This is a genomic window from Streptomyces soli, assembly GCF_003999195.1.
GTDB lineage: Bacteria > Actinomycetota > Actinomycetes > Streptomycetales > Streptomycetaceae > Actinacidiphila > Actinacidiphila soli.
In genome coordinates, this window is record NZ_RJVR01000333.1 from 1 (window position 1) to 57,671 (window position 57,671).

Sequence of the window (57,671 nt, forward strand, 5' to 3'; positions counted from 1 at the left end):
GCCGCCGAGGCCCACGCCGCCACCGACCTCGGCCGCGAGCTGCGCGCCGCGCTGACCGGGCCGGCCGACGCGCTGCGCGCACTGCTGGGCGCCGACGCCGACGAGTGGCACGCCCTGGTCTGCGTACTGCCCTGGACGGCGGAGGACGTTCCGGGGATCCGTACGGTGCCGGGAGCGGCGGCGCTGTCTGCGGTGCCCCAGGCGCAGGGCCCGCAGGGGGCGGCCCTGGCGGCGCTGGTCCGGCTGCGGTCGCCCGAGGTGGTGACCCCCGCGCACACCGCCGCAGCCCGGTTGCTGGAGGCCGGTCCGGGTGCGGGCGCCGGGGTGAGCGCGCCCCGCCGGGGCCTCGACGCGCTGCCCGAGGCCTGGGGCGAAGCACTGGCCGCCGCCCGCGTGGCCCGGGCCCGACCCCGGCTCGGACCTGTGGCCGACTGGTCCACCCTGGGCCCGTACCGCCTCCTGGCGGCCCTCACCACCACCCCGGACCCGGCCGTACGCCCCCTCCTGGAACCCCAGCACGCCGACCTCGCCCGCACCGCCGAGGTCTACCTCGACTGCGCGGGGCAGGCCGGACGCACCGCCGCCGAGCTGCGCATCCACCGCCAGACGCTCTACTACCGGCTCTCCCGGGTCGAGCAGCTCACCGGCCTCGACCTCGACTGCGGCGAGGACCGGCTGCTGCTGCACATGGCGCTGAAGTCCGCCCGGCTTCAGGACACGCAGGGACCGCGACTTCGGGGCACGGCGAAAGACCCGGGTCGTTGACCCGGGCCCGAGGAGATCCGGCGCACGGACGGTCCCCGGAAAATCCTGATCAACCCATGACGCGTGTCTCAGAAAGTCCTGTCTCGGTTAACCGGTCCTATTTGCAACATTTGCTCCGATTTGCGACGTGGTCAAGGGCTACCGAGAGCAATCGGTCAGGGACCCGAATCCTCAAGGGGCGTGAAGTCACGGGGCCGCGTCGCGTGCCGCAGGACCAGGATGGCCAGCGCCATGACGAAGATCAGCCCGACCAGGATGACGAGCTCGATTCCCTGGGGATCCCACCGGAACGACTGCTCGGCCTCGGCGGTGACGATGAGGACCTTGCGGACTCCCGCGATCAGACCCACGACGAGGAAGGGTTCCGCGTCCAGTGTCCGGTTCCTGATGGTGAGGCGGACCGTGTGCAGAAGCTCGGCCACGATGAACAGCACCAGGCCGTTGTCCAGCGTGGACAGCACGATCGTCGCCTCGTGGTACGGCCCTTTCAAGGCGTCCACGAGGTCGTTGACGACACCGACCAGCAGGATGCTCCCGAGAATCAGCAGCAGCACCGCGACGACCAGGTGGATGGTGTCCTCGGCGCCCTGCAGGAACTTCTGGAGGCGGCCCTCGAGCCCGTCGGAAGGGTGCGGCACACACAGCAATCTACGACCGCCGGAGCGTTCACGCCCGAGTTCGTCCGCCGCCCGTGCTAAGCGACCGTAGTCGGCAGTGTCCGTTCACGAACGCGTGGGCGCCGGCGGCAGTGGGACGTCCTTGACGGGCGTGCTGTTCTTGTCCGGGATGTACATGCCGGGGATGGGCTCGTCCACGGTGCGGAACAGCAGGACCACGCCGTCCTCCGACCACAGCTGGGCGTAGCCATGGGCGAGCAGCAGCCGCACCCGGGCCTGCTCCTGGGCGGCCGAGGCGAAGGGGAAGGTCCGCTTCACCGTCTGGAGCAGGACGTAGTCGGCGCCGCGTGGCGTGTTGTCGGCGATGAGCGTGCGCGTACGGGCGGTCAGGTGTGGGGCGACATTGTTGTCGGCCTCGACCGTGACGCCGTCGGGGATGAACGAGGCCGCCTCGACCAGGGCCCGCTCGGGGGCGTTCGGCTCCCAGTGGGCGGGGTCGGCGAGCCGGGCGACGCCCAGCAGGAGACCCATGGCCAGGGAGGCGGTGACTACGGCAGCCGCCCAGCGGCGGGTCCGGCCGGGGGCACGCGCGTGCAGCCGGGCCAGGGTCTCGATCGCGGCGACCAGCAGCACCGGCCAGAGAAAGGCGTCGTAGTGGTGCGCCATCGACCAGTGGCTGGGGTTGTCCGAGAAGAGCCGCTCGGCCAGCAGCGGTAGCGCGCACAGCACGGTGGCCGACCGGAGCGGCAGGAAGAGCAGCGGCAGGAACAGCCAGAGCAGCAGGGAGACCTTCTGCCAGTTGTTCACGGCCAGCGAGAACGACGTCACCGGGTCGGTCAGCAGCCGTACGATCACCGCGCCGACGTTGGGCCCGAGCCGGCCGTAGTTCCAGTAGTAGCCGGACACGCCGCCCATCGCCGGGATCAGCCAGCGGATCGCGGCGAAGCAGGCCACCGGCCCGGCCACGAGCAGGGCGAGCCCGGTCCGTACGCCGCGCCGCTCACCGTCCCGACCGCCGCTGCGCAGCGCGAGCACGGCACCGTACGTCGCCACCAGCAGCCCCATGTCCTCCTTGGTGCACAGCAGCAGGACCGCTGCGACGATCACCCCGCCGTAGCGGCGGGCCTGGCCGCGCTCCAGCATCAGCAGAGTGAGCGGCACCGCGAAGGCCACCTCGTGGAACCCCTCGCGGGAGGCCATGAACAGCGGCCAGCCCAGCGCGTACACCAGCCCGGCGAGATCGGTGGCGGTGCGCGAGGTCTCGGGGGCGGCGTCGGCGAAGCAGCGCACGGTGATGCGCCGCACCAGGGGCACGCCGACGGCGAAGAGCGCGGCCTGGGCGATCAGCAGGACGCGGGGGTCGTCCCAGATCCAGTAGAGCGGTGCGAGGAACGCCAGGACCGGTGAGAAATGGTCGCCGAGCAGCGAGAAGCCCGGCGGGAAGTCGTGGTGGAAGTTCTTGATCGGCGAGCGCGGCAGATGGAGGTGCGCGTAGGCACGGATCGCCTGGTCGAAGATTCCGAGGTCGAAGCCGCCGAGCCGGACGTTTGACCACTGCTGCAGCCCGACGCCGAGCATCACGCCGAAGCAGAGCAGGGTCAGTGCGACGGTTCGTATTCGATGGCGGTCCGGCGCGAAGGTGAGCAGCGGGGCGAACGCCCTGGCGAGCTGCTGCTCCGTGGTCGGTACCGTTCCCATCCGCTCCGGTCTCCCCACGGTCCACATCGACAACCGGTTAACCCTAACGGGCCCCATCATGGCGCACTGTGACCAGCATCACAGTGCGACATGATCGGCTGGGTCCTCAGGCCTCGAGGTTGACCGCGCGGGCGGAGGTCGCCCCGATCTCCCCGGAGATCTCGGTGAGCACCTGCGCCGGCACCGCGGAGTCGACGGTCAGCGCCACCAGCGCCTCACCGCCGGCCACCGCCCGGGCCACCTGCATACCGGCGATGTTGATCCCGGCCTCGCCGAGGATCCGTCCGACCGTGCCGACCACGCCGGGGCGGTCGGTGTAGCGGAGGAAGGCCATGTGGTCGGCCAGCACCAGGTCCACGTCGTCGTCGCCGACGGCCACGACCTTCTGGATGTGCTTGGGGCCGGCCAGCGTGCCGGAGACCGAGAGCTCCTGGCCGTCGGCGAGGGTGCCGCGCACAGTGACCAGGTTGCGGTGGTCCGGGGACTCGCTGCTGGTGGTCAGGCGGACCTCGACGCCGCGCTCCTGCGCGAAGAGCGGAGCGTTGACGTACGACACCGTCTCGTCGACGACGTCCTCGAAGACGCCCTTGAGGGCGGACAGCTCCAGCACCTTCACATCGTGCTGGGTGATCTCGCCGCGCACCACGACGTCGAGGCGCGCCGCGACCTCACCGGCCAGCGCCGTGAAGATCCGGCCGAGCTTCTCCGCGAGCGGCAGACCCGGCTTCACGTCCTCGGCGATGACCCCGCCCTGGACGTTGACCGCGTCCGGCACCAGCTCGCCGGCGAGCGCGAGGCGGACCGAGCGGGCGACGGAGATACCGGCCTTCTCCTGCGCCTCGTCGGTGGAGGCACCCAGGTGCGGGGTCGCCACGACGTTGTCGAACTGGAACAGCGGGGAGTCCGTGCAGGGCTCCTTCGCATACACATCCAGACCGGCGCCCGCGACCCGGCCCTCCTTGAGCGCGGAGGCCAGCGCCTCCTCGTCCACGATCCCGCCGCGCGCGGCGTTGACGATCCGGACCGAGGGCTTGACCTTGTGCAGCGCGTCCTCGCCGATCAGCCCGACCGTCTCCGGGGTCTTCGGCAGGTGCACGGTGATGAAGTCCGAGACCTCGAGCAGCTCGTCGAGGCTGACCACCTTCACGCCCATCTGGGCGGCCCGCGCGGGCTGGATGTACGGGTCGTACGCGACGATCTTCATCCCGAACGCCGACATCCGTTGCGTCACCAGCGCGCCGATCCGGCCGAGGCCGACGACGCCGAGCGTCTTCTCGGCCAGCTCCACGCCCGTGTACTTGTTCCGCTTCCACTCGCCCTGCTTCAGCGCGGCGTTCGCCGGCGCGATGTTGCGGGCGACGGCGATCAGCAGGCCGCAGGCCAGCTCGGCGGCGGTCACGATGTTGGAGGTCGGGGCGTTCACGACCATCACGCCGGCCTTCGTGGCGGCGGACACGTCGACGTTGTCCAGGCCGACGCCCGCCCGGGCGACGACCCGCAGTTTCGGGGCGGCCGCGATGGCCTCGGCGTCGACCTTGGTGGCGCTCCGCACCAGGATCGCGTCGACATCGGTGATCGCCGAGAGCAGCTCGGCACGGTCGGCGCCGTTGCAGTGCCGGATCTCGAAATCCGGCCCCAGCGCGTCGACAGTGGCGGGCGACAGCTCTTCAGCGATGAGTACGACGGGGTTGCTCACGTGAGTCCTCACTAGTCCCTGGCGAACGGCCGCGTCCCGACGGCCGAAGGCGGTGGAGAAGGATGGCATGTCGCGTGGAAGACGCACGACGCTGTGAGCCTGACGCGCTTGTTAATGGAGTGTATCGGCGCGACGGACCGGGTCCTGCGCCGTTTGGTAAGGATCACCCGCACGTGGCTGTACGGGCTGGACAAACCGGGGTTGTCCAGCCACGACGGCGGGACGCGAAACGGCGCTGTCCGGCGGTGCCGAGCGGCCCTTGCCCGCGGAAACACGGGGTGGCGGCCGGTTCGGCGCCGCCGGACAGCGCCGTCCGGCGTCCCGCCGTTACGGCGGAAAAACATCCCAGGGGGCCAGTGAGGCCCCCTGGGGCCGAGCAGTGCGAGCACGGCGTCAAGCGATCGGAGGCGTTACGCCTCCTCGTCCACCCAGGACATGAGCTTGCGCAGCTTGCGGCCGGTGGTCTCCAGCAGGTGGTTCTCGTCGGCCTTCTTGTACTCGTTGTACCGGGGGAGGCCGGCGTTGTACTCGGCGATCCAGTTGTTGGCGAAGGTGCCGTCCTGGATCTCGGCGAGGACCTTTTTCATCTCGGCCTTGGTCTGGTCGGTGATGATGCGGGGGCCGGTGACGTAGTCGCCCCACTCGGCGGTCTCGGAGATCGACCAACGCATCTTCTCCAGGCCGCCCTCGTACATCAGGTCGACGATGAGCTTCAGCTCGTGGAGGCACTCGAAGTACGCGATCTCCGGCTGGTAGCCCGCCTCGGTCAGCGTCTCGAAGCCCGCCTTGACCAGCGCGGCGGTGCCACCGCACAGCACGGCCTGCTCACCGAACAGGTCTGTCTCGGTCTCCTCGGTGAAGGTCGTCTTGATGACGCCGGCCCGCGTACCACCGATGCCCTTGGCGTACGACAGCGCCAGCGGGAAGGCGTTGCCGGTCGCGTCCTGCTCGACGCCGGCGATGCAGGGGACGCCACGGCCCTCTTCGTACTGGCGGCGCACGAGGTGGCCGGGGCCCTTGGGGGCGACCAGGGCGACGTCGACGCCGGCCGGGGGCTTGATGAAGCCATAGCGGATGTTCAGGCCGTGGCCGAAGAACAGCGCGTCGCCGTCCTTGAGGTTGTCCTTGATGGACTCCTCGTAGACACGGGCCTGGATGGGGTCCGGGGTCAGGATCATGATGACGTCCGCCTCGGCCGCCGCCTCGGCGACGGAGACGACACGCAGGCCCTGCTCCTCGGCCTTGGCCTTGGACTTGGAGCCCTCCTGCAGGCCGACTCGGACGTCGACGCCCGAGTCACGCAGGGACAGCGCGTGCGCGTGGCCCTGGCTTCCGTAACCGATGACCGCGACCTTGCGGCCCTGGATGATCGAAAGATCGGCGTCGGCGTCGTAGAACAGCTCGGCCACTTTGGGGTCTCTCCTTGGATCTGGCGGGTTGCCCACACAGTACGTCCGGCGGGCGGATGAGGGTCTGACGGTCTCGCTATGCGGATCGGTCGAGGGCGCGCAGCGAGCGGTCGGTGATGGAGCGGGCACCGCGTCCTATGGCGATGGTGCCGGACTGCACCAGCTCCTTGATGCCGAAGGGCTCGAGCATCTTGAGCATGGCTTCGAGCTTGTCGGCGCTGCCGGTGGCCTCGACGGTGACGGCCTCCGGGGAGACGTCCACGGTCTTGGCGCGGAACAGCTGGACGATCTCGACGATCTGGGAGCGGGTCTCGTTGTCGGCCCGCACCTTCACCAGAACGAGTTCGCGCTGAACGGCCGAGCCGGCTTCCAGCTCGACGATCTTCAGGACGTTGACCAGCTTGTTGAGCTGTTTGGTGACCTGCTCGAGCGGGAGTTCCTCGACGACGGTCACCACGATCGTGATGCGGGAGATCTCGGGGTGCTCGGTGGTGCCGACGGCGAGCGAGTCGATGTTGAAGCCACGGCGGGAGAACAGGGCGGTGATCCGGGCGAGGACACCGGGCTTGTTCTCGACCAGGACGGAGAGTGTGTGCTTGGACATGGGGGCGTCTTACCTGTCTCTCAGTCGTCGGCCGCGTCGCCGAAGTCGGGACGCACGTCGCGGGCTGCCATGATTTCGTCGTTGGAGGTGCCGGCGGCGACCATCGGCCACACCATGGCATCCTCGTGGACGATGAAGTCGACGACCACCGGGCGGTCGTTGATCGAGTTGGCCTTGGCGATGACCGCGTCAAGGTCGGCGGGGTCGTCGCAGCGCAGGCCCACGCAGCCCATGGCCTCGGACAGCTTGACGAAGTCCGGGATGCGGGTGCCGGCGGTCGGGGTCTTGCTGGCTCCGGTGTGGGAGCCCTGGCCGGCGTTGGTGTCACCGGCGTGCAGGACGGTGTTGGAGTAGCGCTGGTTGTAGAAGAGCGACTGCCACTGGCGGACCATGCCCAGGGCGCCGTTGTTGATGATGGCGACCTTGATCGGGATGTTGTTCAGCGCGCAGGTGACCAGTTCCTGGTTGGTCATCTGGAAGCACCCGTCGCCGTCGATCGCCCAGACGGTCGCACTGGGCACGCCGGCCTTGGCGCCCATCGCGGCGGGGACGGCGTAGCCCATGGTCCCGGCGCCGCCGGAGTTGAACCAGGTGTTGGGCTTCTCGTACTTGATGTACTGGCTGGCCCACATCTGGTGCTGGCCGACGCCGGCCGCGAACAGGGTGTGGTCCGGGGCCAGCTCGCCGATGCGCTCGATGACCTGCTGCGGCGACAGGCTGCCGTCCTCGGGGAGGTCGTAGCCCAGCGGGTAGGTGTCGCGCCAGCTGTTGAGCTGCTTCCACCAGTCGCTGTAGTCGCCCTTGTGGCCGGACTCGTGCTCGGCCTGGACGGCGACGATCAGGTCGGCCAGCACCTCGCGGGCGTCACCGACGATCGGCACGTCGGCGGTGCGGTTCTTGGAGATCTCGGCCGGGTCGATGTCGGCGTGGACGATCTTGGCGTACGGCGCGAAGGTGTCGAGCCGGCCGGTGACGCGGTCGTCGAAGCGGGCGCCGAGGGCGACGATCAAGTCGGCCTTCTGCAGGGCGGTGACGGCGGAGACGGCGCCGTGCATGCCGGGCATGCCGACGTGCTGCGGATGGCTGTCGGGGAAGGAGCCGAGCGCCATCAAGGTGGTGGTGACCGGGGCGCCGGTGAGCTCGGCGAGGATCCGCAGCTCGGTGGTGGCGCGGGCCTTCATGACGCCACCGCCGACGTAGAGCACCGGGCGCTTGGCCTCGTTGATCAGCCGGGCGGCCTCGCGGATCTGCTTGGCGTGCGGCTTGGTCACCGGGCGGTAACCGGGCAGGTCGGCCTGCGGGGGCCAGGAGAAGACGGTCTGGTTCTGCAGGGCGTCCTTGGCGATGTCGACCAGGACCGGGCCGGGGCGTCCGGTGGAGGCGATGTGGAACGCCTCGGCGATGGTCTTCGGGATCTCGTCCGCGTTGGTGACCAGGAAGTTGTGCTTGGTGATCGGCATGGTGATGCCGCAGATGTCCGCCTCCTGGAAGGCGTCCGTGCCAATGGCCTTGGAGGCGACCTGGCCGGTGATCGCGACCAGCGGGACCGAGTCCATGTGGGCGTCGGCGATCGGGGTCACCAGGTTGGTGGCGCCGGGGCCGGAGGTCGCCATGCAGACGCCGACTTTGCCGGTCGCCTGGGCGTAACCGGTGGCGGCGTGGCCGGCGCCCTGCTCGTGGCGGACCAGGATGTGGCGCACCTTGATGGAGTCCATCAGCGGGTCGTACGCGGGAAGGATCGCACCGCCCGGGATGCCGAACACGGTGTCGGCGCCGACCGCCTCGAGAGAACGGATGAGGGACTGGGCGCCCGTGACGCGCTCTGCGGGGTGGGCGGAGTGCGGCGCGGCGCCGCGGGCCCGCGGCTGCGGGTGGTGGGCCCCGGTGGCCTGCTCGGTCATCTGCGATCTCTTCTCTCGGAAGATTGAGGGTGGTTTGTCTAAGTCCCGGGCAACAAAAAACCCCTCGTGCCGGTAGGCAAGCGAGGGGAGCGCGTCGGTGCGTTCCACGAGGCGGTGAGGGGCCTCGGGTCAGCCGACGCGCTTTCCAAGTACGAGAATTCGGGTGCGCATGGCACTGACCTTCCTCCTGGCCTGGGCGGAGTGTCAAGCGGGCGGGACGGCAGTCTCACTATTTGAGCGCAACTCGTCCACTGTACGGCTGCTACGCACGGTCAGCTGACCGCCGGAAACGGCCACCACCTCCCTTGGTACCGGGTAGCTGCCCCGGGTCAGCGAGGAGCGCAGCCGGTGCTCGTCGAGCGGCCCGGAGAAGGCCATACCCTGGCCGTGCGTACACCCCATCGAGCGTAGCGCGACGACCTGTTCCGGGCGGTCCACCCCGTCGGCCACCGTACGAATGCCGAGCTCCCCGGCGATTCGGATCAGCCCGCCGGTGATTTTGTGCAGCCTCGGCGATTCCACCACACCGTCGGTGAAGGACCGGTCGAGTTTCACCACATCGACGGGGAGCCTGCGCAGCGCTGTCAGCGCCGCGAATCCGGCGCCGAAGCCGCCGAGGGCGATCCGCACGCCGATCCGGCGCAGGGTGCTCAGCCGGCGCTCCAGGTCGGTCAGCGAGATCCGGGGGTCCTGGTCGGTGAGTTCCAGCACCAGGCCGCCCGGCGGCAGTTCGTGGCGGGCCAGCAGGGACTCGAGATCCCGGGCCGGTGACTCGCGGTCCATCAGGCGGTGCGTGGAGATCCGTACGGCTACGGGAACGGGGTGCCCCGATCCGTACCGAAGCGCGGCCTGCCCGACGGCCTCGGCGAGCAGCCAGCGGCTCAGCTCGGAGGTGCGGTCGGTGTCCTCCGCGACCCTCAAGAACTCGGCGGGGGTGAACAGGATGCCCTGGGCGGAGCGCCAGCGGGCCTGCGCCTCGACGGCGGTGATGCGGCCGCCCTGCAGGTCCACGACCGGCCGGTGGAGCAGGGTGAACTCGCCGTCTTGCAGCGCGGCGCGCAGCCGCCCGGCCAGCTCGGTCCTGCGCACTGCTTCTCGTTGGTAGTCCGCCTGCATCTGCGGCGCGTACATCTCGACGCGGCCCTTGCCGGCCTGCTTGGCCCGGTACATCGCCAGGTCCGCGTTGCGCAGCAGCTCCCCCGGGGTGACGCCGGGCTCGGCGAAGGCGACGCCGATGCTGGCGTCGACCCGCAGTTCGGTGCCGTCGAAGCGGTACGGCTCGGAGAGGCGGGCGCGCAGCCGGTCGGCGATCTCGTGCACCTGGTACTCGCGCTTGTGCCGGTCGGTGCTGGTGCCACAGATGAGCGCGGCGAACTCGTCGCCGCCCAGGCGTGCCGCGGTGTCGCCGGCCCGCACCGACTCCTGGAGCCGCCGGGCCGCCTGGATGAGCAGCTCGTCCCCGGCCTGATGGCCGACCGTGTCGTTGACCGCCTTGAAGCCGTCGAGGTCGATGAAGAGCACCGCGACGCCGCCCGCCTCGCCGTCGCCGGCCCGGCGGCCGCTCAGCGCCTGACGGGTCCGCTCGGTGAACAGCGCCCGGTTGGGCAGATCGGTGAGCGCGTCGTGCGAGGCGCTGTGCTGCAGCTGGGCCTGGAGGCGTACGCGCTCGGTGACATCGCGGCTGTTGAAGATGAGGCCGCCCTGGTAGCGGTTGACCGTGGACTCGACGTGCAGCCAGCCGCCCCGCCCGGAGCGGATCCGGCACTCGATACGGGTCGCGGGCTCCTCGGTGGGATGGGCGGCCAGAAACCGGCGCACCTCGTGCAGCACGCGGCCCAGGTCCTCGGGGTGGATGTGCGAGGACAGCTCGGTGCCGACCATGTCCTCGGCGTCCCGCCCGTACACGCCCTGGGCAGCCGGGCTGACGTAACGCAGGATGCCGGTCGGGGCGGCGATCATGATGACGTCGCTGGAGCCCTGCACCAGGGAGCGGAAGTGGTTCTCCTTCTGGGCCAGTTCCTGGGTGAGGGAGATGTTGTCCAGCAGCATGATGCCTTGGCGTACGACGAGGGCGAGCACCACGAAGCAGCCCGTGAGCAGCACCACCCGGTCGACCTTCTGGCCGTCGATGGCGTTGTAGAGGATGCCGAGCACGCAGACCGCTGCCGCCAGGTACGGCGTGAGGGCGGCGAGCGACCCGGTGACCTTGCGGCCGGAGGCCAGGGCGTCCGGAGCGGGCGGGCGCGGGAAGTCCGGCCCGCGCCGGGCCACCCAGGGGGAGTACGCGAGGAGCATGCTGCCCGCGAACCAGCCCGCGTCGAGGATCTGGCCGGATCTGTAGTGCTCGCGCAGCAGCGGCGAGGTGAACAGCGCGTCGCACAGCACGGTCAGGGCGAGCGCGGCGATCGCGGTGTTCACCGCCGCACGGTTGGCCGACGTACGCCGGGAGTGCAGCGCCAGCACCATGCTGACCAGCATGATGTCCAGCAGCGGATACGCGAGCGAGAGCGCGACGCGGAAGGTGCTGCGGCCCTCCCCCTGGGCGGCGTGGGCCAGCGCGAGGCTCCAGGACAGGGTGAGCAGCGAGCCGCCGATGAGCCAGGCGTCCAGCGCCAGGCAGACCCAGCCGGCCCGGGTGACCGGGCGCTTGGCGAGCAGCAGCAGGCCGATGATGGCGGGTGGGGCGAAGAGCAGAAAGCAGAAGTCGGCGATGGAGGTACGCGGCACGGGCTCGCGCAGCACGACCTCGTACCAGCCCCACACGCCGTTGCCGAGCGCGACCATGGAGGAGGAGACCGCGAACAGCGCCCAGGCGGGCCGGTGCCGCCGCCCCGAGCCGTTGACCGCGTACACCAGGCAGGAGACGGCGGCGGTGAGCGCGGCGGCCGAGAGCCCGAAGTCGCCCATGACGAGGGCCACCTCGGCCGAGCCCCAGCCCAGGGCCGCACCGGTCGCGTATCCCCCGCAGAGCACCGCGACGACCAGCTGTGGCAGCAGCCCCGCCTTCCCGCCCTGCAGCGGTGGCCCGGCGAGGACCGCCCCGGTCGCACTCACCGCGCGGTCCAGGGTGGCCGTGGCGGTCCCGTGAGGTCCCGCGTCGGGTTCTTTCTCCATTGGCAGTGCACGCCCGTCGCCCCCCATCAAGTCCTGTGTCGTCCTGCGCCCGTTCGCGGCCTCCTGTGGCCGCGCGAGGCGCATACCCCCATCGGGACGATACACCAGTTCCGTCACTCAGGGACATAGTTCCTCTACACAGCGTGACCACAGGGGAGGTGCCGTCACCGGGTGCGGTCACCTGGTGACGCAAGGGAGTTCAGGTGGCTGCCTCAGGTCGTCGCCACGACGTTCTCCAGGGGTTCGCCGGCCACGAAGCGCCCTACCTGGGCGCGCAGCAGCCGCTTGGCGCGCGGCAGGAACGCGGAAGTGGATCCTCCCACGTGGGGGCTGATGAGGACGCCCGGGGCGTGCCAGAGCGGGTGGCCTGCGGGCAGCGGCTCAGGGTCGGTGACGTCGAGCGCCGCCTGGATCCGGCCGGATTCCAGCTCGGCCAGCAGCGCCTTGGTGTCGACGACGGGGCCCCGCGCCATGTTCACCAGCAGCGCGCCGTCCTTGAGGCGGGCCAGGAAGTCCGCCCCGGCCAGGCCCTTCGTCGCCTCGGTGAGCGGGGTGGAGAGGATCACCACGTCGGCGGTGGGCAGGAGTTCCGGCAGTTCGGACAGGGCGTGCACCGGGCCGCGCGGGTGCTCGATCGAGGGGGGCAGCGCGGAGCGCTTCGTTGGAAGGGTGGTGGCGGGCGACGGGCGGGCGGTGCGGGCGACCCGTACGATCCGCTCGCACTCGAAGGGCGCGAGCCGGTCCTCGATGGCGGCGCCGATCGATCCGTAGCCGATGATCATTACGGTCCGGTCGGCGAGCGCCGGATAGAAGCCCGCATGCCATTCCTCGGCTTCCTGGCCTTGTACGAAGCGCGGGATGCCGCGCAGCGAGGCGAGGATCAGGGCGAGGGTGAGCTCGGCGGTGCTCGCCTCGTGGACGCCGCGGGCGTTGCACAGGCGCACGCCGGACGGGAGTTGCGACAGATAGGGGGTGACGTGGTCGACGCCCGCACTGAGGGTCTGTACGACCCGCAGTCCGGTCATCTCCGGCAGCGGGCGGGCGGTGACCTCGGGCGGTTTCATGTAGGGCACGGCGTAGAAGGCGGCGGAGGCCGGGTCAGCGGGGAAGTCAGCCGCGCCGTCCCAGAAGACGTACTCCGGTCCTTCCGGTAGTCCGCCGATCTCAGCGGGCGGGATGGGCAGCCAGACGGTGGGGGCGGATGCGTGGTCAGTCATGGTCAGCACGCTATGGCACAGTTGGCGGCCGAGGGAGGTCACCCAAGGTGGAGCGCAGGACAATCGGCGCGGCAGCTCTTGAAGTGGGCGCCGTGGGGCTGGGATGCATGCCGATGAGCTGGGCGTACAGCGCTTCGCGGCAGGACGGCGAGACCTCCCTGCGGGCGGTGCACACCGCGCTGGACCTCGGTACGTCGCTGCTCGACACGGCTGACATGTACGGGCCGTTCACCAACGAGTTGCTGGTGGGGCGGGTGCTCAAGGAGCGACGCGGGGATGTTTTCGTGTCCACCAAGGTCGGCCTGCTCGTGGGCGAGCAACACCTCGTCGCCAACGGGCGCCCGGGCTATGTGAGGCGGGCCTGCGACGCGTCGCTGCGGCGGCTCCAGGCCGATGTCATCGACCTGTACCAGCTGCACCGCGCCGACCCCGAGATACCGGTCGAGGAGACCTGGGGCGCGATGGCGGAGCTGGTCACGGCCGGCAAGGTGCGGGCGCTGGGGCTGTGCGCGGTGGGCGCGCGGGCGGGGCGCCGGGCCGGGGCGCAGATGCACGACGAAACGCTTCGCCAGTTGCGATCCGTCCAGCAGGTCTTCCCGGTCAGCTGCGTCCAGGCCGAGCTGTCGGTGTGGTCGCCGGAAGCGCTGGACGCCCTGCTGCCGTGGTGCGCGGCTCGCGGAGTCGGCTTCCTGGCCGCCATGCCGCTGGGCAACGGCTTCCTCACGGGCAGCCTCAAGCCGGGGCAGGGCTTCGAGCCCGATGACGTACGCGCCCGGCATCCGCGCTTCACCGCCGACATGATGGCCGCGAACCAGCCCATCGTCGCCGGCCTCCGCCGGGTCGCCGAGCGGCACTCCGCCACTCCCGCCCAGGTCGCCCTCGCCTGGGTACTGGCCCGGGGCCCGCACGTCGTCCCCGTCCCCGGCGCGAAGCGCGGCCGCTGGACCGCCGAGAACGCCGGCGCCTCCACCCTCCGCCTCGCGCCGGAGGACTTCGCCGAGATCGCCACCCTCCCCGCCGCCCAGGGGTCCTGGGACTGAGGCGACGCGCTCCCTGCGGGCGGTGCGCCGGGCGCGTCCAGGGCGGCGTGCAGGTCGCGGGCCACCGACCGCCCGGGGTGCCGGGAACCCCGGCAGGCCATGTCCGGGCGACTTGTCCGGGGCCTCCACCGGAACCTGGAAGCGCCGGGCGCCGGGGTAACGGATGTGGTGTGCTTGATCCGTGCCGATCTGCCGGGGAGGGTCCGCTGTGCGACGTCGTACCGTGATCGTGGCGGTTGCGGCGTTCGCCGCAACCGCGCTGCTGGCGGCGGGCTGTTCGTCGTCGGGCCGGGTGCCGCCGTTCGCGACGTCGTCGCCGCCCGCCTCGTCGGCGCCCACGACGGGCTCGAGTCCGCAGGTCTCCGAGTCCGCCGCCCCGGCGAAGGGAACCGCGAAGGTGACCGCCACCGTGGCGACGGGGCTGAACACGCCCTGGGGCATGGCCGTCCTCCCCGAAGGGGATCTGCTGGTCGCATCCCGTGACACCGGGAAGATCACGCGGGTCGCCGCGAAGAACGGCGCGAAGACCACGGTCGGCAGCGTCCCCGGGGTCTCGTCGGGCGGCGAGGGCGGGCTGCTGGGGCTGACGCTGTCGCCCGGCTTCGCCACCGATCACCTGGTGTACGCGTACTTCACCACCGAGTCAGACAATCGCATCGCCCGCGTGCTGTACGACGAGTCCAAGCCCGCCGGAGAGCAGCTCGGCGCCCCGGACACGATCCTGCGCGGCATCCCGCACGGGGCGATCCACAACGGCGGCCGGATCGCGTTCGGCCCGGACGGGATGCTGTACGCCGGCACCGGGGAGAGCGGCGACCGGGGCCTCGCGCAGGACCGGAAGTCGCTCGGCGGCAAGATCCTCCGGATGACCCCCGACGGGGAACCGGCGCCGGGCAACCCGTACGCCGGCTCGGTGGTCTACTCGTACGGCCACCGCAATGTGCAGGGCCTGGCGTGGGACGCCCAGGGGCGGCTGTGGGCAGCGGAGTTCGGCCAGGACACCTGGGACGAGCTCAATCTGATCCGCCCCGGCGAGAACTACGGCTGGCCGGTCGTCGAGGGCATCGGCCACCAGCCGGGCTACGTCGACCCCGTCGCCGTATGGCGCACCGACGACGCCTCGCCCAGCGGCATCGCGTACGCCAAGGGCTCCATTTGGATGGCCTCCCTCAAGGGGGCCCGCCTGTGGCGGATCCCGCTCCAGGGCACGAAGACGGCCGCCGCCCCGCAGGCCTTCCTCATCGACCGTTACGGGCGGCTGCGTACGGTCGTCGCCGACCAGGACGGCACCCTCCTGCTCACCACCAGCAACACCGACGGCCGCGGCAACCCCAGAAGCGGCGACGACCGCATCCTCCGGCTGTCGGTGGGCTGACGTACGCTGGCGGCCAGACATGCTGCTGGGGGTACGCGATGTTCGACCTCTTCGACGAGCTGTTCGCGCCGGGCCGTAAGCACACCGACGACGAGCGAAATCGCCTTGAGCTCTTCCGCGACGAGGAGGGCGACAGCGACCCCGGGCGCGGTCCGATAGACCTCGACTCCGGCACGGTGGTCATACGCCCCCAGGCCCCGCCCCCGAGCGACGAGACTCCCTCTGACGCCCAGGCCCTGTCTGATAAATAGCGCGCCAGCCGCCCGGAGGGCGGGCCCCGCGGCGTCTGGTGCGTGTGATCGCAAGGCGGTGGGGGCACCCCCGGACGAAGTCTGGGGGAGATCGCCCTCGCAGTGGACTACTCGGGCGACTCCGACAGCGAGAGCGCGTGCCTGGGGACTCTCCCCCACCCAGCCGCCAGGCTGGGGGAGCCTCGCGCGGCAGGTGGGATTCGTCGGACAGGGCCTAGGACCCCACGGCGTCCGCGAACAGCCGGAGCCGGTGGGCCAGCGCGGCAGCCTCGCCACGGCTGGAGACGCTCAGCTTGGCGAGGATGTTGGAGACGTGGACGCTCGCGGTCTTGGGTGAGTTGACTCCCTCCCCCGCCTAGGGGCGGGGGGTTCCAGCGGTCACCCGCTGGGCTTCCTGCTTCACCGACGACCGCCCCGTCCGGGAGGACTCCCGTTGAGGTCTTACACCGTCTCCACAGGCCGTGACCGCCAGCCCAGCGGCCAGAATATTGCGTGCCGCGTTCACGTCGCGGTCATGCACCGCGCCGCAGTCGCACGTCCACTCCCGGACGTTCAGCGGCAGCTTCGCCCGGATCGTCCCGCAGGCCCCACACAGCTTCGAGCTGGGGAACCAGCGGTCGACCACCACGAGTTCACGCCCGTACCAGGCGCACTTGTACTCCAGCATCGACCGCAACTCGGTCCACGACGCGTCAGAGATCGCCCGCGCGAGCTTGCCGTTCTTCAACAGGTTGCGGACGGTAAGGTCCTCGATCACGACCGTTTGGTTCTCACGGACGATTCGAGTGGTCAGCTTGTGCAGGAAGTCCCGCCTGCGGTCGGTGATCCGGGCATGGACCTTGGCGGCCTTCCGCCGGGCGCTTCCTTGACGGCGTCCGCCGCCTCGGTCCAGCGGCCCATAGCCAGCAGGGACGAGGCCCGGTTGCTCAGGGCATCGCGCTCACCGCTGCGGCGGGCGGCGATGGTGATCTCCGACATGAGGTCGAGCTGCCGTAGCCGGGTCGTACCCGGGTCGCAGCCGCACCACAGCGGATAGATCTCCCCGTAGTCAGCCAGGATCAGCCCCTCGCGGACCTCGTCCGGGACGCTGTCCCACAGCTCCAACGCCCGTTCCAGCACGTGCCGTTGCTCGGCGTAAGCATGCCGGCGCCGGGCCTCGACGGAGGCCCGCAGGACGGCGGGCAGCGCCTTGGCGGCGTCATGGGCGTGGTACCAGTAGCTGGCCAGCCGGGCGGGGCGTTCGTCGCTGCGTATGAGCGAGGGATCGGCCTCCAGCGCCTCGGCGTAGCGGCGGCTGATGCGGCCGCGTTCGCCGGGCAGCAGATCGTCGCCGACCGCCTCGCGGACCAGGGAGTGGCGGAAGCGGTAGCCGTCCCCGTCGTCGGTGGGGAGGAGGAGGTTGGCGCCGACAGCGGCTCGCAGTGCCTCGATGAGATCGTCCTCGGCGAGCCCGGCGACCGCCGCGAGCAGCGCGTACTCAACGGTGGAGCCGCCCTCGGCGACCACCCTGGCCACCCGCTGGGCGCCGTCGGGCAGGGTCTCGAGGCGTACGAGCAGCAGGTCGCGGAGGCTGTCGCTCAGGCCGGTGCGGCAGCCCTGGCAGCCTGGTTGAGGTCTCGTCCGGCCTGCGGGCCGGTGGCCGGCAGGCCGGACGAAACCGGCAGCCGCTGCCTCGGAAGGCCTTAGACGGCGGGTAGGACGCCTTAGGTGATGTCCGGCCGAGGTCAGCCGGTGGTGGACGAGGTGGTGGTCGCGGCGACCTGCGGGAGGTCGGTGAAGACGTCGAACCACATCACACCGGCGATGAACAGGCCGAGGACGCCGAGGGCCAGGCCGCCCCAGGCGACGGCGCGGGTCCAGGGGGCGGCGCTCTTCGCGGTGAGGAGCACGACGCCGGCGACGATGATCGCGGCGAGGCCGAAGAGGCCGTTGAAGAGGGCGACGGTGTGCCAGGGGGAGCCGTAGATCTGGGCGATCTGCGTGGCGGTGGCGGCGGAGGAGGAGTTGATCTGGCCGATCAGCTGCTGGCGGTCGGACATCAGCGTGCCGATCCAAGTGCCGGTCAGCGAGGACAGGCCCAGTCCGGCGCCGATCACGGCTCCGGCACCGGCCAGGACGCCGGTGGAGGCCGCCACGGGCTCCGACCCGTCGTCGTAGGACGCGATGAAGTCCGCGTCGTCCGCGTCTATCTCGCTGTCCGTGTCGCTGTCGTTTTCGGTCTTCGTCTCGTCCTCGACGAGAAGGTTGTTGTCCGGTTCGACCTCGGCCGCCTTGGCGTCGATTTCGGTCTCGGTGGCGCTTTCGGCCGCCTCAGCGGTCTTCGTGGTCTCCATGGGCGCTCACCGTAGGTGCGGAATCTGAGAGTTCTCTGAGCGTGCGCGAAGAATCCCCGCCCGTCCCTGCCGCATCGGCCGTTCCCTCGATGCTCAGACGTGGCAGGCGGCGCTCCAGCCAGTCCGGAAGCCACCAGTTCCAGCTGCCCATCATGTGCATCAGGGCCGGGACGAGGAGCGTACGCAGGACGAAGGCATCCAGCGCGACAGCGGCCGCCAGGCCGATGCCGAACATGGCGATCGTACGGTCGCCGCTCAGCACGAAGGCGAGGAAGACGGAGATCATGATGACGGCCGCCGAGTTGATCACACGGCTGGTCTCGGCGAGGCCGACCCGGACCGCCCGGCGGTTGTCATGGGTCTCCTGCCACTCCTCGTACATGCGGCTGACCAGGAAGACCTGGTAGTCCATGGAGAGCCCGAAGAGTACGGAGACCATGATCACCGGCAGGAAGGGCTCGATCGGCCCGGCGCTGCCGAGGCCCAACAGCTCACTCCCCCAGCCCCACTGGAAGATCGCGACGACGATGCCGAAGGAGGAGGCGACGGCGGCGATGTTCATTACGGCGGCCTTGAGCGGGATGCCGATGCTGCGGAAGGCCAGGAGCAGCAGCAGGCAGCCCAGCGCCACCACCGATCCGACGAAAAGCGGCAGCTTGCCGACGATCACCGAGGCGAAGTCGGCGTAGCTGGCCGTCACCCCGCCGACGTAGACCTGCAGCGAGGTGCCCTCCGCGGCCTCCGGGATGACATGGTCGCGCAGGTTGCCCACCAGGGCGTCGGTGGCCTGCGACTGCGGAGAGGTGGTCGGCACGACCGTGACCACCTGGACGTCGCTGCCGTGGTCGGCCGACTGGACGCCGACCTCGGCGACGCCCGCGGTGTGCTTGAGGGTGGCGGTGAGCTGCTCCAGGGCGACCTTGTCGGCGGCGTTGTCGGTCTCGGCGACCAACTGCAGCGGGCCGTTGAAGCCGGGCCCGAAGCCTCGGGACAGCAGGTCGTACGCCTGGCGCGTGGTGGTGGTCGCCGCATTGTTGCCCTGGTCGGACGAGCCGAGGTGCAGGGACAGCGTGGGCAGCGCCAGCACCAGCATCACGCCCGCCGCGAGCGTGCCGAGCAGCCGCGGATGCCGCTCGACGAAGGCCGACCAGCGCGCGGCGATCCCGGTGGGCAGCGTGGGCTGCGGGCCGTGTTCGGTGAGCCGGTGGCGTTCGCGCCGGCTGAGGGCCTTCATGCCGATCATGCCCAGCAGTGCAGGCAGCAGGGTCACGGAGGCGGCCACCGTCAGCAGCACGGTCAGCGACGCGGCGATCGCGACGCCGTTGAGGAAGCTCAGCCGCAGGATCAGCATCCCCAGCAGCGCCACGCAAACCGTGCCGCCTGCGAACACCACCGCCCTGCCGGTCGTGCTCACCGCCTTCTCGGCGGCCTCGCGCACCGACAGACCCTGTTTGAGGCCTCTGCGGTGCCGGGTGACGATGAAGAGTGCGTAGTCGATGCCGACGCCCAGGCCGATGAGCATGCCGAGCATCGGCGCGAAGTCGGCGACCGTCATGAGGTGGCCGAGCAACTCGATGCCCATGTACGCGGTGCCGACGCTGACCAGCGCGGTGATGATCGGCAGGAACATCGCGAAGAGCGAGCCGAAGGCGAGCAGCAGCACCACGGCGGCCACGGCCACCCCGACCAGCTCGCTGATGTGCGTCGTGGTGCCCTCGGTGAGGGCGATGGCGCTGCCGCCCAGCTCGACGTCGACGTTGGCGCTCGCGGCTTTCTGGGCGGTGTCGACGACGGCCTTCGCCTGGCTCGGGCTGATGTTCTGCGACGCGGCGGCGAAGGTCACCGTCGCGTAGGCGGTGTGGCCGTCCTGGCTGATCTGCCCGGTGCCGTCGGCCCCGTACGGGCTGGTGACGAAGGCCACGCCGGGCAGTTTGGCGACCTTGTCGAGGGCCGTGGTGAGGCTGCTCTTGACGTCGGCGGCACGGACGGTGCCCTGGCCGGTGTGCCAGACGATGGTGTCGCTGTCGCCGGACTGGCCGGGGAAGGCCTGCTGGAGAAGGGCGGTGGCCTTACCCGACTCGGTGCCCGATATCTCGTAGTTGTTCGAGTAGGCGGAGCCGGTGACGGCGGCCGCGGTGCTCAGGCCGACCAGTGCGGCGAGCCACAGAGCGAGAACGACGAGACGGCGGTTCAGACACCAACGTGCGAGTGCGGCCATTCACTGCTCTTCCCTGGGATACGTGGATCTTTCAGGGAAATGACCCTCAAAGAACACATCACGAACACCAGTCACTCTTTCAGGCTGGAAAGATCCTTTGGGGCGGACGTGGGGATGGTCACAGCTCGCTAACGGAATTCTCAGACGGGATTAAACGGCGAAGGGGCGGTTCTCCCGTCACGGGAGAACCGCCCCTTCCTTGCGTACGCGCAGCTCAGCCCTGCACGCCGAGCTTCTCCAGGACCAGTTCGCGGACGCGCTTGGCGTCAGCCTGGCCTCGGGTGATCTTCATGACCGCGCCGATGAGCGCGCCGGCCGCCGCGAGGTTGCCGCCGCGGATCTTGTCGGCGATGGCGCCGTTGGCCGCGATGGCCTCGTCGACGGCGGCGCCGAGCGCGCCCTCGTCCGAGACGACCTTGAGGCCGCGCTTCTCGACGACGGTGTCCGGGTCGCCCTCGCCTGCGAGTACGCCCTCGATGACCTGGCGGGCCAGCTTGTCGTTCAGGTCACCGGACGAGACCAGCGCCGAGACCCGGGCGACCTGCGCCGGGGTGATCGGCAGCTCGGCCAGCTCCACGCCGTCCTCGTTGGAGCGGCGGGCCAGCTCGCCCATCCACCACTTGCGGGCCGACGCCGCGTCCGCCCCGGCCTCGATCGTGGCGACGATGAGGTCGATGGCACCGGCGTTGAGAACCGACTGCATCTCGTGGTCGGCGATGCCCCAGTCCTCCTGCAGCCGCTTTCGCCGTACGCTCGGCAGCTCGGGCAGTCCGGCACGCAGCTCCTCGACCCACTCACGCGCGGGCGCGATCGGGACGAGGTCCGGCTCGGGGAAGTACCGGTAGTCCTCGGCCTCCTCCTTGATCCGGCCGGGGGTGGTGGAGCCGTCCTCCTCGTGGAAGTGCCGGGTCTCCTGGACGATCGTGCCGCCGGAGGACAGCACCGCCGCGTGGCGCTGGATCTCGTAGCGGGCGGCGCGCTCGACGCTGCGCAGCGAGTTGACGTTCTTGGTCTCGCTGCGGGTGCCGAGCTTCTTCTCGCCGTGGGGCCGCAGCGACAGGTTGACGTCGCAGCGCATCTGGCCCATCTCCATACGGGCCTCGGAAACGCCCAGCGCCTTGATCAGCTCACGCAGCTCGGCGACGTACGCCTTCGCCACCTCCGGCGCCCGCACGCCCGCGCCCTCGATCGGCTTGGTGACGATCTCGATCAGCGGGATGCCGGCCCGGTTGTAGTCCAGGAGGGAGTACGTGGCGCCGTGGATACGGCCCGTGGCGCCGCCCACGTGGGTGGACTTGCCGGTGTCCTCCTCCATGTGGGCGCGCTCGATCTGCACCCGGAAGACCTCGCCGTCCTCCAGCGAGACGTCCAGATAGCCGTTGAAGGCGATCGGCTCGTCGTACTGGGAGGTCTGGAAGTTCTTCGGCATGTCCGGGTAGAAGTAGTTCTTCCTGGCGAAGCGGCACCACTCGGCGATCTCGCAGTTGAGCGCGAGGCCGATCTTGATGGCCGACTCGACGCCGATCGCGTTGACCACCGGCAGCGCGCCGGGCAGACCCAGGCAGACAGGGCAGACCTGGCTGTTGGGCTCGGCGCCGAGCGCGGTGGAGCAGCCGCAGAACATCTTGGTCTTGGTGCCGAGTTCGACGTGGACCTCGAGGCCCATCACCGGGTCGTACGCCTTGAGGGCGTCCTCGTATGACACCAGGTCGTGAGTCACAGTCATTCCTATCAACCCGCCAGCACGTCGTCGTCGCCCAGCCGGCGCAGCTCGCGCACCAGCAGCGCGATGCCGGTCGCGATGGCCGCGGCACTGATCACCGCGTCCAGCAGCAGCAGCTTGTCGCTCTCGGCCTTGCCCCTCTTCACCTGCTTGATGACACCGAGGGTGCCGAAGAGGGTCGTACCGATGGACAGGTAGGTGCCGGGCTTGGACTTCTTGAAGCCCTTGGCCTTTTCGAGCTTGCTCACAGCGTCGGAGCCTCCTCCAGCAACGGGTGCCCCCAGCGTGCGATGAAGCCCGCCTCCACGGCGGCACCGACACGGTAGAGCCGGTCATCGGCCAGCGCCGGGGCGATGATCTGCAGACCCACCGGCAGACCGTCCTCGGGGGCGAGGCCGCACGGTACGGACATGGCCGAGTTGCCCGCCAGGTTGGCCGGGATGGTGCACAGGTCGGCGAGGTACATCGCCATCGGGTCGTCCGCCCGCTCCCCGATCGGGAAGGCGGTCGTCGGCGTGGTCGGCGAGATGATCACGTCGACCGAACCGAAGGAGCGCTCGAAGTCCCGCGTGATGAGGGTGCGGACCTTCTGGGCGCTGCCGTAGTACGCGTCGTAGTAGCCGGAACTGAGCGCGTACGTACCGAGCATGATCCGGCGCTTCACCTCGGGGCCGAACCCGGCCTCGCGGGTGAGGGCGGTGACCTCCTCGGCGGAGCGGGTGCCGTCGTCGCCGACCCGGATGCCGTAGCGCAGGCCGTCGAAACGGGCGAGGTTCGAGGACGCCTCGGACGGGGCGATCAGGTAGTACGCGGCCAGCGCGTACGTGAAGGAGGGGCAGGAGAGCTCGACGATCTCCGCGCCCAGCTCGCGCAGCAGCTCCACCGCGCCGTTGAACCGCTCGACGACGCCGGCCTGGTAGCCCTCGCCGCTGAACTCCTTGACGACGCCGACGCGAAGTCCCTTGACATTGCCGTTGCGCGCGGCCTCGACGACCGGCGGTACGGGCGCGTCGATCGAGGTCGAGTCCATCGGGTCGTGGCCCGCGATGGCCTCGTGGAGCAGCGCCGCGTCCAGCACCGTGCGTGCGCAGGGGCCGCCCTGGTCGAGCGACGAGCTGAACGCCACCATGCCGTACCGGGACACCGCACCGTACGTCGGCTTCACACCGACGGTGCCGGTGACGGCGGCGGGCTGGCGGATGGAGCCGCCGGTGTCCGTGCCGATCGCCAGCGGTGCCTGGAAGGACGCCAGGGCGGCGGCACTGCCACCACCGGAGCCGCCGGGGATCCGGGTGAGGTCCCACGGGTTGCCGGTCGGGCCGTAGGCGCTGTTCTCGGTGGAGGACCCCATGGCGAACTCGTCCATGTTGGTCTTGCCGAGGATCACGATTCCGGCGTTCCGCAGGCGGGTGGTGAGCGTCGCGTCGTACGGCGGGATCCAGCCGTCGAGGATCTTGCTGCCGACGGTCGTCGGGACGCCCTTCGTGGTGAAGATGTCCTTGAGGGCGAGCGGGACTCCCGCGAGGGGCCCGAGCTTCTCTCCCGCGGCGCGCTTGTCGTCGACCGCCTTGGCCGCCTTGAGGGCGCCCTCGGTGTCGACGTGCAGGAAGGCGTGCACCTTCTCGTCGACTGCGCCGATGCGATCCAGGTGCGCCTGGGTCACCTCGACAGCGGATGCCTCGCCGGACGCGATGGTCGCGGCGGTCTCGGCTGCGTTGAGCCTGGTGAGATCGGTCATCGTGATCAGTCCTCCCCCAGGATCTGCGGCACCTTGAAGCGCTGCTGCTCCTGGGCCGGGGCGCCGGACAGCGCCTCCGCCGGGGTCAGGCTCGGCCTGACCTCGTCAGGGCGCATGACATTGGTCAGCGGCAGCGGATGGGAGGTCGGGGGTACGTCCTCGCCGGCCACCTCGGAGACGCGGGCTACCGCGCCGATGATCTCGTCCAGCTGCGAGGCGAAGTGATCGAGCTCTTCGTCCTTCAGCTCAAGACGCGACAGCCGGCCGAGGTGGGCGACCTCCTCGCGCGTGATGCCAGGCATGCAGCGATCCTCTGGGGGTGAGTTTGGTGTTTTCGGACCAATCCTATGGGGGCGGGCCCCCACGGAGCGAAACGCTTTGCGGCTTCGCCTCCGCCGCGGGTCGGGTACGCCCGGCCTGCGGCCGGACGTGGGGTTCCCACCCTCCCTTCGCTCGCCCGTGCGGCTCTGTTCTTCGGCTGACGGTGGCCGAGCGCCGAAGGCTGCACGGAGTGAGCGCCGCCGGCGATGCTTCACCCCCACAGGCGCCACAGAAAGCCAACCACCTAGCCGCATGGGCGAGCGAAGCGAGATGGGGGCCCCGGCCGAAGGCTGGGGGAGGGTGGGAGACACCGCCCGGCCGCCAGGCCTGGGGCACCCGGAGCGCAGCTCAGCCGACGTCCGGTACGGCCTGCGCCGCAGGCGCGGGCGCAGGCGCGGGCGCGGCCTCGAGCTCCCTGGGGCGGTGCCACCCCGTACGGCCACGAAGCCGCAGCCAGGCCGTGGTCTCCTCGGGTGGCATCGCGGCAGCGACCAGCCAGCCCTGGATGGCGTCGCAGCCGAGGTCCCGGAGCCGCTCCCACGTCTCGTCGTCCTCGACGCCCTCGGCCACCACGAACAGCCCGAGTGAGTGCGCGAGGTCGATCGTGCAGCGCACGATCTCCGCGTCCTCCGCATCGACGACGAGCCGGGCCACGAACGACCGGTCGATCTTGAGCTCGCTCACCGGCAGCCGCCGCAGATGCACCAGAGACGAATACCCCGTGCCGAAGTCGTCCAGCGACATCTTCACGCCGTGCCCGGTCAGCCCGGCGAGGGTGTCGGCGGCCCGCTGCGGGTCCTCGAGGAGTACGTGTTCCGTTATCTCCAGCTGCAGCGCCCCCGGCGGGACCCCGTGCCGGGCGAGCCGCGCGGCCACGGCGCCGGCGAAGCCGGGCGAGTGCACGTCGCGCGGCGAGACATTGACGGCGACCGGCACCTCGAGCCCCATGGCCCGCCAGCGGGCGATCTGGCCGAGGGCCTTCTCCAGGACGTACTCGGTGAGCTGCGGCATGAGCCCGGAGGTCTCGGCGATGGCGATGAAGTCCTCGGGACTGACCCGGCCGCGCTCGGGGTGGACCCACCGGACGAGGGCTTCCAGCCCGGCTACCTGGCCGTCGAAGCGGACTTTGGGCTGGTAGTGCAATTCGACGTCGCCGGCGTCCAGCGCGCGGCGCAGGTCGCCGAGGAGGCCCAGCCGGTCGGGGGTGTTGCCGTCGCGCTTGGCCTCGTAGACCTCGACGCCGCTGCGGTCAAGTTTCGCCTGGTACATCGCGACGTCGGCGCGCTGCAGCAAGCCCTCCGCGTCGCCGGCGTGGTCCGGATAGACGGCGACCCCGGCGCTCGCTTCGAGGACCAGGGTCAGACCGTCAAGGCTTAAAGGCGAGCTCAGCGCGGCCACCAGCGTCCGTGCGATCCGCTGGGCCCGGGTCGGCGAGTCGCAGGTCGGCAACAGCACCGCGAACTCGTCGCCGCCGAGCCGCGCGGCCTCGGCGCCCCTTGGGAGGGCGAGCCGGAGGCGGTCCGCGATCTGCAGCAGCAGCCGGTCGCCGGCCAGGTGCCCGAGCGTGTCGTTGACGGAGCGGAACTTGTCCAGGTCGATCAGCACCAACGCTGTCCGGTCGCCGTTACGCTCCGCGTCGTCCAGGGCACTCCAGGCGCGCTCCAGCAGCCACTGACGGTTCGGCAGCCCGGTGAGCGGATCCCGCAACTGTTCCTCGGCCCGGGCGTGCGCGATCCAGAGCGTGGAGTCCAGCGCGATGAGCGGCACCGCGAAGAGCGGGAGCAGTACGGGGAGTTGTACGGCGACGACGATGATGAGCGGCGAGATGCCGAGCAGCGCGACGCCGACGAGCCCCTGCCGGATCAGTGCCGTACGGGCCACCGTGGGGAGGCCGCCGTCGCGTGGGACGATGGCATACCACAGAAGGGTGCGGGTCGCAGCGAGGTAGGCGAGCGCGGAGATGATGACAGCCGGTACGGCGGCCATCCCCCAAGTGGAGGGGTACCAGGGCTGCTCGGCCGAGGGATGGGTGCCGAAGGCGGCCAGTCCCAGCGAGGCCGCGCCGATGCCGAGGATGTCGACGGCGCCGTGCAGCAGGGCCTGCCGCCAGCGGTGCCGGCGGGCGCAGCCGACGAGTACGACGACGGCGAGGCTGACCAGGACGGCGGGCACCCAGCCGTAGAGCAGCAGCATGGCCAGGGTGAGCGAGGCGCCGGATCCGGTGCCGCCCCACCAGCGGTCGCGGCCCATGGCGACGAGGTGGCCGACGATGATGCCGGTCAGGACGGCGAAGGCCCAGCCCACGGTGGAGCCGGGGAAGAGCGCGTCGCCGTCCAGTTGTATCCGGGCGACGCCGATGCCGAGTGCCAGCCCGGCGGCGCCGACGACCGCGTACCTCAGTGCTGCCGATGGCAGCGCCGGCGCGGCTGACTGACTCAGCCGTCGCGCCGGTCCGGCGCTGTCCGTCGGTTCCATGCCCGTCCCTCTCGCAGCCCGTGCCGGTTGATCAATCACGCCTTTGGTCCACGGGATGGAGGCGCGCTTCTCAACAGTAGGCCGGATAGGGCTGCCACGGGCGCCGATCGGCTGCTGTTGCCCGAATGCGACCTGGCCGCACGCATCCTGGTGACATCGGCCGAACGGGTGATGACGTGCCGTCACTCGGCCGGGTTGACCGCCGCTTCCCGGGCAGCTTCGGCACCTTGTTCGAGGAGTACGCCGAAGCCGTCCTCGTCCAGGACCGGCACCTTCAGCTGGACGGCCTTGTCGTACTTCGAGCCGGGGTTGTCGCCGAACACCACGAAGTCGGTCTTCTTCGACACCGAGCCGGTGACCTTCGCGCCCCGGCTGCCGAGCGCTTCCTTCGCGCCGTCCCGGGTGTACGTGGCGAGGGTGCCGGTGACAACGACGGTGAGCCCTTCGAGGGGGCGCGGCCCCTCGTCGGAGCCCTCCTCGGTGAACTTGACCCCGGCGCGCCGCCACTTCTCGATGATCTCCAGGTGCCAGTCCTCGGCGAACCACTGCTTGAGCGAGGCCGCGATGGTCGGGCCGACGCCCTCGACGGCCGCCAGCTCCTCCTCCCCCGCGTCCTTGATCCGGTCCAGGTCGCGGAATTCGCGGGCCAGGGCCTCGGCGGCGACCGGGCCGACGTGACGGATCGACAGCCCGGTGATGATCCGGGCCAGCGGGCGCTGCTTGGCGGCCTGGATGTTGTCCAGCATGGCGAGGGTGTTCTTCTTCGGCTCGCCTTTCTGGTTGGCGAAGACCGTGGCGATCTTCGGCTCGCCGCTCTCCGGGTCGCGCTTGGGCAGGCCGGTGTCCTGGTCGAGTACGTACGCCCTGATGGGGAGCAGGTCCTCGACCTTGAGGTCGAACAGATCGCCCTCGTCGCGCAGCGGCGGATCGGCAGGCTCCAGCGGCTTGGTGAGGGCGGCGGCCGCGACGTAGCCGAAGCTCTCGATGTCGAGGCACCTGCGGCCGCCGAGGTAGAACAACCGCTCACGCAACTGGGCAGGGCAGGAGCGGGCGTTGGGGCACCGCAGGTCGATGTCCCCCTCCTTCATCGGCCGTAGCTCCGACCCGCACTCCGGGCATTCGGCGGGCATCACGAACTCCCGCTCGGTGCCGTCCCGCAGATCGGCGACCGGGCCGAGGATCTCCGGGATGACGTCGCCGGCCTTGCGCAGCACCACGGTGTCGCCGATGAGCACGCCCTTGGCCTTCACCACGTCCTGGTTGTGCAGGGTGGCGAACTCGACCTCGGATCCGGCGACCTTGACCGGCTCGACCACGGCGTAGGGCGTGACCCGGCCGGTACGACCGACGCCGACGCGGATGTCGACCAGCTTGGTGTTGACCTCCTCCGGGGCGTACTTCCAGGCGATGGCCCAGCGCGGGGCGCGGGCGGTGGAGCCCAGGCGGCCCTGGAGCGGGATCTCGTCGATCTTGATGACGATGCCGTCGATCTCGTGCTCGACGTCATGGCGGTGCTCGCCGTAGTAGGCGATGACCTCCTTGACCTCGGCGAGGGTGTCCACGACGCGGGCGTGGGTGGTGGTCGGCAGGCCCCATTCGCGCAGCAGGTCGTACGCCTGCGACAGCCGGTCGATGTCGAAGCCCTCACGGGCGCCGATGCCGTGCACCACCATGTGCAGCGGGCGGCTCGCGGTGACCCGGGGGTCCTTCTGGCGCAGCGAACCGGCCGCCGCGTTACGCGGGTTGGCGAAGGGCTTGTCGCCCGCCTCGACCAGGCGGGCGTTCAGCTCCTCGAACTTCTCCATGGGGAAGTAGACCTCGCCGCGGATCTCCACCAGCGCCGGGATCCGGTCCCCGGCCAGCCGGTCCGGGATCTCGGCGATGGTGCGGACGTTGGGCGTGATGTCCTCGCCGGTGCGGCCGTCGCCCCGGGTCGCAGCGCGGGTGAGCCGGCCGTGCTCGTACGTGAGGTTGACGGCGAGGCCGTCGACCTTGAGCTCGCAGAGGAAGTGGTACGGGCTGTGTTCGTTGTCGGGGGCGCCCAGTTCGGCGACGATGCGCTCGGCCCAGGCGTCCAGCTCCTCGTCCTCGAAGGCGTTGTCGAGGGAGAGCATGCGCTCGCGGTGCTGGACGGAGGTGAACTCGGTCGCGTACGCGCCCGCGACCTTCTGCGTCGGGGAGTCGGGGGTGCGCAGCTCCGAATACTCCTCCTCCAGCGCCTCGAGCTTCCGCAGGAGGCGGTCGAAGTCGGCGTCGCTGACGACCGGGGCGTCGTTGACGTAGTAGCGGAAGCGGTGCTCCTCGACCTCTTCGGCCAGCCGGCCGTGCTGCTCGCGTACCTTGGCAGGAATCTCCACTTCCCCGTCCTTCCTCACTCTGGGTTGTCGACGAGCGATCGTGCCGCCTTCGAGCAGTGCTCGAGCACGGCACGGGCATAGGCCGGTGAGGCCCCCGCCAGACCACAGGACGGGGTGACGGCAACGGAGCGGCCCAAGGCCCCCGGTGCCAGTCCCAGCCTGCGCCACAGCGCCCGAACACCACTGACGCTACCGGCAGGGTCTGACAATCGGGAGTCCGTGCCCGGCACGACACCGGCGAAGAGCGCGGTCCCCGCTTCGGCGGCCTCCCCGAAGGCGTCCCAGTCACTCTCCGTCAGCAATTCGAAGTCGAACGACACCCCGGCGACCCCGGCCCGGCGCAGCAGCGCGAAGGGCACCTCCGGCGCGCACGAGTGGGCGATCACCGGCGCCCCGACACCGCCGATCACCTCCCGCAGGCCGCCCTCCACCACCTGGCGGTCCACCGCCCGGTACGTCCGGTAGCCGCTGGCCGACCTGATCTGCCCGAGCAGGACAGCGGTCAGCGAGGGCTCGTCCAACTGCAGGACGAGCCGGGCGCCGGGGATGCGGCGGCGTACGTCGGCGACATGCAGCCGCAGGCCCTCGGTGAGGGACTCGGTGAGGTCCCGGCAGGCCCCGGCGTCGGAGAGCGCGGCCTCGCCGTTCTTGAGCTCGACGCCGGCCGCGAGCGTCCACGGGCCGACGGCCTGCAGCTTCAGCACGCCGTCGTACCCCTGCGTGAACTCCTCCAGCGCGTCCAGGTCCTCCCCCAGCCACGCCCTGGCGCGCCGGGTGTCCCGCCCGGGCCGGTCCCCGAAGCGCCAGCCGCTGGGCTCCACCCGGGCGTACAGCTCGACCAGCATCCCGAGCGTCCGCCCGAGCATGTCCGCGCCGGGGCCCCGGGCCGGCAGCTCGGGCAGGAAGGGCAGTGCCTCCACCGCCCCCGTCGCCGTACGCGCCGCCTCGCGGGCGTCCTCGCCCGGCATGGACCCGGTCCCCGTCGCCGCCCCTTCGGGCAGCACAAACTCATCCGTACTCACGCACGAAGCGTACGAGACCCGCCTAACGTCCCGGTCGCACCGTGAGGTCGTAGATCTCCGCATCGCGCGGCAGATCGATCGCCGTGAGGATGGTCGTCGCCACCGACGCCGGGTCGATCCAGCGCGCGGCGTCGTACTCCTTGCCTTCGTGCCGATGCACCTTGGCCTGCATCGGCGTCGCCGTCCGGCCCGGGTAGACCGAGGTGACGCGGACGCCGTTGCCGTGCTCCTCCAGGCGCAGCGCGTCGGCGAGCCCCTTCAGCGCGTGCTTGCTGGCGGCGTACGCGCCCCACTCGGCGTGCGCGTTCAGGCCCGCGCCGGAGTTGACGAAGACGATATGGCCGCGCGCCAGCCGCAGTTGGGGCAGCACGAGCCGGGTCAGCTCGGCGGGGGCGACCAGATTGGCCGCCAGCGTCTGCTGCCAGATCTTCGGGGTGAGGTCGCCGATCGCGCCCAGCTCGACGATGCCCGCGATGTGGTGCAGCGAGTCCAGCCGCTCCGGCAGCTCCTGGTGCGACAGCGCCCAGGACAGCCGCTCCGGCGCGGCCAGGTCCCCGACCAGCGTACGAGCCCCGGGGAAGGCCTCCGCCAGCTCTTTCGCCCGCCCCGCGTCACGCGCCAGCAGCCACAGCTCGTCGCCCCGCTCGATGAGGCGCCGCGCGACAGCGGCGCCGATGCCGGAACCGGCGCCGGTGATCAGATGAGTCGCCATGCCGACCATGATCCCATCCCCGTCACCGGATGCCGACGGCCTCCTCCAGATACGCCAGCGCCGACGCGCCGTCCTCGGCGAAGAGCACGAGTTCGGTCAGCGGCAGCGGCAGGAAGCCCTCGTCCTCCATCCGCAGGAACTGCTGCTTCAGCCCGTCGTAGAAGCCCGCCGTGTTGAGCAGCACGACCGGCTTGGCGTGCAGGCCGTGCTTCTTCAGCTCCAGGATCTCCGTCGCCTCGTCCAGCGTCCCCGTACCGCCCACCATGATCACCACCGCGTCGGAGCGCGCCAGCAACTGCGCCTTGCGCTCGGCGAGGTCGCCGGCGATCAGCATCTCGTCGGCGTTCGTACGCGCCTTGGCGGCCAGGAACCCCACGGAGACCCCGACCAGCCTGCCGCCGTTCTCCTGCACGCCGTCGGCCACGACCTTCATCAGGCCCACGTCCGAGCCGCCCCACACCAGGGTGTGGCCGCCCTTCCCCACCAGCTCGGCGAATTCACGGGCGGGGCCGGTGTAGCGCTCGTCCAGGTCGGCGGCGGAGAGGAAGACGCAGATATTCATGGACGCGAGCCTACGACCGCGTGCGGGCAGCGGTCCCTACGATTTGCGGCATCGTCGGGACCTCACAATGCCAGATGCCGCCGCAGTGCGACATCGAGCCGAACCATCACGTCAGCCGGTAGGGATCCGACACGGCGGAGTAGACGCTCGACTGCTACAGCACGGACCTGTTCGCCCTGGGCCTTTGAATCCTTGGGCAGACCACACGCCTCAGCTTCGAGCAGTACTTGGAATGGGAAGACCCTGCTCGTATTGGACGTCACCGGAACCACCGTCAACACCCCGCGACCGGCGCGCTCGGCCGATCGATTGGCCGCGTCGTTCGAGACGATGACGGCGGGCCGTGCCTTGCTCGCCTCGCTGCCGCGCACCGGTTCCAGATCGACCAGATAGATGTCACCGCGCCGCATCGGTAATCCCGTCGGCCGTGGTCTGCTCCCACAGGCGAGCGTCGTCGCTGCTGTCCCATTCCTCCCAGGCGGCGGCGTACTCCTCTTCCATCTGCGAGGCGCGCAACAGCTCGATCGCAGCGTGTATGACGGCCGAGCGCGACTCGGCGATGTTCTTGGCCGCGTACTCATCGACGAAGGCGATGTCCGTTTCCGGCAGGCTAACACTAATCTTCATACCCAAAATGCTACTCCCTATGCCCCAAGCTCGGCTACCCATGGTAGGAAGGCAAGGGGCACTCGCGGCGCATCCCCTAGTCCCCGGCGTCGACCGGCTCCGTTCCGTCGGCGGAGCGAAGGGCCAGCAGGCAGGAGGCGATGGCGGCAGTGCCGCAGACGATGTACCCAAGGGAGTAGCCGTGGCCGAAGGCTTGAAGGGCGAGGGATGAGGCGTGGCCGGGCGGGGAGGCGGCGGGGACGGAGTTGACGGCGAGGGGGCCGCCTTCGTGGGCGACCTCGGTGGCGGCGGCTTTGACCTGGGCGGTGAGGTCGGAGCTTGGTGTGTGTTGAACTCGGAACTGAGCTTGACGTCCTCCCCGGCCTGAAGGGGCGGGGTTTGCGGCGAAGAGTCAGCTGATCAGCGACTGCGGCCGGGCCGCCTGCTGACCGGGTGACGTCAAGCGGTGGCGCGCGCCTGCGTACGGCGTTCCGTCGTCGCGATCGTGGCCGAGCCGACGACGCGGGTGCCGTCGTAGAGGACGACCGCCTGGCCGGGCGCGATCCCGCGCACCGGCTCGCCCGTGAAGCGGACCCACAGCTCCTGGGTGTCGGGGTCCAGCTCCACGGTCACCGGTACGTCCGCGCCGTGCGCGCGCAGCTGGGCGGTGTACGTCGCCGGGACCCCGGCGGCGGGCGGCGTGCCGCACCAGCGAGGGCGGATGGCGGTCAGGGCGGTGACGTCCAGGGCGTCGGCCGGGCCGACCGTAACGGTGTTGTTCACCGGCGAGATGTCCAGGACGTAGCGCGGCTTCCCGTCGGCGGCCGGCACCCCGAGGCGCAGCCCCTTGCGCTGACCTACGGTGTACCCGTAGGCGCCGGTGTGGGTGCCGAGCTTCGTACCGTCCTCGTCGAGGATGTCCCCCTCAGCAGTGCCCAGTCGCTTGGCCAGGAAGCCCTGGGTGTCCCCGTCCGCGATGAAGCAGATGTCATGGCTGTCCGGCTTCTTCGCCACTGACAGCCTCCGGGCCGCCGCCTCCGCGCGGATCTCCTCCTTGGTGGTGAGCGTGTCACCCAGCGGGAAGAGCGCGTGCGCCAGCTGCCGCTCGTCCAGCACCCCGAGGACGTACGACTGATCCTTCGCGGTATCGCTCGCCCGGTGCAGCTCGCGACTGCCGTCCTGGTTGACCACGATCGTGGCGTAATGGCCCGTGCACACGGCGTCGAAGCCGAGTGCAAGGGCCTTGTCGAGCAGCGCGGCGAACTTGATCTTCTCATTGCAGCGCAGGCAGGGGTTCGGCGTACGGCCCTCCGCGTACTCCGCGAAGAAGTCCTCGACCACGTCCTCCCGGAAGCGGTCCGCCAGGTCCCACACGTAGAACGGGATACCGATCACGTCGGCCGCGCGGCGTGCGTCGTGGCTGTCCTCGATCGTGCAGCACCCGCGTGCGCCGGTACGGAACGATTTCGGGTTCGCGGAGAGCGCGAGGTGCACGCCCGTCACGTCATGGCCTGCCTCCGCCGCGCGTGCCGCGGCCACGGCGGAGTCCACGCCGCCGCTCATCGCTGCCAGCACGCGGAGGCGGCGGCCGTCGCCGGGGTTCGTGGGTGCACCGGGGAAGTCAGTCATAGCCCTACCAGAGTAATGGCCCCCGCCGCGCCGTCCGCCGCCGCGGGCCCCTTGCGGCCCCCTCCGGCGGGGCCTCCCCCGTCGGCGGCGGGCTTCTCCCACCCTCCCCCAGCCTTCGGCCGGTGGGGCACCTCCCAGCCGCCAGGCTGGGGGAGGACCCCCATCTCGCTTCGCTCGCCCGTTGCTCTCGACCGCAGCGGCGAGGCCTCTCGTGGGTGCTGCTCAAGATTGGCGTCTGCGGACCGCGCGCGGATAGCCGCCAACGGCGAGAACCACCCACAGGTGGCACCCGCACACGAACGAAACGCACGCCGTAGCGCAGCGACCGGCAGCCACCGACGGCAGGAAACCCCGCAAGGCACACCCGACCGGCAGCCACCGACGGCGGGAAGACCACTGGAGGCGGTGCTGTCAGGTGCGGGGAAGAACGCCGCAGGCGCAGCAGACCGGCAGCCGGAGACGGCAGGAAGCCCCGCAGGGGCGGCGGACCGTCAGCAGCAGCCGACAGCAAGGAGCAGGGCGCTACATCAGGCCGGCGCTGCGGGCGCGGGTGGCTACGGGGCCGATGGCGGCGGCGAGGGCGTCGATGTCGGACTGAGTGGAGGTGTGGCCCAGGGAGAAGCGGAGGGAGCCGCGGGCGAGGTCGGGGTCGGAACCAAGGGCCAGGAGGACGTGGCTGGGCTGGGGGACGCCGGCGGTGCAGGCGGAGCCGGTGGAGCATTCGATGCCCTGGGCATCGAGAAGCAGGAGCAGGGAGTCGCCTTCGCAGCCGGGGAAGGAGAAGTGGACGTTGGCGGGGAGGCGGCCCTCCGCAGAGGGGTCACCGTTCAGTACGGCGTCGGGGACGGCGGCGCGGACCTTGGCTATGAGATCGTCCCGCAGGGCGCCCACCTCCCGGGCGAACTCGGCCCGCCGCTTCGCGGCCAGCGTGCCGGCGACGGCGAAGGCGGCGATCGCGGGCACATCCAGCGTGCCGGAGCGTACGTTGCGCTCCTGACCGCCGCCGTGCAGCAGCGGCACCGGCGTCATCTCCCGGCGCAGGACGAGCGCGCCGACCCCGTACGGCCCGCCGACCTTGTGCCCGGTGACGGTCATCGCGTCGAGCCCGGACGCGGCGAAGTCGACCTCGACCTGGCCGAAGGCCTGCACCGCGTCGGAATGCAGCGGGACCTCGAACTCCTGGGCCACGGCGCTCAGTTCATTGACCGGCATGATCGTGCCGACCTCATTGTTGGCCCACATGACGATCGCCAGGGCGACGTCCCCCGGGTCACGGGCGATCGCCTCGCGCAGCGCTTCCGGGTGGACGCGTCCGTACGGGTCGACGGGGAGCCACTCGACGCGCGCGCCCTCGTGCTCGGCGAGCCAGTCGACGGCGTCCAGCACCGCGTGGTGCTCGACGGGGCTGACGAGCACCCGGGTGCGGCGCGGGTCGGCGTCCCGGCGTGCCCAGTACAGGCCCTTGACCGCGAGGTTGTCGGCCTCAGTGCCGCCGCCGGTGAAGACGATCTCGCTGGGCCGGGCACCGAGCGCGGCGGCGAGGGATTCGCGGGACTCCTCGACCTGCCGCCGGGCGCGGCGGCCCGAGGCGTGGAGGGAGGAGGCGTTGCCCGTGACGGCGAGCAGGTCGGTCATCGCCCGCACCGCCTCCGGCAGCATCGGAGTGGTGGCGGCGTGGTCGAAGTAGGCCATGATGACCCCGATTCTACGGGCGCGGATCCGGCGCGCGACCCCCGGCGGGTCGCAGCCACGTGCCCGACAGGCAACAGCGGCGGGAGGTCCGGGGTCGCAGGGGTGGGGGTTCTGGACGCTCCGCATATTTGTGTGCGGCATGCCGGGCAACGCGGCGAACGGCCCGTCACGCACGTAAATATGTCGGTCCAGGACCCCCAGCCCCGGAGGCCCCGGACCGGCGGCGGGCGGCGGGCGGCGGGCGGCGGGCGGCGGGCGGCGGGCGGCGACTCACACTTCCTCCGCCACCGTACTCCTGCGGTGCCACGCCCTCGGCGCCCGCCAGTGAAAGCGCATCGCCAGCAGCCGCAGCCCAAAGGCGCAGATCACGGCCACCACGCCGGTGGCCGGCGTCAGTGCGTCGAAGTGGATCAGCACGACGACCATCGTGGCCCCGACCATCGCCGGCACGGCGTACAGGTCCCGGTCCCAGCGCAGCAGCGACGGCACGTCATTGCCGAGCAGATCGCGCAGCACGCCCCCGCCCACGGCCGTCGCCAGGCCGAGGGTCGCGGAGGCGGTGAGGTTGAGCCCGTAGTCGTACGCCTTGATCGTGCCGCTCACGCAGAACAGGCCGAGGCCTGCGGCGTCGAAGACGTTGATCGTGGTGTTGATGCGCTCCACCTCGGGGTGGAGGAAGAACACCACCGCCGTCGCAATCAGCGGCGTGACGAAGTACCCCTGATCGGTGAACGCCGCCGGCGGCACGGCCCCGATGATCAGATCCCGGATCAGCCCGCCCCCGAGCGCGGTGACCTCGGCGAGTACGGCGAGGCCGAAGACGTCGAAGTTCTTGCGAACCGCGAGCAGCGCCCCGGAGATCGCGAAGACGAAGATCCCGGCGAGGTCCAGGGCGTGCTGAACGAATTGGCTGAACAGATCGGTTGGCACGGAGTGATTCTTCCCCACCCCGCCCCTCCAGTCCGTCCTCGAACGCCAGACGGACTGGAGGTGGGCGGGACGGGTGGGAACAACTCAGGCGGAGGTCAACCGGAGGTCTACGCGCTTTCGACGCTCTTGCCGCCTGTGGCCGCCGTGGCAGACGTCTCCCCCGGCGCCTGATCCGGCGCATTCTCCGGGTGATGGCACGCGACGCGGTGGCCGGCCGCCGGGGTCAGGGCGATCAGCGGCGGCTCAACGGTGCGGCAGACCTCGGTCGCTTTCCAGCAGCGCGTGTGGAAGCGGCAGCCTGACGGCGGCGAGATCGGCGACGGGACGTCGCCGGTGAGCAGGATCCGCTTGCGCTGGGTGCGCCTCTTGGGGTCCGGCACCGGCACCGCGGACATCAGCGCGGTCGTGTACGGGTGCATCGGCTTGCCGTACAGACTCTCGCGGTCCGCGATCTCGACGATCTTGCCGAGATACATGACCGCGATACGGTCGGAGACGTGCCGGATGACCGACAGGTCGTGCGCGATGATCACGTAGGTGAGCCCGAGCTCGCTCTGCAGGTCGTCCAGCAGGTTCACCACCTGCGCCTGGATGGACACATCCAGCGCCGAGACCGGCTCGTCCGCGACCACCAGCTTCGGCTTGAGCGCCAGCGCCCGTGCGATGCCGATGCGCTGCCGCTGGCCGCCAGAGAACTCGTGCGGGTAGCGGTTGTAGTGCTCGGGGCTGAGTCCCACCAGTTCGAGAAGGTCCTGGACAGCCTTCTTGGTGCCGTGCTCCGTCTCCACCTTCTGCAGCCGGAACGGGGCGCTGACGATGGTGCCGACCGTGTGCCGCGGGTTCAGCGAGGAATACGGGTCCTGGAAGATCATCTGTACGTCGCGCCGCCTCGGGCGCATCGCGGACGTGCCGAGGTGGGTGATGTCCCGGCCCTCGAACTCGATCTTTCCGCCGGTCGGTTCGAGCAGCCGGGTGATCAGCCGGCCCATGGTGGACTTGCCGCAGCCCGACTCGCCCACCACGCCCAGCGTTTCACCGGGCATGACCTCGAAGTCGAGTCCGTCAACGGCCTTGACGGCGCCGACCTGGCGGCGCAGCACTCCTTTGGTGATCGGGAAGTGCTTGACCAGGCCGCTCACTTTGAGCAGCGGCTCTGCCCCCTCGGCGGTCGTCTGCTGGGGGATCGTCATCTCCTGGCCTTTCACAGCTTCGGCGCAATCTCTTCGGTCCAGATGCGCTCCCGGTCCGCCTTGCCCAGGTGACAGGCGGCAAGGTGCCGGCTGCCGACCTCGCGCAGTTCGGGGACGACGGTCTGGCTGGCGCCCTCGGTGAGGTCCGTGTACGGGCAGCGCGGGTGGAAGGCACAGCCGGAGGGCAGGTTGATCAGGCTGGGCGGGGAGCCCTTGACCGGGTTGAGCCGGTCAGTGCGCTCGCGGTCGAGCCGCGGCATGGACCCCAGCAGGCCCCAGGTGTACGGGTGCTGGGGCTGCTCGAAGATGGTCTCGGAGGGGCCCCGCTCGATGCACCTGCCGCCGTACATCACGAGGATGTCGTCGGCGAGTTCGGCGACCACACCGAGGTCGTGGGTGATGATGATGACCGCGGAGCCGAACTCCTTCTGCAGGTCCCGGATCAGGTCCAGGATCTGCGCCTGGACGGTGACGTCCAGAGCGGTGGTCGGCTCGTCGGCGATCAGCAACGAGGGGTCGTTGACCAGCGCCATCGCGATCATCGCGCGCTGCCGCATGCCACCGGAGAACTGGTGCGGGTAGTCGTCCACCCGCCGGTCGGGCTGCGGGATGCCGACCCGGTCGAGCATCTCGATCGTCCGCTTGCGGGCCTCTTTCTTGCTCGCGGACGGATGGTGCACCCGGTACGCCTCGATGATCTGCTGCCCCACGCTGAAGAAGGGGTGCATCGCGGTGAGCGGATCCTGGAAGATCATGGCCATCTTCTGGCCGCGCAGATCCCGCACCCGGGCGGCGTCGGCGGAGATCAGCTCCTCGCCGTCCAGCCAGACCTCGCCACTGATCCGGGCGTTGCGGCTGCGGTTGGAGCCGACCCGGTGCAGGCCGAGGATCGACAGCGAGGTGACGGACTTGCCGGAGCCGGACTCGCCGACGATGCCGAGGGTCTTGCCCTTCTCCAGGGTGAAGGACAGCCCGTCGACGGACTTGACCACACCGTCGTCGGTCGGGAAGTGCACCTTGAGGTCGCGTACGGAGAGGAATTCCGACGGGGCGTCGGTGGGCCGTTCCTCCGTGGGCTCCATGTCTGCGGCGGCGGAGGTCTTGGTCAGCTTGCTCATCCGAGCCTCACCCGGGGATCGACGACGGCGTAGAGGAGGTCAACCACAAGGTTGGCCATGATGACAAAGAAGGCGGCGAAGAGAGTGACCCCCAGGATGACCGGCAGGTCGCTCTGGCTGATCGCCTGCACCGCCTCATAGCCGAGGCCACGAAGGTCGAAGGTCTTCTCGGTGAGCACCGCGCCACCGATCAGCGCTCCGATGTCGAGCCCGAAGACGGTGAGGATCGGGGTCATCGTGGAGCGCAGCGCGTGCTTTCCGATGACCTTGTTCTCCTTCAGGCCCTTGGCCCGCGCGGTGCGGATGTAGTCCTCGCCCAGGACTTCGAGCAGCGTCGCGCGGGTGAGCCTCGCGTAGGTCGCGGCGTACAGGAAGGCGAGGGTGATCCAGGGCAGGATCAGGTTCCGCGCCCATTCGACGGGGTCGTCCGTGAAGTTGACGTAGTTGTTGGGCAACCAGCCGAGCGTGTTCACGAAGATGGACAGCGCCAGCAGGCCGGTGAAGTAGATCGGCAGCGAGACACCGGCCAGGGCCGTCACCATGGTGGCCCGGTCCAGGACCGAACGCCGGCGCAAGGCCGAGACGATGCCAGTGCCAGTGCCGACGACCAGCCAGATGACCGAGGCTCCGGAGGCGAGCGAGAGGGTGACCGGCAGCCGGTCCAGCAGCAGGGGCCAGACCTCCTGCTCGGTCTTGAAGGAGTAGCCGAAGCAGGGCGCCGAGCAGTGCGTGACGTCGGTGCCCTGGCTGTAGTCCCGCCCGACGAACAGGCCTTTCAGGAACAGGAAATACTGCTCGGCGATCGACTTGTCGAGGCCCATCTTGTGGCGGATGCCTTCGACGGCGGCCTTGTCGGCGATCTTTCCGACGTAGAGCAGGGCCGGGTCGCTGCCGGTGAGTTTCGGCACCATGAAGAAGATGCCGAAGGTGATCGCGGAGACCACCAGCAGCAGGACGGCCACGTTGACGAGCCGTCGGATGAGATACACGAGCACTGCTCTCGGCCCTGCCCGGGGCCGCCGGAGCCTCCTGCGGGAGTCTCCGGCGGCCCCGGCGGGGGCCTTCACCTGCCCTTCGGGACTAGCTGTACGAACTACTGCTTGTTACGTGGCTTGGCGGCGGGGGTCACTTGCCGTCGCTGACGCCCAGGGCCTGGAAGTCGACCTCACCGAACGCCTCCTGGACGAAGACGTTGGTCAGCCGCGGGTTGCGGTAGTTCAGCGCCTTGTCCGCGACGATCGGCAGGTAGTAGGCACCGTCTATCACCTTGTGGTTGATCTTCTGGTAGATCGCGGCGGCGGCAGCGGGGTCGGTCAGGCCGGCGGCCTCGTCGAACCAACCCTTGATCTGCGGGTCGTTGATCTCGGAGAAGTTGTTGTTACCGCTCTGAAGGATGAAGCGACCGTCGACCAGCGGCTGCAGGAAGCCGGAGCCGTTCGGGTAGTCGGCGCCCCAGCCCATGACGACCAGGCCGTAGCCCTTGTTCTTGACCACGGACGGCGAACCGATGACCGAGGCTATGAGCTTGCCGTCGTACTGGTCGATGTTGGCGGTGATGCCCACGGCCTTCAGCGAGGCCTGCAGGGCCACCGCGGAGTTGACTTCCTTGGGCTTGTTGTTGCGGACCGCGATGGTTGTGCTGAAGCCGTTGGGCTTGCCGCAGGCCGCGAGCTCTTGCTTGGCCTGGGCGACCTGGGCCTTGCCCTTGGTCAGGTTGAACGGGTCGTAGTTGTCCGAACCGAGGATGTTCGGCGGCAGCATGTTGCCGTATGTCGAGCCGGCCACAGAACCACCGCGGGCGGTCTGCAGGTCGGTCGTGTTGGCCGCGTACAGGACGGCCTTGCGGCAGTGGATGTTGTCGAAGGGTGCGACCTTCGGGACGACCGAGACGTAACGGATGAAGCCGTTGTACGGGTCGTCCGTGTTCGCCTTGAGCTTCGGGTCCTGGAGGACCTTGATCTGCGCGTTCTGCGACAGGCCGGTCTGGCTCTCGTCGATGTCGGCCTTGCCGCTGAGCAGGTTGGCGTCCATCTGGTCCGGGTTGGTCGTGATGGTCAGCGTGACCTTGTCGGGAAGCGCCTTGCGGAACGGGTCGGTGCTCTGGCTCCACTGGGAGTTGCGGACCAGGACGACCGACTTGCCGGGCTCGTACGACTGGAACTTGTACGGGCCGGAGGAGACCGGCTTCTGGCCGTACTGGGCACCGGTGTCCAGCTTCTGCGGGACCGGCGAGGCACTGCCCATGGCAAGCAGGTACGGGAAGCTGGAGTCGGCCTTGGCCAGCTTGAAGACGATGGTCGAGTCGTCCGGCGTCAGGACGGACTTCAGACCGAGCTTGTCCGGGGACTTGTCCTTGTACGGGCCGGGGTACTTCTGGCCCTGGTCCAGCTCATTGACCAGATAGGTCGGGCCGCCATTGACGACGTCCTGCGCGAAGGGACGCTCGATGCCGTACTTGATGTCCTTGGACGTGATGGGCGAGCCATCCTCGAACTTCAGGCCGCTGCGCAGCTTGAAGGTGTAGGTCTTGCCGTCCGAGGAGATCTGCGGCTGAGCCGATGCCAGGTCCGGGACGAGCTTGAGGCCGTCCGCACCGGCCTTGGCGTCGTACGCGAGCAGGGTACGCGCGTAGAAGCGCTCCATGTTCCAGACGGATGCGTAGTAGGCACGCCCCGGGTCCCAGGAGTCGGCGTCCGAGGTCGTCCAGAGATTGAGCGTGCCACCCTTCTTGTCGGACGCGTTGATGATCTTCGTCGCGGCGGCGTTGAAGCCGGCACCCTTGGTGCTCGTACCGCCGCCCTTACCGCCGCACGCGGCCGCGGTCAGTGCCATCACAGCGACGAGGCCGGTCGCCGCGAGTGTCCTACTGCGGGTCATCGGTATGAATCCTCCTGATAGTCGCGGTCCGTCGGACGGACCGCCGGGGCAAATGAGTGACCCCGGGGCTGGGGCGTCCGGCCGGATCACCCGGTGGTGCAGTGCCTGCTCGGACGGGGTGTGACACGGAACGCGGTTCAGCTGCCCTTCGGGTCGAGTGCGTCCCGAAGGCCGTCGCCGAAGAGGTTGAAGGCGAGCACGGTGATGAAGATCGCGAGACCTGGAACCACCATGTAAGTGGGGTCTGCCTGGTAGATGTTGACCGCATCGGAGAGCATCTGGCCCCACGAGGGAGTCGGCGGCTTCACACCCGCGCCAAGGAAGCTCAGCGCCGCCTCGTTGAGGATGTTGGTCGGGATGATCAGCGTCGTGTACACCAGCACGGGGGCGACCAGGTTCGGCAGCAGTTCGCGCAGCAGGATGTGGACGCTGCCCGCGCCGAGGCTCTTGGACGCCTCGACGAACTCGCGTTCGCGCAGCGACAGGGCCTGGCCTCGCACGATGCGGCCGATGTACGGCCAGCCGAAGAAGCCGATGACGATGATCAGGATGGCCATCCGGACACCCGTACCGGTCAAGCCGAGCAGGCTGTCGGGCATCACCGACACCAGCGCGATGGTGAACAGCAGTTGGGGGAAGGCCAGCAGCAGGTCCATGACCCGGCTGATCGCGGCGTCGATCCAGCCGCCGAAGTAGCCGGCGGCGACACCCAGCAGCACCCCGATGCTCACCGAGACCGCCGCCGACAGGAAGGCCACGATCAGCGAGATTCGCGCACCGTAGAGGACCCGGCTGAAGACATCACGTCCGAAGGTGGGGTCGACACCGAGCAGGTAGTTCCACGACATACCGCCGAAGGCACCCTTGGGCACGCCCAGGTCGGGATTGATCTGGTCGGGGTGGAACTGGTCCGGCGGGTGCCCGAAGAGGCTGGTCAGTACGGGGGCGAAGATCGCCGCCAGGATGAGCAGCAGAACGATCGCGCCGCCTGCCAGGGCTACCTTGTCGCGCTTCAGGCGGTCCCAGGCGATGCGTCCGGGTGACCGGCCCTCGATGGCCTTGACGGGCCCGGCGACGTCGGTCAGTGCCGTCTCGGCGGCAGCGGTGTCGTGCAGCGGTGCTGTCATCTCTCCTCGCGCATCCCCCTGCCGGCGGTGGCCGACTTGCCTTTGGTCGGCCGCCCGGGTCGACGGAGCGGGCCGACACTGTCGGGCGGAGCTCTTTGGCTGAACTGGTGATGATTCGGTGGTTGAGTCGTCAAGGCGACATAGAAACCTATGAGCCGCCTTGGGCCGTGAGTCTTCATGGCCTGCCTGATCAGACGCCAGATGCAGCAGGGAAGCGATGCGCAACTGTGATGTCGTCACAGATGCTTTATTTCCGGACCGTTGCCTTCCGTGAACATCCGACTCATCGCCGGCCCGACAATTCCCAATTTCCCCTTATTACCGGGCATTCAGCCCACAAGCGCACAGAGCGGTGGCCCCACAGGGGGTTACCTGCCGGGCACCGCCCATGGTCACGGCTGATGCGTGCTGGTCAGGTCCGGTACTACCCCCAGACCAGCACCCGCCACGACACGGAAGTTCACCGCTAGCCGCATCACCCGGTCACTCTTCGCGCCGGTGAACCCCGTGGCGTACGCCGCCGTGGCGTTGCAACCGGCCACCTCCGGATCAGAACCGCCGGATCCGTCGGTCACCTTCGCATCGCCGGGCCCCAGACCGATCAGCCGCAGCGTGACCTGGGAACCTGCCTTGGTCAGGGGAAGGTCGAACCACTCCGTACCCCGCCCGCTCTTCGCCACCAGCAGCTTCCCGGACGGAGCCGGGGACTCGAGGGATTCCAGCGTCGGCAACTCCGTTTCCGCTGCCGACGAGGCCGGCGCTGCCGTTCGCGCCGCCGACTGTAGCGACGAGGAAGCCGCGTCACCGCAGCCCGCCACGGATATCAACGCCGCAACCAGTAGGGCCACCCGTGCCGCGCATTGCGAGAAACGTCGTCCGGCGGCGGAAATCATCCCTTGGAGCTCCAGAATGCCGGAATGTGGTATGGGAGCTTCACGACGCCCTTACGCGTGACTATCCACTTGCAATTCGCGCCGTAATGCCCGTACTGCCAGTTCATCGTGTCCCGGTCGGCGCCGGCGTGGAGGTACCCCTTCCGCCACGACCCGGGCACCTTCCAACTGTCCGATTAGGAAACCGATGCCGTGATCGAACGCGCGAGCGAGGCACTCACGGTTTCCTTGGCATTGGCGACGATGATGACCGCCTCGCCTGTCACAGATCCGCTGACGGTGCCGGTGATCGATGTCCCGGCGGCAAGCGTGATGCCGAGGGCGTGTCCGCCCGGAGCACTCGACGGCGGCACCATCCCGACTCGTTGGGATTTCACGGCACTGAATTCATGTGTCGAGTCCGTACCGCAGTTGTTCGGATGCACCGTTGCGGGCGCAGCGGCCTGAGCCGAAGTCGTACCTACGGCGGCCAAGGCGAGCAATGCCGTACCGACGGCCATGCTTCTCGCGTATCGCGTCAAGATTCTGGTCCCTCATCGAGGAATGGGAGAGACCCGTCAACCACCCCGTGCGGCGACTCCCGCGTGACCGTTACGCCAGGGCATAACCCGGGTGACACAATAGGTAACTTGCGATCTCATTGCCATCACATTGTCAGCAACCTCAAATCAAACTCAGATATAATCCAGGCGGTTGACCTTTGCGTCCCACCTCGACAGGAATACGTGGTTGCGGCGGGCAGGGCAGGTGCACGGAACGAACCAGCTAACGTCAGTGCCATGGATGATCGGCTCCGCGCGGTGTGCGACCTCATGGTTCCCCTGGTCCGGGAGATGGCAGGCCTGCACGACTACGACGGCAAGGTGCAGGACCTCTCCCCCGACGGTGTACGCCGCGGACTCTCGGCCCTCGCCCACGCCCGGCGGGCCGGCGAGGCGCTGCCCGACCCCCACGACGAGGCCCATCTGTCGGTCTTCGAGGACACCCTCAAGATCCAGTACGGTGAGCTGGAGTTGCACCGCCGCGATCCGTATCCGCACCTGTCCAACCTCGAGCTGACCTCGTACGACCGCGAGTACGCGCCCCGCGAGGAGCGCGAGGAGGCGCGTCGCCGCCATCTGCTGCAGTGGCCGGACGCCGTCGACGCCGCCATCGCCTCGCTCGACCGGGTCAGCGCGCCCGTCGCCGCCGCGCTGCTGGGCGCCGTACGGGGGCTGGCCACCGAACTGGACCCGGACCACGAGCCCGGAGCGGTCGCCGCCCTGGAGGCGCACGGCCGTCTGGTCGCCCACATCGCCCGGGCCGCCGAGACCGGCGACCCCGACCCCCGGCTCGGCGGCGAGGCCCTGGCGGCGCTGATGGGGAGTCAGGAAGGCATGCGGGTCGACCTGTCTGCGCTGGCCGACGAGGCCGACCGCGAACGCGCCCGGCTGACCGAGCTGTTGACCGACTCCTGCGCCCGGCTCGACCCCACCCGAACCGTCGACGAGCTCATCCCCGAACTGCTCGCCGACCACCCTCCCGCGGAGGGGGTGATCCCCGAGGCCGCCCGGCTCACAGACGAGGTCATCGAGTTCACCCGCAAGAAGCGGCTCGTCCCCTGGCTCGACGGCGACTGCCTCGTCGGCCCCGCGCCGCCCTCCCGCCGCTGGTCCATGGCCATGATGACCTGGGCCGCGCCCGGCGAACCCGACTGCGCCTCCTGGTACCACGTCACCCCGCCCGACCCCGACTGGCCCGAGGACGAACGCGAGGAGTGGCTCTCCGTCTTCAGCCGCACCAGTCTCCCCGCGATCACCGTCCACGAGGTCGCCCCGGGCCACTTCGCCCACGGCCGCGCCCTGCGCCACGCGCCGACCGACGTACGGCGCGTGCTGCACTCCCTCTCCTTCTGCGAAGGGTGGGCCCACTACGTCGAAGAGGTCTGCCTCGAGGAGGGCTTCCGCAGCCGTGACCCCCGCTTCGCGATCGGCGTCGCCCTCGAAGCGCTCGTCCGGGTGACCCGGCTGTCCTGCGCCATCGGGCTCCACACCGGCGCCCTCTCCCTCGAAGACGCCACCGCCCTCTTCATGCGCGACGCCCACCTCGCCCGCGCCGGCGCCGCCTCCGAAGCCCGCCGCGGCACCTTCGACGCCGGCTACGGCCGCTACACCTGGGGCAAGCTCGAAATCCTCCGCCTCCGCGACCGCGCCCGCCACACCTGGGGCCCCGACTTCTCCCTGGAGCGCTTCCACAGCGCGCTCCTCGGGCTCGGCAGCCCGCCGCTGGGTCTGCTCAGCGCTGCCATTTCCTGACGCCGCCCTCGCACCGCTTCGCGGGCTTCGGGACAGCTGCGCCGGACTCTCTCCCCCAGACTCCGTCCGGGGGCGCCCCCACCGGCACGGCGGCTGGGAGTGCCCCCATCCGTCGTGCCGGGGTACCGCCAACGCCGCAGGCCCGGTGGCTGGTTCCGGTTACGTTGGCGCCAGTCGGCCCGTGGTCGGGTAGTGCCAGCTCGTTCCGCCTTGCGGAACGCTCTCCCACGACCCGGCGGCGTGCAGACGCCGACGGCGTTAGCCACCCGCAATAGGCCCGCACCCAACTACTGGGCGAACGGGTGGGCGGGTGGGGAGAGCCCGCCGCAGGCGCAACGGCGCCGCGGCCGACGACTCTGGTCAACGCCCCGCAGGGCTGGTGCCCCAGCCCCAGGCGGCGCCGCCGGGCGCAGGGGCGGAGCCTTGCGCGTCGCGGTCGTAGAAGGGCTGGGCCCGCACCCGCATCCACATGGCGACGGGGTCGTACTCGTCGGCCATGGCGACCGTGGAGACCGGCAGGCCCGGGGGGACGCCGGCGATGGATTGCTGCATCATCACGCGGACCGATTCGACCGCGGCGGGACCGGCGTCGTACATGTCGAGCCCGATCGCGAGATACGGCTCGCCGAGCGCGGGCTGGACCCAGGCCCGCCGGAGGGCGCGGACCACCGGGGTGCGGTGGGCGTGCTGGACGAGGAGGGCGTAGTACTGGGGGATTTGGAGGGCGGGCTCGCTGATGGTGAGGGGCCCGGCGGGAAGGCGGTCGAGGCCGGCGGCGATGCGGCGCAGGTCGAGCCAGGGGATGCCGACGCCGCCGCCGGGGGCGTGCGGGTTGAGCCAGAGGCCCCAGCGGTCGGGGAAGAGGGAAGCGGCGATGTCGCGGCCGGAGACCACCTCGTGGGCCCGGGCCCAGCCGCTGGCGGACAGCTCCTGCGGGGAGGTGACGCAGGGCGCGTAGCCGTACCCGGCGACCTCCATGTTGCCGTACTGCGCCTCGGCCGTGCCCGGCGCGCCCTGCCAGAGCAGCATCCAGACCTGGCTGTCGGCGAGCGTGCGGAGCAGGTCTTCGTAAGCGTCGTATCTGCCGGGGGTCACCTGCCGGAGCGCATGCTCCAGGCCGCCCCCTCCCGCGCCCGCGCTCACGTGGACCCGCCTCTTCTCTCAAGCTCGTTCCGAACCCCTGTCGGGGCTCATCAAACCAGGTTCTGCGCCCTCAGTCTCGCGTGAAGAAGGGCTGTACCCGCTCCAGCATCCAGTCGCCGACCGGGTCCTGGGCGATGTCGAGAAGCACCAGGTTGACCGGCCACGGCACCGGCACCGCACCGAGGGCACGCCCGAGCGCGGTCATCGCCTCGGCGCGGTCCTCCTCCTGCCAGCGGTCGAGCTCGACGCCGATGAAGAGGGCGGGCGGGTCGCCCTCGACGCTGGCGAGCGCGCACCGGGCGCTGAGCACGACCCCGGTGACCGCGAACTCGCCAGCCGTCACGGCCAGGAAGTCCACCGGCTCCTCGTCCAGGTCCGGCTCCCACAGCCGCACCCGCGCGCCGGTCGGCGCCCCGGGGGCGCGGTCCATACGATCCGTGCGGCACAGCTCCATGACGGCGGCCGGCGGCAGCGGGATCCCCACCGCGCCGCCGGGGTTGACGGCGATGCCGACCTGCGGCGGCAGCCCGCGCGCGAACTCCCGCACCGGCGCGACGGTGAAGGACATCCCGTTGGCCGCCTGCAGGAACTGCTGCTCGGAGCTGAAGACCGGTACGTAGACCATGCCGTCCAGCTCGATCGTGGCGAGGTCGAGGTCCGTGCTGTCCGGGCCGCCGCCGTTCGGCAGCGGCACCCAGACCTGGGACCGGCCGAGGACCTCCATCACCCGGGCGGTCGCGCCAGGGTCGCCCATGGCGGCGGACAGCACCTCTTCGAGCTCGTTGGCGGGCCAGCCGCCGTAGCCCGGCGGGGCCTCCGGTATGCGCTGCGCCGGAATCTCCATGACTACCCACCTGCCGACGTACCTGCTGCTTGTACGGAAACCCTATCGGGAAACCGCGCCTGTCGACCCGGTCGGGCAATCCCACCGGACACGGATAGCGACGGTCGAGTTGCACTAAGTCACATCATCTTCCAAGGATGGGTGAGGAAAGCACCAACCCACGACCTTTTGGGAGAAAAACGGACATGCGTATCAGCAATCTCGCCGCCACCGCCATAGCTGCCTCGCTCGCCGGATCGCTCACCCTCGGAGTCGCCGGGGTCGCCGGGGCGGCCATCCACGCTCCGTCCCGCGTCACCGTCGTCGCGGATGAGGCGACAGCAGCCAAGCCTGCGGCGGACGTCATCGCCAAACTGGGCGACACACTGACGTACGGGGCCAAGCTGAGCCAGGAGGCCATGGCCCAGACGCCGGACGTCAGCAAGCTCTGGGAGCTGCAGCGCAGTCTCAACGCGGCCGCTGAGCAGCTGACGACCACCCTCGGCCAGGCGGCGGCCGCCAAGCCCGCGGACAAGCCCGCAGCGGACAAGCCCGCGGCCGACCAGCCGGCCATGCCGGCCGACAGGCCCGCCGAAGCGACGCAGGGCCACTACGCCGCCACGCCCATCGACGACGCCATGGCGAAAGTCAACGACCAGCTGAAGGCCCTGACCACGGACGTCACCGAACTGGTGGCGGCGGTGGGCAACAAGGACGCCGCCAAGGTCACGTCCCTGGTTCCCAAGATCCTTGGCCACCTGACGTCCCTGGCGACCTCCGTCCCGACCATCCTGACGTCCCTGCTGGGTGGCGTGCTGCCGGGGCTGCCGATCGCGCTGGACAACGACCCCAACCAGCAGAGCGCCCCGAGTGCCCCGCAGGCCCCTGAGGTCCCGCAGGCCCCGGCCGCTCCGATCGCCCCGCAGGCTCCGGAGCAGCCCAACGCCCCGGAGAACGCCTTCGTGCCGCAGGCCCCGCAGGCCCCGCAGGTCCCGCAGGCCCCGGCCGCTCCGATCGCCCCGCAGGCTCCGGAGCAGCCCAACGCCCCGGAGAACGCCTTCGTGCCGCAGGCCCCGCAGGCCCCGGAAGCCCCCCAGGCTCCCCAGGCCCCGCAGGACCACCAGGCCCCGGCCGCCCCGCAGGCTCCGGCGGCGGACCAGCTGGCCCCCGCAGCCCCTGTGGCTGCGCCGCAGCTCAACGCGCCGCAGACCGCGGAGCTCGCCGAGAGCACCGGCTGAAAAAATCCCGCGCCGTGGCCCGGGCCGCTCAACCGTCGCAGTCGAACGCGATGGCACCGAGCGCCCGGGCCGCGGCGCGGTCCAGCACTACCGCCGACACGCACGCGGCCGGCAGCTTCCCCGCCCGGGCCGCCGCCAGCAGCCGCCGCGTGGCCTTGCGGTGCCTGGTCATCGCGTACGCCGACACCCCGCGCCCCCGCGAGCGCTGCCCGTCGCGAGCGGCCTCCTCGCTCACGTCGAGCACCAGCAGATGCATGCCCCGGCCGCGTCCTGCGGCCTGCCGGGCGAGCCAGTTCCGTACCCAGGGCAGCGTTCCGCAGTCGTGGACGACCACGCTGTCGCCGGAGCGCAGCGCCCGCCGCATTCCGGCGTAGTGAGCGATCCGCACCAGCGGCCGGTAGACGGCGTAGGGCAGCCACTGCGGCAGCCGCGCCGCCCAGCGCAGCCGTACGTCCTGCGAGTCGATCAGCCGGGCGCCCTTCGCGCGCAGCATCAGGGTGCTCTTCCCGCCGCCGGGCAGGCCGGACACGACGAGCACATCGCCGACGGGGTAGCTGAGCGTCCGGACGGCGGGTCCGCGCAGGTCGGTCAGCCGCCTGGGCTGGATCCGCGCCGGCTGCCGGGGTCGGGCCATGCTCCTCGCTGTCGCGTACGAACCGCTCGGACTCACCAGCACAGCGATCGCCCTCCCCGTTCCATACCTTCAAGAAAGGGTAATGGGGAGACCAATGGATTCCTATGAGCGCCTCGCGATCGGGACGGCGCCGGGACCCCGTCCGGACACGATCGCGACAAGACCCGGAGCGCGTGCAATGATGGCCGCTCAATCTCATACAGGCCGTTCGAGGCCGCGCGGGAGAGCCCCGACCGGGTGACCGGAAGGGCGCCGAAGGAGCAAGTCCTCCCTTGAATCTCTCAGGCACAGTTACCGCGCGGACGAGGCACATCTGAAAAGCGGGCAGCCCCTCGCGGTGCGCTGTCCCACCCAAGGTGCAAACCTCGGTCCCCGTCAGGGGTCCAGGTGAACCTCTCAGGTTCCGATGACAGATGGGGAGGAGTCCTCGCCACGCCTGCCTTCTGGGAGCCCCGTCCGATGATGACGCCGACGCCTGCCGCCCCCCGCCGTACCGCGCTCGACGCGCTGCACCGCGCGCTCGGCGCCACGATGACCGACTTCGCCGGCTGGGACATGCCGCTGCGCTACGGCAGCGAGCGCGACGAGCACAACGCCGTACGCACCCGGGCCGGGCTCTTCGACCTCTCCCACATGGGCGAGATCACGGTCACCGGCCCGCAGGCCGGGCAGGCCCTGGACCACGCACTCGTCGGCCACATCTCCGCCATCGCCGTCGGCCGGGCCCGGTACACCATGATCTGCCAGGAGGACGGCGGCATCCTGGACGACCTGATCGTCTACCGGCTGGGCGAGTCGGAGTTCGTGGTCGTCGCCAACGCCTCCAACGCCCAGGTGGTGCTCGATGCGGTCACCGCCCGGGTGGCCGGCTTCGAGGCGGACGTACGGGACGACCGGGACGCGTACGCGCTGATCGCGGTCCAGGGCCCGGAGTCGCCGGCGATCCTGGCCTCGCTGACCGACGCCGACCTGGACGGGCTGAAGTACTACGCCGGGCTGCCCGGCACCGTCGCCGGCGTCCCCGCGCTGATCGCCCGCACGGGCTACACCGGCGAGGACGGCTTCGAGCTCTTCGTGGCCCCGGCCGACGCCGAGAAGCTCTGGCAGGCGATCACCGAGGCGGGCTCCCCGGCGGGCCTGGTGCCGTGCGGGCTTTCGTGCCGGGACACGCTGCGCCTGGAGGCGGGGATGCCGCTGTACGGGCATGAGCTGACGGCCGACCTCACCCCCTTCGACGCCGGGCTCGGCCGGGTCGTGAAATTCGACAAGCCCGGCGACTTCGTGGGCCGCGAGGCGCTCCGGGCGGCCGCCGACAGGCCCGTCCGCAAGCTGGTCGGCCTGGTCGCCGAGGGCCGCCGCGTGCCCCGGGCGGGCTACCCCGTCGTCGCCGACGGCAAGGTCATCGGCGAGGTCACCTCCGGCGCGCCGTCCCCGACCCTGGGCAAGCCGATCGCCATCGCGTACGTGGACGCCGAGCACGCGGCGCCGGGCACCGAGGGCGTGGGAGTCGACATCCGCGGTACGCATGAGCCGTACGAGGTCGTCGCGCTCCCCTTCTACAAGCGCACCCGCTGAAACCCCTCGACACCCCTTTCACGAGCACACCACCGCATCCAGGAGAATCAGGTCATGAGCAACCCCCAGCAGCTGCGCTACAGCAAGGAGCACGAGTGGGTCTCCGCCGCCGAGGCGGGAGTCTCCACCGTGGGCATCACTTCACACGCCGCCGACGCGCTCGGCGATGTCGTGTACGTCCAGCTCCCGGAGGTCGGCTCCACGGTCACCGCGGGCGACACCTGCGGTGAGCTGGAGTCGACCAAGTCGGTCAGCGACCTGTACGCGCCGGTCACCGGCGAGGTCACCGAGGTCAACCAGGACGTCGTGGACGACCCGGCACTGGTGAACTCCGCCCCCTTCGAGGGCGGCTGGCTCTTCAAGGTGAAGGTCAGCGAGGAGCCGGGCGACCTGCTCTCCGCCGACGAGTACGCCTCCTTCACCGGCAACTGACCTGACGTAGTAACCAGATCGGGATACTGATGTCTCTCCTCAACAGCTCCCTGCACGAACTCGACCCCGACGTCGCCGCCGCCGTCGACGCCGAGCTCGACCGCCAGCAGTCCACCCTGGAAATGATCGCCTCCGAGAACTTCGCCCCGGTCGCGGTGCTGGAGGCCCAGGGCTCGGTGCTGACCAACAAGTACGCGGAGGGCTACCCCGGCCGCCGCTACTACGGCGGCTGCGAGCACGTGGACGTCGTCGAGCAGCTCGCCATCGACCGCGTCAAGGCGCTCTTCGGCGCCGAGCACGCCAACGTACAGCCGCATTCGGGCGCGCAGGCCAACGCCGCCGCGATGTTCGCGCTGCTCTCCCCCGGCGACACGATCCTCGGGCTGAGCCTCGCCCACGGTGGGCACCTCACCCACGGCATGAAGATCAACTTCTCCGGCAAGCTCTACAACGTGGTGCCCTACCACGTGGACGCCGAGACCGGTCTGGTCGACATGGAGGAGGTCGAGCGCCTCGCCAAGGAGAACCGGCCCAAGCTGATCGTCGCCGGCTGGTCCGCCTACCCGCGCCAGCTGGACTTCGCCGCGTTCCGCAGGATCGCCGACGAGGTCGGCGCCTACCTGATGGTCGACATGGCGCACTTCGCCGGCCTGGTGGCGGCGGGTCTGCACCCCTCCCCCGTGCCGTACGCGGACGTGGTGACCACCACGACCCACAAGACCCTCGGCGGTCCGCGCGGCGGTGTCATCCTCTCCAAGGCCGAGCTGGCCAAGAAGATCAACTCCGCGGTCTTCCCCGGCCAGCAGGGCGGTCCGCTCGAGCACGTCATCGCGGCGAAGGCGGTCGCCTTCAAGGTCGCGGCGTCCGACGACTTCAAGGACCGCCAGGTCCGTACCCTCGAAGGCGCCAAGATCCTCGCCGAGCGTCTGGTCCAGCCGGACCTGACCGAGGCCGGCGTCTCGGTGCTGTCCGGCGGCACGGATGTGCACCTCGTCCTGGTCGACCTCCGCAACAGCGAGCTCGACGGCCAGCAGGCGGAGGACCGTCTCCACGAGGTCGGCATCACCGTCAACCGCAACGCCATCCCGAACGACCCCCGCCCCCCGATGGTCACCTCAGGCCTGCGCATCGGCACCCCGGCCCTGGCCACCCGCGGCTTCACCGCCGAGGACTTCCGCGAGGTCGCCGACATCATCGCCGAGGCCCTCAAGCCCGGCTTCGACGCCGAGCAGTCCAAGGCGCTCAGTGCCCGTGTCTCCGCCCTCGCGGCGAAGCACCCGCTCTATCCCGGCCTGAAGAAGTAACACGTACGTCCCGGTGGGGGCGCCCCCGTCCCGTTCCCGGCGCCCCCGCCAACCCCACCTCAGGGAGTCACGCCGTGGCCATCTCGGTCTTCGACCTCTTCTCGATCGGCATAGGCCCGTCCAGCTCCCACACCGTGGGCCCGATGCGCGCCGCCCGCATATTCGCCCGCCGCCTCAAGAACGAGGGCCTGCTCACCCATGTGGCCTCCGTCCGCGCCGAGCTCTTCGGCTCCCTCGGCGCCACCGGCCACGGCCACGGCACCCCCAAGGCCGTCCTCCTCGGCCTGGAAGGCGCCTCCCCCCGCACGGTCGACGTCGAGCGCGCCGACGCCGAGGTCGACCGGATCCGTACCTCCCGGCGGCTCAACCTCCTGGGCACCCACGAGATCGACTTCGACGAGTCGTCCCAGCTCATCCTCCACCGCCGCCGCTCCCTGCCCTACCACGCCAACGGCATGACCCTCTTCGCGTACGACACCGACGGCGCGCCCCTGCTGGAGAAGACGTACTACTCCGTCGGCGGCGGCTTCGTCGTCGACGAGGACGCTGTCAGTGAAGACCGCATCAAGCTCGACGACACCGTCCTGAAGTACCCCTTCCGCACCGGCGACGAGTTGCTGCGGCTCTCCCACGACACCGGCCTGTCCATCTCCGGCCTGATGCTGGAGAACGAGAAGTCCTGGCGCACCGAGACCGAGATCCGCGAAGGCCTCCTCGAGATCTGGCGCGTCATGCAGGCCTGCGTCGCCTGCGGCATGTCCCGCGAAGGCATCCTCCCCGGGGGCCTGAAGGTCCGCCGCCGCGCCGCCAACTCCGCCCGCCAGCTCCGCTCCGAAGGCGACGCCCTCGCCCACGCCATGGAGTGGACCACCCTCTACGCCATGGCCGTCAACGAGGAGAACGCCGCCGGCGGCCGCGTCGTCACCGCCCCCACCAACGGCGCCGCCGGCATCATCCCCGCCGTCCTCCACTACTACGTCAACTTCGTCCCCGGCGCCGACGACGACGGCGTCGTCCGCTTCCTCCTCGCCGCCGGCGCCATCGGCATGCTCTTCAAGGAGAACGCCTCCATCTCCGGCGCCGAAGTCGGCTGCCAGGGCGAAGTCGGCTCCGCCTGCTCCATGGCCGCCGGCGGCCTCGCCGAAGTCCTCGGCGGCTCCCCCGAAAAGGTCGAAAACGCCGCCGAAATCGGCATGGAACACAACCTCGGCCTCACCTGCGACCCCGTCGGCGGCCTCGTCCAGATCCCCTGCATCGAACGCAACGGCATGGCCGCCGTCAAGGCCGTCACCGCCGCCCGCATGGCCATGCGCGGCGACGGCCGCCACCACGTCTCCCTCGACAAGGTCATCAAGACCATGAAGGAGACCGGCGCCGACATGAAGGTCAAATACAAGGAGACCGCCCGCGGCGGGCTGGCGGTGAACGTCATCGAGTGCTGAGGAAACCTGCCCTGACCAGCCCCTTTGAGTCTTTTCGGAACTGTCAGGGCCTTCCCTGCTTACCCGGCGACAAGTAAACAGCTCGGGGCCGGTCAAGCCTGCCAGTCCGCGTAGACGGCGGCGATCCCCTCGCGCAGTGCAACGGCCGGCTTCCAGCCGAGCGCGGTGAGGCGGGAGATGTCCAGGAGTTTTCTCGGCGTACCGTCCGGCTTGGATGTGTCCCAGGCGATGCGGCCGCCGTATCCGATGACGGACCGCACCGCCTCGGCCAGTTCACGAATCGTCAGGTCCTCGCCGCAGCCGACGTTGACCGGCTCGTCGCCGTCGTAGCTTCGCAAGAGCAGCGCGCAGGCCGCGGCGAGGTCGTCGACGTGCAGGAATTCGCGGCGCGGCGTGCCCGAGCCCCACAGGGTCACCTCGGCCGCGCCTTCCTGCTTCGCCTCGTGGAAGCGGCGGATCAGGGCCGGCAGGACGTGCGAGGTCTGGAGGTCGAAGTTGTCGCCCGGGCCGTAGAGGTTGGTCGGCATGGCGGAGATGTACGAGGCGCCGTACTGCCGCCGGTAGGACTGGATCTGGACGATCCCGGCGATCTTGGCGAGCGCGTACGGTTCGTTGGTCAGCTCCAGCGGGCCGGTGAGCAGCGCTTCCTCGCGGATCGGCTGGGCGGCGAGCTTCGGGTAGATGCACGACGACCCGAGGAAGAGCAGCCGGCCGACCCCGGCCGCGTACGAACCCGCGATCACGCTCAGCTGGATGCGCAGATTGTCCTCGAGGAACGGTACCGGGAAGGTGCTGTTGGCCAAGATGCCGCCGACCTTCGCGGCGGCCAGCACCACTGCGTCCGGGCGGACGTCCGCCAGGAATCTCGCGGTCCGCGCGGCGTCGCGCAGATCGAGTTCGTCGCGGCCACGAGTGATCACCTCATGACCGTCGGCGGTGAGCCGGCGGGTGACCGCCGACCCGACCAGACCACGGTGGCCCGCCACGAAAATGCGGGCGCGGGGCGGCAGCCAGACCTGCTCGGCTGCCGCGCCCACCGCCCTTCGAGGATCACTCATGGGTTCACCACTCGGAGTGGCTGGGCTTGCCGTTGCGAGGGGCTTCCATTCCCGTCGGCCGCATCGCCGATGACGCACCGTGAAGCGCCGGGGGTTCGGCCGGCGTCGCGCGCCCGTCATTGCGCAGCAGCCGGGAGAACGCGCCGGTCGTATGGCGCTGCTGCGGCCGGTAGGTGTACGCGTAGCCGTAGGCCCCTTCCTCGCCCTTCTGCGGCGCCATGTTGAAGATCGTGCCCAGTACGGGAGTACCACCACGCCGAAGAGTGTCCAGAGCAGCGGCGACCTGTGTACGGCTGGTGCGGGCAGCGCGCACCACCAACACGTAACCGTCCACCACCGGGGCCATCGCCGCGGTGTCCGCGACAGGGAGCACCGGGGACGTGTCGATCACGATGTGGTCGAACTCCTCCGAAAGGGTGGCCAGCACGGTGCGGAACTGCTCGCTGCCCAGCAGTTCAGCCGGATTGGGCGGCACCGCCCCGCTGGTCAGCACTGAGAACGTGCCGGCGGACTGCAGCACCTGCTGCACATGTGCCTGGCCGATCAAACAGGACGTCAGCCCGGCATCTCCGACGAGACCGAGACCCCGGGCCACAGTGGGGCGGCGCAGGTCGGTCTCGACCAGGCACACCTTGGCACCGGCCTCTGCCATCGCGGCGGCCAGGTTGACCGCGACACTGGTCTTACCCTCCCCGGGGAGCGCACTGGTCACCGCGATCACCTTGGGCGCCCGGTCAACGTCCACGAACCGAAGGTTGGTACGCAACTGCCGGAAGCCCTCGGCACGCAGACCATGCATGTCATCGCGCGTGGCCACCAGATGCCGGGCGTTGCGCGAGTCGTGCACGACGCTCCCGAGTACGGGAGGCCCGCCGGCCTTGGCCATCAAGTCGGCCAGAGCCTGACGGCTGCGTACCGAGGTGTCCAGCGACTCGCGCAGGACCGCGCAACCGGCCCCGAGCGCCAGCCCGCACAGCAGACCGAGCGCGAGATTCACGACAGGACGCGGGGAGAAGGGTGCGGTGGGCGTGGAGGCGGGCTCCGTGACGCTCAGTCTGACCGGGGAGTAATTCGCGTTGGCCGGCCGCTCCAGCCCGCTGACCATGTCGGCGAAGCGCTCGGCGACGGTGTTGCTGATCAGTGCCGCCCGGCTCGGCTTGGTGTCGGTGACAGTGATCCGGAGCAGCACCGTGTCGGGCTGCGCGGATGCGGAGATCTTGCTGGCCAGTTGGTCCGGCGTCATGCCGAGTTTCAGCGACCTGATGACGGGCCGGGTCACCAGGGGGCTGCCGGCCATCTTCGCGTAGGACTGCACCCGCGCCTGGGTGAAGACGTTCCCCTGGTTCAGCTGGGCCGTGTCGACCCCGTCCTGCATGGAGACGAAGAGCGTGGTGGTGGCCCGGTACTCCGGCGTGGCCGCATAGGTGGCCAGTACGCCGAGTCCCGTGCCCAGCAGGGTCAGCGCGGCGATGATGCGCCAGCGGCGAGAGAGGACCCGTAGGTAGTCGCGTAGATCCAAGATATCCGTCCCCGGTCGGAGCCAGTGAGTACGAAGCATCACCTTATGACCCAAAACAGACAAATGCGACACATGACCCTAATTCCCGTTTTGGGGTTGCCGTGTCCGTACCCTGACGGAGCCCCACCTGACAGTCCACCAGCAGGGAGTGCGTGTGACAGCCAAGACGGCGCTCATCACCGGCATCACCGGCCAGGACGGTTCCTACCTCGCGGAGCTACTGCTGCAGAAGGGTTACCAGGTGCACGGGATCGTCCGCCGCGCCTCCACCTTCAACACGCACCGCATCGATCACCTCTACCGCGACCCGCACGACCCCGAAGCCCGCCTGTTCCTCCACTACGGTGACCTCACGGACGGCACCCGGATCGCCGGTCTACTGGAGCAAGTACGGCCCGACGAGGTCTATCACCTCGCCGCCCAGTCACACGTCCGGGTCTCCTTCGACGAGCCCGAATTCACCGGCAACACCACCGGGCTGAGCACCACACGCCTGCTTGAAGCCATCCGGGCGATCAACCTCCCCTGCCGCTTCTACCAGGCCTCCAGCTCCGAGATGTTCGGCGCGACGCCGCCACCCCAGCACGAGGGCACCGCCTTCCATCCCCGCTCGCCCTACGGGGTGGCCAAGGTGTACGCCTACTGGGTCACCCGGAACTACCGTGAGGCATACGGCATCTACGCCGTCAACGGCATCCTGTTCAACCACGAGTCACCGCGCCGTGGACCCACCTTCGTCACCCGCAAGGTTGCCATTGCTGCCGCCCGCATCAAAGCCGGTCTTCAGGACGAGCTGTACCTGGGCAACCTCGACGCCCGCCGCGACTGGGGCTACGCGCCGGAGTACGTCGAGGCTATGTGGCGAATGCTGCAGCAGGACGAGCCGGACGACTTCGTCATCGCCACCGGCACCAGCTACAGCGTGCAGGACTTCGTTGAGGTGTGCTTCGCCCACGCGGGGCTCGACTGGCGCGAACACGTTCGCTTCGACGACCGCTA

General features: G+C 70.0%; 47 protein-coding genes, 3 pseudogenes and 1 riboswitch (1 of these 51 running past the window's edge). Of the genes and pseudogenes, 11 read left to right on the forward strand and 39 right to left on the reverse strand.

The genetic code is table 11. The features are described 5' to 3' along the window. On the forward strand, nt 1-765 hold a 765-nt coding region (locus EFK10_RS39985), incomplete at its 5' end, for a PucR family transcriptional regulator (RefSeq protein WP_164836335.1). Nucleotides 766-920: 155 nt separating this feature from the next. Here EFK10_RS39985 and EFK10_RS39990 read toward each other — a convergent pair. From EFK10_RS39990 to EFK10_RS40025, 8 genes are all read right to left on the reverse strand, one after another. Continuing rightward, on the reverse strand, nt 921-1,403 hold the full coding sequence (locus EFK10_RS39990) for a phosphate-starvation-inducible PsiE family protein (protein ID WP_164836336.1): 483 nt from the start codon (nt 1,401-1,403) through the stop codon (nt 921-923). Nucleotides 1,404-1,487: 84 nt separating this feature from the next. After that, nucleotides 1,488-3,080 (reverse strand): DUF2079 domain-containing protein, encoded by a 1,593-nt coding sequence (locus EFK10_RS39995; protein ID WP_240677769.1) that lies wholly within the window; start codon nt 3,078-3,080, stop codon nt 1,488-1,490. Between the two features lie 106 nt (nt 3,081-3,186). Next, the gene (gene serA / locus EFK10_RS40000; protein WP_127360558.1) at nt 3,187-4,776 is read right to left on the reverse strand and encodes a phosphoglycerate dehydrogenase; all 1,590 of its coding nucleotides are present in this window, start codon (nt 4,774-4,776) and stop codon (nt 3,187-3,189) included. Nucleotides 4,777-5,186: 410 nt separating this feature from the next. Beyond that, complete coding sequence (ilvC, locus tag EFK10_RS40005) at nt 5,187-6,185, reverse strand: ketol-acid reductoisomerase (RefSeq protein ID WP_127360559.1); 999 nt, start codon at nt 6,183-6,185, stop codon at nt 5,187-5,189. A 76-nt stretch (nt 6,186-6,261) separates the two neighbouring features. After that, nucleotides 6,262-6,789, reverse strand: coding sequence for an acetolactate synthase small subunit (ilvN, locus tag EFK10_RS40010; protein WP_127360560.1), 528 nt, complete (start codon nt 6,787-6,789; stop codon nt 6,262-6,264). A 20-nt stretch (nt 6,790-6,809) separates the two neighbouring features. Continuing rightward, nucleotides 6,810-8,690, reverse strand: coding sequence for an acetolactate synthase large subunit (locus tag EFK10_RS40015; protein WP_127360561.1), 1,881 nt, complete (start codon nt 8,688-8,690; stop codon nt 6,810-6,812). Nucleotides 8,691-8,894: 204 nt separating this feature from the next. Continuing rightward, nucleotides 8,895-11,744, reverse strand: coding sequence for a putative bifunctional diguanylate cyclase/phosphodiesterase (locus tag EFK10_RS40020; RefSeq protein ID WP_240677770.1), 2,850 nt, complete (start codon nt 11,742-11,744; stop codon nt 8,895-8,897). 272 nt (nt 11,745-12,016) lie between these two features. After that, nucleotides 12,017-13,021, reverse strand: a complete 1,005-nt coding sequence (locus tag EFK10_RS40025; protein WP_127360563.1) for a 2-hydroxyacid dehydrogenase — start codon at nt 13,019-13,021, stop codon at nt 12,017-12,019. 47 nt (nt 13,022-13,068) lie between these two features. Between EFK10_RS40025 and EFK10_RS40030 the strand changes: the two genes are divergently transcribed. The 3 genes from EFK10_RS40030 (at nt 13,069) to EFK10_RS40040 (ending at nt 15,687) form a co-directional block, all read left to right on the forward strand. Further along, complete coding sequence (locus EFK10_RS40030; RefSeq protein WP_127360564.1) at nt 13,069-14,061, forward strand: aldo/keto reductase; 993 nt, start codon at nt 13,069-13,071, stop codon at nt 14,059-14,061. Between the two features lie 208 nt (nt 14,062-14,269). Next, nucleotides 14,270-15,436, forward strand: a complete 1,167-nt coding sequence (locus tag EFK10_RS40035; protein ID WP_240677771.1) for a PQQ-dependent sugar dehydrogenase — start codon at nt 14,270-14,272, stop codon at nt 15,434-15,436. A 38-nt stretch (nt 15,437-15,474) separates the two neighbouring features. Then, nucleotides 15,475-15,687 carry a DUF6191 domain-containing protein gene (locus EFK10_RS40040; RefSeq protein WP_127360565.1) on the forward strand — a complete coding sequence of 71 codons (213 nt, stop codon included), beginning with the start codon at nt 15,475-15,477 and terminating at the stop codon, nt 15,685-15,687. 214 nt (nt 15,688-15,901) lie between these two features. Here the strand turns inward: EFK10_RS40040 and EFK10_RS40045 are convergent. The 26 genes and pseudogenes from EFK10_RS40045 to EFK10_RS40175 form a co-directional block, all read right to left on the reverse strand. Then, nucleotides 15,902-16,024: pseudogene (locus EFK10_RS40045) on the reverse strand (LuxR C-terminal-related transcriptional regulator); the annotation flags it as partial. Nucleotides 16,025-16,042: 18 nt separating this feature from the next. Further along, a pseudogene (locus EFK10_RS40050) lies at nt 16,043-16,549 on the reverse strand (RNA-guided endonuclease TnpB family protein); the annotation flags it as partial. Nucleotides 16,550-16,590: 41 nt separating this feature from the next. Next, nucleotides 16,591-17,286, reverse strand: a pseudogene (locus EFK10_RS40055) (hypothetical protein); the annotation flags it as partial. Nucleotides 17,287-17,411: 125 nt separating this feature from the next. Beyond that, a complete protein-coding gene (locus EFK10_RS40060) occupies nt 17,412-18,020 on the reverse strand; it encodes a hypothetical protein (protein ID WP_127360566.1) in 609 nt (202 codons plus the stop codon). Continuing rightward, nucleotides 17,998-20,238: an MMPL family transporter gene (locus tag EFK10_RS40065; protein ID WP_127360567.1), complete on the reverse strand. Its 2,241-nt coding sequence runs from the start codon at nt 20,236-20,238 to the stop codon at nt 17,998-18,000. Before EFK10_RS40065 ends, EFK10_RS40060 begins: the two co-directional genes overlap by 23 nt. Nucleotides 20,239-20,452: 214 nt before the next feature. Beyond that, nucleotides 20,453-21,964, reverse strand: coding sequence for an Asp-tRNA(Asn)/Glu-tRNA(Gln) amidotransferase subunit GatB (gene gatB, locus EFK10_RS40070; protein WP_127360568.1), 1,512 nt, complete (start codon nt 21,962-21,964; stop codon nt 20,453-20,455). Nucleotides 21,965-21,969: 5 nt separating this feature from the next. Further along, a complete protein-coding gene (locus EFK10_RS40075) occupies nt 21,970-22,209 on the reverse strand; it encodes a hypothetical protein (RefSeq protein WP_127360569.1) in 240 nt (79 codons plus the stop codon). After that, nucleotides 22,206-23,699 (reverse strand): Asp-tRNA(Asn)/Glu-tRNA(Gln) amidotransferase subunit GatA, encoded by a 1,494-nt coding sequence (gene gatA / locus EFK10_RS40080; protein WP_127360570.1) that lies wholly within the window; start codon nt 23,697-23,699, stop codon nt 22,206-22,208. The genes EFK10_RS40075 and gatA overlap by 4 nt, the downstream gene beginning before the upstream one ends. A 5-nt stretch (nt 23,700-23,704) precedes the next feature. Continuing rightward, on the reverse strand, nt 23,705-24,001 hold the full coding sequence (gatC, locus tag EFK10_RS40085) for an Asp-tRNA(Asn)/Glu-tRNA(Gln) amidotransferase subunit GatC (protein WP_127360571.1): 297 nt from the start codon (nt 23,999-24,001) through the stop codon (nt 23,705-23,707). Nucleotides 24,002-24,368: 367 nt separating this feature from the next. Then, complete coding sequence (locus tag EFK10_RS40090; protein WP_127360572.1) at nt 24,369-26,495, reverse strand: putative bifunctional diguanylate cyclase/phosphodiesterase; 2,127 nt, start codon at nt 26,493-26,495, stop codon at nt 24,369-24,371. Between the two features lie 182 nt (nt 26,496-26,677). Continuing rightward, a complete protein-coding gene (gene ligA, locus EFK10_RS40095) occupies nt 26,678-28,852 on the reverse strand; it encodes an NAD-dependent DNA ligase LigA (protein ID WP_127360573.1) in 2,175 nt (724 codons plus the stop codon). 14 nt (nt 28,853-28,866) lie between these two features. Beyond that, on the reverse strand, nt 28,867-29,820 hold the full coding sequence (locus EFK10_RS40100; protein WP_240677774.1) for a methionine synthase: 954 nt from the start codon (nt 29,818-29,820) through the stop codon (nt 28,867-28,869). A 76-nt stretch (nt 29,821-29,896) separates the two neighbouring features. Further along, nucleotides 29,897-30,586 (reverse strand): SDR family oxidoreductase, encoded by a 690-nt coding sequence (locus EFK10_RS40105; RefSeq protein ID WP_127360575.1) that lies wholly within the window; start codon nt 30,584-30,586, stop codon nt 29,897-29,899. Nucleotides 30,587-30,608: 22 nt separating this feature from the next. Then, nucleotides 30,609-31,148: an LOG family protein gene (locus EFK10_RS40110; RefSeq protein WP_127360576.1), complete on the reverse strand. Its 540-nt coding sequence runs from the start codon at nt 31,146-31,148 to the stop codon at nt 30,609-30,611. A 62-nt stretch (nt 31,149-31,210) separates the two neighbouring features. Continuing rightward, entirely contained in the window at nt 31,211-31,558 is a 348-nt protein-coding gene (locus tag EFK10_RS40115; protein WP_127360577.1) for a type II toxin-antitoxin system PemK/MazF family toxin, read from the reverse strand. Then, nucleotides 31,545-31,775, reverse strand: a complete 231-nt coding sequence (locus EFK10_RS40120; RefSeq protein WP_127360578.1) for a ribbon-helix-helix domain-containing protein — start codon at nt 31,773-31,775, stop codon at nt 31,545-31,547. Before EFK10_RS40120 ends, EFK10_RS40115 begins: the two co-directional genes overlap by 14 nt. A 438-nt stretch (nt 31,776-32,213) precedes the next feature. Then, nucleotides 32,214-33,383, reverse strand: coding sequence for a tRNA 2-thiouridine(34) synthase MnmA (mnmA, locus tag EFK10_RS40130; RefSeq protein WP_127360579.1), 1,170 nt, complete (start codon nt 33,381-33,383; stop codon nt 32,214-32,216). Nucleotides 33,384-33,905: 522 nt separating this feature from the next. Next, on the reverse strand, nt 33,906-35,075 hold the full coding sequence (locus tag EFK10_RS40135; protein WP_127360580.1) for a cysteine desulfurase family protein: 1,170 nt from the start codon (nt 35,073-35,075) through the stop codon (nt 33,906-33,908). A 270-nt stretch (nt 35,076-35,345) separates the two neighbouring features. Continuing rightward, nucleotides 35,346-36,005: a trimeric intracellular cation channel family protein gene (locus EFK10_RS40140; RefSeq protein WP_127360581.1), complete on the reverse strand. Its 660-nt coding sequence runs from the start codon at nt 36,003-36,005 to the stop codon at nt 35,346-35,348. Between the two features lie 107 nt (nt 36,006-36,112). Beyond that, entirely contained in the window at nt 36,113-37,195 is a 1,083-nt protein-coding gene (locus EFK10_RS40145; RefSeq protein ID WP_127360582.1) for an ABC transporter ATP-binding protein, read from the reverse strand. 11 nt (nt 37,196-37,206) lie between these two features. Next, nucleotides 37,207-38,313, reverse strand: coding sequence for an ABC transporter ATP-binding protein (locus EFK10_RS40150; protein ID WP_127360583.1), 1,107 nt, complete (start codon nt 38,311-38,313; stop codon nt 37,207-37,209). Then, the gene (locus EFK10_RS40155; RefSeq protein WP_127360584.1) at nt 38,310-39,308 is read right to left on the reverse strand and encodes an ABC transporter permease; all 999 of its coding nucleotides are present in this window, start codon (nt 39,306-39,308) and stop codon (nt 38,310-38,312) included. The genes EFK10_RS40150 and EFK10_RS40155 overlap by 4 nt, the downstream gene beginning before the upstream one ends. A gap of 130 nt (nt 39,309-39,438) precedes the next feature. Continuing rightward, on the reverse strand, nt 39,439-41,190 hold the full coding sequence (locus EFK10_RS40160; protein ID WP_127360585.1) for an ABC transporter substrate-binding protein: 1,752 nt from the start codon (nt 41,188-41,190) through the stop codon (nt 39,439-39,441). Between the two features lie 137 nt (nt 41,191-41,327). After that, nucleotides 41,328-42,317, reverse strand: coding sequence for an ABC transporter permease (locus tag EFK10_RS40165; protein WP_127360586.1), 990 nt, complete (start codon nt 42,315-42,317; stop codon nt 41,328-41,330). Nucleotides 42,318-42,709: 392 nt separating this feature from the next. After that, nucleotides 42,710-43,210 carry a hypothetical protein gene (locus tag EFK10_RS40170; protein ID WP_164836337.1) on the reverse strand — a complete coding sequence of 167 codons (501 nt, stop codon included), beginning with the start codon at nt 43,208-43,210 and terminating at the stop codon, nt 42,710-42,712. A gap of 176 nt (nt 43,211-43,386) precedes the next feature. Next, complete coding sequence (locus EFK10_RS40175) at nt 43,387-43,710, reverse strand: hypothetical protein (RefSeq protein WP_127360588.1); 324 nt, start codon at nt 43,708-43,710, stop codon at nt 43,387-43,389. Between the two features lie 279 nt (nt 43,711-43,989). Between EFK10_RS40175 and EFK10_RS40180 the strand changes: the two genes are divergently transcribed. Beyond that, nucleotides 43,990-45,504: a DUF885 family protein gene (locus tag EFK10_RS40180; protein WP_127360589.1), complete on the forward strand. Its 1,515-nt coding sequence runs from the start codon at nt 43,990-43,992 to the stop codon at nt 45,502-45,504. 360 nt (nt 45,505-45,864) lie between these two features. On the opposite strand, the gene EFK10_RS40185 is transcribed toward EFK10_RS40180, so the two are convergent. Beyond that, nucleotides 45,865-46,647: an enhanced serine sensitivity protein SseB C-terminal domain-containing protein gene (locus EFK10_RS40185; RefSeq protein WP_127360590.1), complete on the reverse strand. Its 783-nt coding sequence runs from the start codon at nt 46,645-46,647 to the stop codon at nt 45,865-45,867. 70 nt (nt 46,648-46,717) lie between these two features. Beyond that, nucleotides 46,718-47,491, reverse strand: a complete 774-nt coding sequence (locus tag EFK10_RS40190) for an enhanced serine sensitivity protein SseB (protein ID WP_127360591.1) — start codon at nt 47,489-47,491, stop codon at nt 46,718-46,720. A 185-nt stretch (nt 47,492-47,676) separates the two neighbouring features. Here EFK10_RS40190 and EFK10_RS40195 point away from each other — a divergent pair, with 185 nt between their 5' ends. Continuing rightward, complete coding sequence (locus EFK10_RS40195; RefSeq protein ID WP_127360592.1) at nt 47,677-48,708, forward strand: hypothetical protein; 1,032 nt, start codon at nt 47,677-47,679, stop codon at nt 48,706-48,708. A gap of 28 nt (nt 48,709-48,736) precedes the next feature. Here the strand turns inward: EFK10_RS40195 and EFK10_RS40200 are convergent, their stop codons facing one another. Beyond that, entirely contained in the window at nt 48,737-49,342 is a 606-nt protein-coding gene (locus EFK10_RS40200; protein WP_127360593.1) for an AAA family ATPase, read from the reverse strand. Between the two features lie 209 nt (nt 49,343-49,551). Continuing rightward, nucleotides 49,552-49,649, forward strand: a riboswitch (glycine riboswitch). A 155-nt stretch (nt 49,650-49,804) separates the two neighbouring features. Here EFK10_RS40200 and gcvT point away from each other — a divergent pair. The 4 genes from gcvT to EFK10_RS40220 all read left to right on the forward strand — a co-directional run bounded on the left by gcvT (nt 49,805) and on the right by EFK10_RS40220 (nt 54,095). Beyond that, a complete protein-coding gene (gene gcvT / locus EFK10_RS40205) occupies nt 49,805-50,917 on the forward strand; it encodes a glycine cleavage system aminomethyltransferase GcvT (RefSeq protein ID WP_127360618.1) in 1,113 nt (370 codons plus the stop codon). Between the two features lie 54 nt (nt 50,918-50,971). Next, nucleotides 50,972-51,349, forward strand: coding sequence for a glycine cleavage system protein GcvH (gcvH, locus tag EFK10_RS40210; RefSeq protein WP_127360594.1), 378 nt, complete (start codon nt 50,972-50,974; stop codon nt 51,347-51,349). Nucleotides 51,350-51,378: 29 nt separating this feature from the next. Next, nucleotides 51,379-52,653, forward strand: a complete 1,275-nt coding sequence (gene glyA, locus EFK10_RS40215) for a serine hydroxymethyltransferase (protein ID WP_127360595.1) — start codon at nt 51,379-51,381, stop codon at nt 52,651-52,653. 74 nt (nt 52,654-52,727) lie between these two features. Beyond that, on the forward strand, nt 52,728-54,095 hold the full coding sequence (locus tag EFK10_RS40220) for an L-serine ammonia-lyase (protein ID WP_127360596.1): 1,368 nt from the start codon (nt 52,728-52,730) through the stop codon (nt 54,093-54,095). Nucleotides 54,096-54,187: 92 nt separating this feature from the next. On the opposite strand, the gene EFK10_RS40225 is transcribed toward EFK10_RS40220, so the two are convergent. After that, complete coding sequence (locus EFK10_RS40225) at nt 54,188-55,153, reverse strand: GDP-L-fucose synthase family protein (protein WP_127360597.1); 966 nt, start codon at nt 55,151-55,153, stop codon at nt 54,188-54,190. Nucleotides 55,154-55,157: 4 nt separating this feature from the next. Next, a complete protein-coding gene (locus EFK10_RS40230) occupies nt 55,158-56,672 on the reverse strand; it encodes a polysaccharide biosynthesis tyrosine autokinase (RefSeq protein ID WP_240677772.1) in 1,515 nt (504 codons plus the stop codon). 154 nt (nt 56,673-56,826) lie between these two features. Between EFK10_RS40230 and gmd the strand changes: the two genes are divergently transcribed. Beyond that, on the forward strand, nt 56,827-57,671 hold the 5' portion of the coding sequence (gene gmd, locus EFK10_RS40235; RefSeq protein ID WP_127360599.1) for a GDP-mannose 4,6-dehydratase. Its footprint extends 196 nt past the window's final position; only the first 845 of its 1,041 coding nucleotides appear in the window; the start codon lies at nt 56,827-56,829; the stop codon falls past the right edge of the window.

Excerpts from the sequence above, each read along its gene's own strand:
- EFK10_RS39995 (WP_240677769.1), bottom strand. The coding sequence starts at position 3,080 with ATGGGAACGGTACCGACCACGGAGCAGCAGCTCGCCAGGGCGTTCGCC.
- ilvN (WP_127360560.1), bottom strand. The coding sequence starts at position 6,789 with ATGTCCAAGCACACACTCTCCGTCCTGGTCGAGAACAAGCCCGGTGTC.
- EFK10_RS40015 (WP_127360561.1), bottom strand. The coding sequence starts at position 8,690 with ATGACCGAGCAGGCCACCGGGGCCCACCACCCGCAGCCGCGGGCCCGC.
- EFK10_RS40025 (WP_127360563.1), bottom strand. The coding sequence starts at position 13,021 with ATGACTGACCACGCATCCGCCCCCACCGTCTGGCTGCCCATCCCGCCC.
- EFK10_RS40040 (WP_127360565.1), top strand. The coding sequence starts at position 15,475 with ATGTTCGACCTCTTCGACGAGCTGTTCGCGCCGGGCCGTAAGCACACC.
- EFK10_RS40060 (WP_127360566.1), bottom strand. The coding sequence starts at position 18,020 with ATGGAGACCACGAAGACCGCTGAGGCGGCCGAAAGCGCCACCGAGACC.
- EFK10_RS40065 (WP_127360567.1), bottom strand. The coding sequence starts at position 20,238 with ATGGCCGCACTCGCACGTTGGTGTCTGAACCGCCGTCTCGTCGTTCTC.
- gatB (WP_127360568.1), bottom strand. The coding sequence starts at position 21,964 with ATGACTGTGACTCACGACCTGGTGTCATACGAGGACGCCCTCAAGGCG.
- gatA (WP_127360570.1), bottom strand. The coding sequence starts at position 23,699 with ATGACCGATCTCACCAGGCTCAACGCAGCCGAGACCGCCGCGACCATC.
- gatC (WP_127360571.1), bottom strand. The coding sequence starts at position 24,001 with ATGCCTGGCATCACGCGCGAGGAGGTCGCCCACCTCGGCCGGCTGTCG.
- EFK10_RS40090 (WP_127360572.1), bottom strand. The coding sequence starts at position 26,495 with ATGGAACCGACGGACAGCGCCGGACCGGCGCGACGGCTGAGTCAGTCA.
- EFK10_RS40100 (WP_240677774.1), bottom strand. The coding sequence starts at position 29,820 with ATGCCGGGCGAGGACGCCCGCGAGGCGGCGCGTACGGCGACGGGGGCG.
- EFK10_RS40105 (WP_127360575.1), bottom strand. The coding sequence starts at position 30,586 with ATGGCGACTCATCTGATCACCGGCGCCGGTTCCGGCATCGGCGCCGCT.
- EFK10_RS40110 (WP_127360576.1), bottom strand. The coding sequence starts at position 31,148 with ATGAATATCTGCGTCTTCCTCTCCGCCGCCGACCTGGACGAGCGCTAC.
- EFK10_RS40115 (WP_127360577.1), bottom strand. The coding sequence starts at position 31,558 with ATGCGGCGCGGTGACATCTATCTGGTCGATCTGGAACCGGTGCGCGGC.
- EFK10_RS40120 (WP_127360578.1), bottom strand. The coding sequence starts at position 31,775 with ATGAAGATTAGTGTTAGCCTGCCGGAAACGGACATCGCCTTCGTCGAT.
- mnmA (WP_127360579.1), bottom strand. The coding sequence starts at position 33,383 with ATGACTGACTTCCCCGGTGCACCCACGAACCCCGGCGACGGCCGCCGC.
- EFK10_RS40135 (WP_127360580.1), bottom strand. The coding sequence starts at position 35,075 with ATGGCCTACTTCGACCACGCCGCCACCACTCCGATGCTGCCGGAGGCG.
- EFK10_RS40145 (WP_127360582.1), bottom strand. The coding sequence starts at position 37,195 with ATGACGATCCCCCAGCAGACGACCGCCGAGGGGGCAGAGCCGCTGCTC.
- EFK10_RS40150 (WP_127360583.1), bottom strand. The coding sequence starts at position 38,313 with ATGAGCAAGCTGACCAAGACCTCCGCCGCCGCAGACATGGAGCCCACG.
- EFK10_RS40160 (WP_127360585.1), bottom strand. The coding sequence starts at position 41,190 with ATGACCCGCAGTAGGACACTCGCGGCGACCGGCCTCGTCGCTGTGATG.
- EFK10_RS40165 (WP_127360586.1), bottom strand. The coding sequence starts at position 42,317 with ATGACAGCACCGCTGCACGACACCGCTGCCGCCGAGACGGCACTGACC.
- EFK10_RS40170 (WP_164836337.1), bottom strand. The coding sequence starts at position 43,210 with ATGATTTCCGCCGCCGGACGACGTTTCTCGCAATGCGCGGCACGGGTG.
- EFK10_RS40175 (WP_127360588.1), bottom strand. The coding sequence starts at position 43,710 with ATGGCCGTCGGTACGGCATTGCTCGCCTTGGCCGCCGTAGGTACGACT.
- EFK10_RS40180 (WP_127360589.1), top strand. The coding sequence starts at position 43,990 with ATGGATGATCGGCTCCGCGCGGTGTGCGACCTCATGGTTCCCCTGGTC.
- EFK10_RS40190 (WP_127360591.1), bottom strand. The coding sequence starts at position 47,491 with ATGGAGATTCCGGCGCAGCGCATACCGGAGGCCCCGCCGGGCTACGGC.
- EFK10_RS40195 (WP_127360592.1), top strand. The coding sequence starts at position 47,677 with ATGCGTATCAGCAATCTCGCCGCCACCGCCATAGCTGCCTCGCTCGCC.
- EFK10_RS40200 (WP_127360593.1), bottom strand. The coding sequence starts at position 49,342 with ATGGCCCGACCCCGGCAGCCGGCGCGGATCCAGCCCAGGCGGCTGACC.
- gcvT (WP_127360618.1), top strand. The coding sequence starts at position 49,805 with ATGACGCCGACGCCTGCCGCCCCCCGCCGTACCGCGCTCGACGCGCTG.
- gcvH (WP_127360594.1), top strand. The coding sequence starts at position 50,972 with ATGAGCAACCCCCAGCAGCTGCGCTACAGCAAGGAGCACGAGTGGGTC.
- glyA (WP_127360595.1), top strand. The coding sequence starts at position 51,379 with ATGTCTCTCCTCAACAGCTCCCTGCACGAACTCGACCCCGACGTCGCC.
- EFK10_RS40225 (WP_127360597.1), bottom strand. The coding sequence starts at position 55,153 with ATGAGTGATCCTCGAAGGGCGGTGGGCGCGGCAGCCGAGCAGGTCTGG.